The 57671-nt window shown below is 34.0% G+C and carries 50 protein-coding genes, 1 tRNA gene and 8 pseudogenes (1 of these 59 running past the window's edge); 13 read left to right on the forward strand and 46 right to left on the reverse strand.

Features of this window, described 5'->3' with window-relative positions; genetic code table 11:
* Positions 1-480: 480 nt before the first annotated feature.
* The 8 genes and pseudogenes from lpdA (BDW31_RS01055) to BDW31_RS01090 all read right to left on the reverse strand — a co-directional run bounded on the left by lpdA (BDW31_RS01055) (position 481) and on the right by BDW31_RS01090 (position 9392).
* Positions 481-1842, reverse strand: a complete 1362-nt coding sequence (lpdA, locus tag BDW31_RS01055) for a dihydrolipoyl dehydrogenase (RefSeq protein WP_110708973.1) — start codon at positions 1840-1842, stop codon at positions 481-483.
* Between the two features lie 280 nt (positions 1843-2122).
* Positions 2123-3421 carry a dihydrolipoamide acetyltransferase family protein gene (locus BDW31_RS01060; RefSeq protein ID WP_053024384.1) on the reverse strand — a complete coding sequence of 433 codons (1299 nt, stop codon included), beginning with the start codon at positions 3419-3421 and terminating at the stop codon, positions 2123-2125.
* Between the two features lie 18 nt (positions 3422-3439).
* Entirely contained in the window at positions 3440-4480 is a 1041-nt protein-coding gene (locus BDW31_RS01065; RefSeq protein WP_037550826.1) for an alpha-ketoacid dehydrogenase subunit beta, read from the reverse strand.
* A gap of 15 nt (positions 4481-4495) precedes the next feature.
* On the reverse strand, positions 4496-5443 hold the full coding sequence (locus BDW31_RS01070; RefSeq protein WP_037550828.1) for a thiamine pyrophosphate-dependent dehydrogenase E1 component subunit alpha: 948 nt from the start codon (positions 5441-5443) through the stop codon (positions 4496-4498).
* A 38-nt stretch (positions 5444-5481) separates the two neighbouring features.
* On the reverse strand, positions 5482-6834 hold the full coding sequence (gene lpdA, locus BDW31_RS01075) for a dihydrolipoyl dehydrogenase (RefSeq protein ID WP_053024440.1): 1353 nt from the start codon (positions 6832-6834) through the stop codon (positions 5482-5484).
* A 274-nt stretch (positions 6835-7108) separates the two neighbouring features.
* A pseudogene (locus BDW31_RS01080) lies at positions 7109-7515 on the reverse strand (carboxymuconolactone decarboxylase family protein).
* A 14-nt stretch (positions 7516-7529) separates the two neighbouring features.
* Positions 7530-8726, reverse strand: coding sequence for a 3M3SH-releasing C-S lyase (locus BDW31_RS01085; protein ID WP_053024383.1), 1197 nt, complete (start codon positions 8724-8726; stop codon positions 7530-7532).
* Positions 8727-8879: 153 nt separating this feature from the next.
* Positions 8880-9392 (reverse strand): annotated as a pseudogene (locus tag BDW31_RS01090) (DUF308 domain-containing protein).
* 185 nt (positions 9393-9577) lie between these two features.
* Here BDW31_RS01090 and BDW31_RS01095 point away from each other — a divergent pair.
* Positions 9578-10264 (forward strand): type 1 glutamine amidotransferase domain-containing protein, encoded by a 687-nt coding sequence (locus BDW31_RS01095; protein WP_011274547.1) that lies wholly within the window; start codon positions 9578-9580, stop codon positions 10262-10264.
* A 105-nt stretch (positions 10265-10369) separates the two neighbouring features.
* Here the strand turns inward: BDW31_RS01095 and BDW31_RS01100 are convergent.
* Positions 10370-10678 (reverse strand): annotated as a pseudogene (locus tag BDW31_RS01100) (NAD(P)/FAD-dependent oxidoreductase); the annotation flags it as partial.
* A 2-nt stretch (positions 10679-10680) separates the two neighbouring features.
* Here BDW31_RS01100 and BDW31_RS01105 point away from each other — a divergent pair.
* Positions 10681-11103: pseudogene (locus BDW31_RS01105) on the forward strand (FAD-binding protein); the annotation flags it as partial.
* 149 nt (positions 11104-11252) lie between these two features.
* The gene (locus BDW31_RS01110; RefSeq protein ID WP_037550836.1) at positions 11253-11651 is read left to right on the forward strand and encodes a hypothetical protein; all 399 of its coding nucleotides are present in this window, start codon (positions 11253-11255) and stop codon (positions 11649-11651) included.
* 52 nt (positions 11652-11703) lie between these two features.
* On the opposite strand, the gene BDW31_RS01115 is transcribed toward BDW31_RS01110, so the two are convergent.
* The 10 genes and pseudogenes from BDW31_RS01115 to BDW31_RS01165 form a co-directional block, all read right to left on the reverse strand.
* Complete coding sequence (locus tag BDW31_RS01115) at positions 11704-13407, reverse strand: ABC-ATPase domain-containing protein (RefSeq protein WP_053024382.1); 1704 nt, start codon at positions 13405-13407, stop codon at positions 11704-11706.
* Between the two features lie 229 nt (positions 13408-13636).
* Entirely contained in the window at positions 13637-14413 is a 777-nt protein-coding gene (locus BDW31_RS01120) for a glucose 1-dehydrogenase (RefSeq protein ID WP_053024381.1), read from the reverse strand.
* Positions 14395-14685, reverse strand: a pseudogene (locus BDW31_RS01125) (MFS transporter); the annotation flags it as partial. The gene BDW31_RS01120 and the pseudogene BDW31_RS01125, both read right to left, overlap by 19 nt.
* A gap of 32 nt (positions 14686-14717) precedes the next feature.
* Positions 14718-16328: a xylulokinase gene (locus BDW31_RS01130; protein ID WP_070485163.1), complete on the reverse strand. Its 1611-nt coding sequence runs from the start codon at positions 16326-16328 to the stop codon at positions 14718-14720.
* A gap of 179 nt (positions 16329-16507) precedes the next feature.
* Positions 16508-17542, reverse strand: a pseudogene (locus tag BDW31_RS01135) (SDR family NAD(P)-dependent oxidoreductase).
* Between the two features lie 134 nt (positions 17543-17676).
* Positions 17677-18204, reverse strand: a complete 528-nt coding sequence (locus tag BDW31_RS01145; protein ID WP_053024376.1) for a YfiT family bacillithiol transferase — start codon at positions 18202-18204, stop codon at positions 17677-17679.
* Between the two features lie 151 nt (positions 18205-18355).
* The gene (locus tag BDW31_RS01150; protein ID WP_053024375.1) at positions 18356-18595 is read right to left on the reverse strand and encodes a hypothetical protein; all 240 of its coding nucleotides are present in this window, start codon (positions 18593-18595) and stop codon (positions 18356-18358) included.
* Between the two features lie 298 nt (positions 18596-18893).
* The gene (locus BDW31_RS01155) at positions 18894-20288 is read right to left on the reverse strand and encodes a YfcC family protein (protein ID WP_016930542.1); all 1395 of its coding nucleotides are present in this window, start codon (positions 20286-20288) and stop codon (positions 18894-18896) included.
* 659 nt (positions 20289-20947) lie between these two features.
* Positions 20948-22237: pseudogene (gene arsB / locus BDW31_RS01160) on the reverse strand (arsenite efflux transporter membrane subunit ArsB).
* Between the two features lie 219 nt (positions 22238-22456).
* Positions 22457-22861, reverse strand: a complete 405-nt coding sequence (locus tag BDW31_RS01165; protein WP_053024374.1) for a YjdF family protein — start codon at positions 22859-22861, stop codon at positions 22457-22459.
* 296 nt (positions 22862-23157) lie between these two features.
* Between BDW31_RS01165 and BDW31_RS01170 the strand changes: the two genes are divergently transcribed.
* Both BDW31_RS01170 and BDW31_RS01175 read left to right on the forward strand, forming a co-directional pair.
* A complete protein-coding gene (locus BDW31_RS01170; protein ID WP_053024373.1) occupies positions 23158-24765 on the forward strand; it encodes a MutS-related protein in 1608 nt (535 codons plus the stop codon).
* Positions 24766-24930: 165 nt separating this feature from the next.
* Positions 24931-26112 carry a DUF418 domain-containing protein gene (locus BDW31_RS01175; RefSeq protein WP_053024372.1) on the forward strand — a complete coding sequence of 394 codons (1182 nt, stop codon included), beginning with the start codon at positions 24931-24933 and terminating at the stop codon, positions 26110-26112.
* A gap of 89 nt (positions 26113-26201) precedes the next feature.
* Here BDW31_RS01175 and BDW31_RS01180 read toward each other — a convergent pair whose 3' ends face one another.
* From BDW31_RS01180 to BDW31_RS01220, 8 genes are all read right to left on the reverse strand, one after another.
* Positions 26202-26753, reverse strand: coding sequence for a DUF805 domain-containing protein (locus tag BDW31_RS01180; RefSeq protein ID WP_053024371.1), 552 nt, complete (start codon positions 26751-26753; stop codon positions 26202-26204).
* Positions 26754-26890: 137 nt separating this feature from the next.
* Entirely contained in the window at positions 26891-27757 is an 867-nt protein-coding gene (locus BDW31_RS01185) for a hypothetical protein (RefSeq protein WP_053024370.1), read from the reverse strand.
* A gap of 142 nt (positions 27758-27899) precedes the next feature.
* Positions 27900-28904, reverse strand: a complete 1005-nt coding sequence (locus BDW31_RS01190; RefSeq protein ID WP_053024369.1) for an N-acetylglucosamine kinase — start codon at positions 28902-28904, stop codon at positions 27900-27902.
* A gap of 13 nt (positions 28905-28917) precedes the next feature.
* Positions 28918-30006 carry a DUF871 domain-containing protein gene (locus tag BDW31_RS01195; protein ID WP_070440412.1) on the reverse strand — a complete coding sequence of 363 codons (1089 nt, stop codon included), beginning with the start codon at positions 30004-30006 and terminating at the stop codon, positions 28918-28920.
* 294 nt (positions 30007-30300) lie between these two features.
* On the reverse strand, positions 30301-30618 hold the full coding sequence (locus tag BDW31_RS01205) for a PTS lactose/cellobiose transporter subunit IIA (protein WP_053016156.1): 318 nt from the start codon (positions 30616-30618) through the stop codon (positions 30301-30303).
* Positions 30619-30633: 15 nt separating this feature from the next.
* Positions 30634-31929: a PTS sugar transporter subunit IIC gene (locus BDW31_RS01210; RefSeq protein ID WP_053024366.1), complete on the reverse strand. Its 1296-nt coding sequence runs from the start codon at positions 31927-31929 to the stop codon at positions 30634-30636.
* Positions 31930-31953: 24 nt separating this feature from the next.
* The gene (locus BDW31_RS01215; RefSeq protein ID WP_011274517.1) at positions 31954-32256 is read right to left on the reverse strand and encodes a PTS sugar transporter subunit IIB; all 303 of its coding nucleotides are present in this window, start codon (positions 32254-32256) and stop codon (positions 31954-31956) included.
* Positions 32257-32269: 13 nt separating this feature from the next.
* Entirely contained in the window at positions 32270-33121 is an 852-nt protein-coding gene (locus BDW31_RS01220; protein WP_110708975.1) for a MurR/RpiR family transcriptional regulator, read from the reverse strand.
* Between the two features lie 188 nt (positions 33122-33309).
* Here BDW31_RS01220 and BDW31_RS01225 point away from each other — a divergent pair, with 188 nt between their 5' ends.
* Positions 33310-33987, forward strand: a complete 678-nt coding sequence (locus BDW31_RS01225) for a M15 family metallopeptidase (protein WP_037550859.1) — start codon at positions 33310-33312, stop codon at positions 33985-33987.
* A gap of 21 nt (positions 33988-34008) precedes the next feature.
* Here the strand turns inward: BDW31_RS01225 and BDW31_RS12655 are convergent, their stop codons facing one another.
* The 5 genes from BDW31_RS12655 to panB all read right to left on the reverse strand — a co-directional run bounded on the left by BDW31_RS12655 (position 34009) and on the right by panB (position 37136).
* On the reverse strand, positions 34009-34161 hold the full coding sequence (locus BDW31_RS12655) for a hypothetical protein (RefSeq protein WP_240556536.1): 153 nt from the start codon (positions 34159-34161) through the stop codon (positions 34009-34011).
* Between the two features lie 72 nt (positions 34162-34233).
* Positions 34234-34695: a hypothetical protein gene (locus BDW31_RS12660; protein WP_240558757.1), complete on the reverse strand. Its 462-nt coding sequence runs from the start codon at positions 34693-34695 to the stop codon at positions 34234-34236.
* Between the two features lie 388 nt (positions 34696-35083).
* On the reverse strand, positions 35084-35467 hold the full coding sequence (gene panD, locus BDW31_RS01235) for an aspartate 1-decarboxylase (RefSeq protein WP_011274512.1): 384 nt from the start codon (positions 35465-35467) through the stop codon (positions 35084-35086).
* 6 nt (positions 35468-35473) lie between these two features.
* The gene (panC, locus tag BDW31_RS01240) at positions 35474-36325 is read right to left on the reverse strand and encodes a pantoate--beta-alanine ligase (protein WP_110708977.1); all 852 of its coding nucleotides are present in this window, start codon (positions 36323-36325) and stop codon (positions 35474-35476) included.
* Complete coding sequence (gene panB / locus BDW31_RS01245; protein ID WP_110708979.1) at positions 36318-37136, reverse strand: 3-methyl-2-oxobutanoate hydroxymethyltransferase; 819 nt, start codon at positions 37134-37136, stop codon at positions 36318-36320. The genes panC and panB overlap by 8 nt, the downstream gene beginning before the upstream one ends.
* Before the next feature lie 269 nt (positions 37137-37405).
* Here panB and BDW31_RS01250 point away from each other — a divergent pair, with 269 nt between their 5' ends.
* Positions 37406-38254 (forward strand): oxidoreductase, encoded by an 849-nt coding sequence (locus BDW31_RS01250; protein WP_110708981.1) that lies wholly within the window; start codon positions 37406-37408, stop codon positions 38252-38254.
* Positions 38255-38307: 53 nt separating this feature from the next.
* Here BDW31_RS01250 and BDW31_RS01255 read toward each other — a convergent pair whose 3' ends face one another.
* The 6 genes and pseudogenes from BDW31_RS01255 to BDW31_RS01280 all read right to left on the reverse strand — a co-directional run bounded on the left by BDW31_RS01255 (position 38308) and on the right by BDW31_RS01280 (position 43905).
* Positions 38308-39225, reverse strand: coding sequence for a D-ribose ABC transporter substrate-binding protein (locus BDW31_RS01255; RefSeq protein ID WP_037550866.1), 918 nt, complete (start codon positions 39223-39225; stop codon positions 38308-38310).
* Positions 39222-40184 carry an ABC transporter permease gene (locus tag BDW31_RS01260; protein ID WP_110708983.1) on the reverse strand — a complete coding sequence of 321 codons (963 nt, stop codon included), beginning with the start codon at positions 40182-40184 and terminating at the stop codon, positions 39222-39224. The genes BDW31_RS01255 and BDW31_RS01260 overlap by 4 nt, the downstream gene beginning before the upstream one ends.
* Positions 40165-41661, reverse strand: a pseudogene (locus BDW31_RS01265) (sugar ABC transporter ATP-binding protein). The gene BDW31_RS01260 and the pseudogene BDW31_RS01265 overlap by 20 nt, the downstream one beginning before the upstream one ends.
* A 12-nt stretch (positions 41662-41673) precedes the next feature.
* A complete protein-coding gene (gene rbsD / locus BDW31_RS01270) occupies positions 41674-42063 on the reverse strand; it encodes a D-ribose pyranase (RefSeq protein ID WP_037550872.1) in 390 nt (129 codons plus the stop codon).
* Positions 42056-42937, reverse strand: coding sequence for a ribokinase (gene rbsK / locus BDW31_RS01275; protein ID WP_110708985.1), 882 nt, complete (start codon positions 42935-42937; stop codon positions 42056-42058). Before rbsK ends, rbsD begins: the two co-directional genes overlap by 8 nt.
* Positions 42934-43905, reverse strand: coding sequence for a LacI family DNA-binding transcriptional regulator (locus BDW31_RS01280; protein WP_037550874.1), 972 nt, complete (start codon positions 43903-43905; stop codon positions 42934-42936). Before BDW31_RS01280 ends, rbsK begins: the two co-directional genes overlap by 4 nt.
* Positions 43906-44146: 241 nt before the next feature.
* Here BDW31_RS01280 and BDW31_RS01285 point away from each other — a divergent pair, with 241 nt between their 5' ends.
* Positions 44147-45010: an HTH domain-containing protein gene (locus tag BDW31_RS01285; RefSeq protein WP_070485150.1), complete on the forward strand. Its 864-nt coding sequence runs from the start codon at positions 44147-44149 to the stop codon at positions 45008-45010.
* A 326-nt stretch (positions 45011-45336) separates the two neighbouring features.
* Here the strand turns inward: BDW31_RS01285 and BDW31_RS12910 are convergent, their stop codons facing one another.
* Both BDW31_RS12910 and BDW31_RS01295 read right to left on the reverse strand, forming a co-directional pair.
* Positions 45337-46227, reverse strand: a complete 891-nt coding sequence (locus BDW31_RS12910; RefSeq protein WP_370591665.1) for a hypothetical protein — start codon at positions 46225-46227, stop codon at positions 45337-45339.
* A 529-nt stretch (positions 46228-46756) separates the two neighbouring features.
* Positions 46757-47620: a trypsin-like serine peptidase gene (locus BDW31_RS01295; RefSeq protein ID WP_046464629.1), complete on the reverse strand. Its 864-nt coding sequence runs from the start codon at positions 47618-47620 to the stop codon at positions 46757-46759.
* Between the two features lie 223 nt (positions 47621-47843).
* On the opposite strand from BDW31_RS01295, the gene BDW31_RS01300 reads away from it, so the two are divergent.
* Positions 47844-47933 (forward strand) — tRNA-Ile (locus BDW31_RS01300).
* A 370-nt stretch (positions 47934-48303) separates the two neighbouring features.
* Positions 48304-50502 carry a YSIRK-targeted triacylglycerol lipase gene (gene lip, locus BDW31_RS01305; protein WP_110708987.1) on the forward strand — a complete coding sequence of 733 codons (2199 nt, stop codon included), beginning with the start codon at positions 48304-48306 and terminating at the stop codon, positions 50500-50502.
* A 233-nt stretch (positions 50503-50735) separates the two neighbouring features.
* Here lip and BDW31_RS01310 read toward each other — a convergent pair whose 3' ends face one another.
* From BDW31_RS01310 to BDW31_RS01325, 4 genes are all read right to left on the reverse strand, one after another.
* A complete protein-coding gene (locus tag BDW31_RS01310) occupies positions 50736-51023 on the reverse strand; it encodes a hypothetical protein (protein WP_070632293.1) in 288 nt (95 codons plus the stop codon).
* Positions 51024-51274: 251 nt separating this feature from the next.
* Positions 51275-51811 carry a VOC family protein gene (locus tag BDW31_RS01315; protein ID WP_070485142.1) on the reverse strand — a complete coding sequence of 179 codons (537 nt, stop codon included), beginning with the start codon at positions 51809-51811 and terminating at the stop codon, positions 51275-51277.
* On the reverse strand, positions 51765-52514 hold the full coding sequence (locus tag BDW31_RS12410) for an MBL fold metallo-hydrolase (protein ID WP_176743858.1): 750 nt from the start codon (positions 52512-52514) through the stop codon (positions 51765-51767). The genes BDW31_RS01315 and BDW31_RS12410 overlap by 47 nt, the downstream gene beginning before the upstream one ends.
* 225 nt (positions 52515-52739) lie before the next feature.
* Positions 52740-53363: a nitroreductase family protein gene (locus BDW31_RS01325; RefSeq protein WP_037550884.1), complete on the reverse strand. Its 624-nt coding sequence runs from the start codon at positions 53361-53363 to the stop codon at positions 52740-52742.
* Between the two features lie 363 nt (positions 53364-53726).
* Between BDW31_RS01325 and BDW31_RS01330 the strand changes: the two genes are divergently transcribed.
* A complete protein-coding gene (locus BDW31_RS01330) occupies positions 53727-55136 on the forward strand; it encodes an amino acid permease (protein WP_053036206.1) in 1410 nt (469 codons plus the stop codon).
* Between the two features lie 98 nt (positions 55137-55234).
* On the opposite strand, the gene BDW31_RS01335 is transcribed toward BDW31_RS01330, so the two are convergent.
* A complete protein-coding gene (locus tag BDW31_RS01335) occupies positions 55235-55897 on the reverse strand; it encodes an ABC transporter ATP-binding protein (protein ID WP_053036207.1) in 663 nt (220 codons plus the stop codon).
* 12 nt (positions 55898-55909) lie between these two features.
* Positions 55910-56959, reverse strand: a complete 1050-nt coding sequence (locus tag BDW31_RS01340; protein WP_053036208.1) for an ABC transporter permease — start codon at positions 56957-56959, stop codon at positions 55910-55912.
* A 193-nt stretch (positions 56960-57152) separates the two neighbouring features.
* Here BDW31_RS01340 and BDW31_RS12670 point away from each other — a divergent pair, with 193 nt between their 5' ends.
* On the forward strand, positions 57153-57440 hold the full coding sequence (locus tag BDW31_RS12670) for a LysR family transcriptional regulator (protein ID WP_240556533.1): 288 nt from the start codon (positions 57153-57155) through the stop codon (positions 57438-57440).
* Between the two features lie 38 nt (positions 57441-57478).
* Positions 57479-57671 carry the 5' portion of a LysR family transcriptional regulator substrate-binding protein gene (locus tag BDW31_RS12675; protein WP_340130463.1) on the forward strand. It continues 83 nt past the right edge of the window, so 193 of the gene's 276 nt are visible here — the first part of the coding sequence; its start codon is at positions 57479-57481; its stop codon lies beyond the right edge, outside the window.

A 57671-nucleotide genomic window follows, 5' to 3' on the forward strand; every position in this document is an offset into this window, starting at 1 on the left:
TTTATTAAGTTACTTTAATAATTTCAGTTTACACAATACTGCGTATTGTTGCTACTCGCTTGCTCTAGGTATAGCCTGAGACAAGTTGTTTATAATTGAAAAGAGTTAAATCACTTTATAAGCTTTTTCAAAGTCTTGTAGGTTGTGATTTAACTCTTTTTTTATTTAGTTTTTGTCTCAGTGCTAATGCTATTCCTAGTAGCATCTCGCAGCCAATACTTAGTATTTTTAGCAAATGAGGTTTATACCTTTATTAATATATTTATTTTAATGGTTTAATCGCTACGCTAATTAATAAGTTACATAAATAACACATTAAAACCCCCAGCAACTTTGACGAGCCTGGGGGATTTTTCATGCTAATAATGCTAGTTACGTATATATAATTCGTTTTGTATAATTTATAATCAAATCGCTAATGTGTTAAAAAGTATAGATTACCAATGTATTTTACTAAGAAAAGATAATAATCGATCTTCCTTAATGATATATCGCTTTTGCAAAAGATACATCTGCACTTTCACCAATCACTTCCGATAGTGAAGGATGTGGTTGTATAATTCGAGAAATATCATTTAATGTACCGCCCGAAACCTTAATTCCCAAGATTTCACTAATTAAATCTGTCGCATGAGGTCCAACGATAAATCCACCTAAAATTTTACCATCCTGCTTATTCGCTACTATTTTAACCATTCCTTGTGTTTCACCTTTTAAGATTGCTTTAGGATTCTTCTGAAAAGGCGCAGTCGTCACTTCAACCTCATAACCCGCTTCTTGTGCTTGTGATTCTGATAAACCTACTGACGCAGATTCCAATCTTGTATAAATACATCTTGGTATATCCTCTTGATTTATCGGTTCTGGTTGTTTGCCTGCAATATATTCTGCCACATATTTACCATGTGCACTTGCAGTATGTGCTAACTGATAGCCCGGCACTAAATCACCAATCGCATAGACGTGCTCGTAACTAGTTTCATAATGTTCATTAACTTGTAAACATTTGCCATTTTGTTCTAAATTAAGCGCCTTAGCAACTTGAACATTAGGTTGTCTCCCTGTCGCAAAGAGTAATGTTTCATATGGTATTTCTTTAGGGCCATCTTTTCCATCAATTTCCAAAGTCTTGGCATTTACTTTCTTAGTTTCTGAATTGGTGATGATGTTAACACCTTGTTGTTTCAAATAGGTTGATAGATGGTCGCGTATTTCTTTAATTTCACTAGATAGGATGCTATCGCCCTTTTCCAAAATCGTAACATCTACGTCTAAATCAGCCATTGATGAGGCTATTTCCGAGGCAATAACGCCGCCGCCAATAATCACAAGTTGTTTCGGCAGCTGTTCCATATCGAAAAATGTATCAGCTGTTTCAAAGTGCACTTGGTCTAGCCCTTCGATTGGTGGTACGAATGGCCTTGTTCCTGTCGCTAAGATAATATCTTTCGCGGTATAAATAGTTTGATCGACTTGAACTTTTAATCCTTCTAATACTTCTGCTTCCCCTTCAATAAAATCAACGTTGTGTTGTCTTAATGCGTCTCGAACATCATCAGTCACTGTCTTAACCACTTGATCTTTACGTTGTACGAGACTAGTTACATCAATGTCTATGTGATTCGTTTTAATTCCCCAATTGTTTGCAGAATGAATATCTCTCACTTTAGCACCATATTCTAAAAATATCTTCGACGGTATACAACCTACATTGAGACATACACCACCAACGTGCTGTTTCTCAACAATCGCTACATCTTTGCCTAGTTGCGCTGCTCGAATTGCTGCAACATAACCTCCAGGTCCTGCTCCAATAACGATTAAATCATACGATTTAGACATCATTTGTACCCCTTTCACCTTTGAAGTTGTTTTCGTCCCTTAATACCCTTAGTTATGAACATAACCACTCGTCTAATATGTAAGCGCTTTTATATCCTTTCAATTTTATATTAGAGTTATATTTTTATAATTTCAAATAAACGTAAGTGACAGAATTTTTACTTTTTCAATAAAGGGCTTTGTGTTGCGCGAAAGGATTGGAAGTGTGGTTCGAGACATGAAAAGACCCCCAGCATTGTTTGTGTACTGAGGATCTTAATCAAATTAAATATATTTGTTATTAAAGAATTAAGAGATATGGATTTTCAATATATTTAGCTAATACTTTTAAGAAATCGGCAGCGCTCGCACCATCAAGAATTTGATGATCAAACGTTAAACTTAATGGAATACGTGATACTTGTTTAACACTATCTCCTTCAAGTACAACTTCTTTAGAAAGTGCACCTACACCTAGGATTCCTGTTTCACCCAGGTTAAGAATTGGTGTGAAATATTCGATGCCACTAGTACCCATGTTAGTAATTGTAAAAGTAGCACCTGCCAGTTTAACATCATTTGTATTACCATCACGTACCGCTTCTGCTGAAGATTTAATCTCTTTAGCTAAAGCACCAATACTTTTAGTGTCTGCATTATTTATAACTGGTACCATTAACCCTTCGTCGAGTGACGTTGCTACACCTAAATGAACATTATCATATTCTGTAAGTTGACCATTTTCATATCTAGCATTCATTGCACCATAATCTTTAAGTGCTAAGACAATGGCTTTAGCTAGCAATGCTGTGACAGTCAATTTAGTATCTTGATTTGCATTTTCAAGTTCAGCTGATAGTTTGTTTTTGAAATCTAACAAACGGTCAGCATCCACTTTACGATGTAACGTAAGTTGTGCTGTTTCGGCCAAGCTTTGACGCATATTCTGTGCTATACGCTTACGCATTGGATTTAGTCCTTCACCGACATTAGCACTGTTAAATTTAGTGTTCTTATCCTCTTTAGATTGCATATCCTCATTTTTTGCTTCAATATTATATCCTTGCTCTGCTACACGTTGAATATCTAATTTTGTTATACGATTATTACCGCCTGTACCTTGAATTCTAGTGATATCAAAGTTTTTATCCTCTGCCATCTTGCGTGCAAGTGGTGATATAAAGATACGTTTACCATTTTGGGGTTCAACATTATTAGACTTATTTGTATCTTCATCATGATTACTATCATCTTCATTATCAGAAGTTGTATCGTTGGTTTGTTGCTCTTCATCGTCTGATTGTGAGTTATTGGATTCTTCATTATCAGATTCAGTCGTACTAATTGATTCAGTACTTTCTCCTTCATCACCTATAATACCAAGTACAGATTTAACTTCAGTTTCTTCTCCGGGTTGAACTTTAATTTCGAGTAATATACCACTAGCTGGCGCTTCAACGTCTTGAGTCAATTTCTCAGAACTAATCGTACATACACTTTCACCTTGTTCAACCACATCTCCCTCTGCTTTAAACCACTCTTCGACTGTTCCTTCTTTCATTGTCATACCGAGTTTTGGCATAATAATATTTTCGCTCATCGTTCAACACCTCCTTGCCTATGAATTAACTTTTTTCAAGTCTTCAATTAGTTCAGATGCGACATCTAATACTTTATCTACATTTGGTATATAGGCTTGTTCAAGGTTTGCTGCGAATGGAACTGGTGTATCCGGTGCAGTGACTTTCTTGATTGGTCCATCTAAATAATCAAAACCAATATCACCAATAACAGATGCAACATCTCCCGCTACATTACATTGTGGATTTGATTCATCAATCACAATTAAACGACCTGTCTTCTTCACTGATTCTAGAACTGTTTCTTTATCCCATGGTGACACAGAACGTAAATCAATAACTTCAACTGAAACGTTATCTTCTTCTAATTTGTCTGCTGTTTGTTCAGCTACTGCCACCATTTTACCGATTGCAACAATTGTTAAATCATCACCTTCACGCGTCACTTTCGCTTTTCCAATTTCTATTGTGTAAGGTTCTTCAGGCACATCACCTTTTTGTCCTAATAATGTTTTATCTTCTGAAAAGACTACTAAGTTATCATCTTGTACTGCTGCCATTAATAAACCTTTAGCATCATAAGGATTAGAAGGAACGACTACTTTTACACCAGGTATTGTTGCAAACATGTTATACAATGATTGAGAATGTTGTGCCGCTGCGCCTGCACCAGCGCCATGAACTGTACGTACAACTAATGGAATTTTAGCTTTACCACCAAACATGTAACGCATTTTTGCACCTTGGTTCAAAATAGGATCTAAACCGAATCCAATAAAGTCATTGAACATTAATTCTGCAATAGGACGCATACCGGTAGCTGCTGCACCTACAGCAGAGCTGAGTGTAATATGCTCTGCGATTGGTGTGTCAATAACACGATCTCGACTATATTTTTTCGCAAGCCCTTTAGTTACACCAAAAACGCCACCAAATGTATCGTCATCTTTAATATGTTCTACACCTGCACCACCTGAAACGTCCGTACCAATGAGAATAACATTATCATCTTGTTCCATTGATTGATCGATTGCTTCGTTAATTGCACCCATAAATGTTAACTTGCGTTCTTCACTCATAGTTATGACCTCCTTTTAGGCAAATACATCTTCGTGTAATGAATCTACATCTGGTAATTCACTTTCCTCTGCATATTTCACTGCATCTTCTACTGCTTGTTCAGCTGCTCGTTCAATTTCATTTAATTCTTCTTCTGTTAACCAACCTTCTTCAAGTGCTTGACGTTTAAAGTCTTCTGTTGCGTTTTTGTCCGCATTACGATCATTTGGTGATTTAACTTTTTGTTCGTCCCCTTCAAAATGACCATATTTACGATACGTGTCACACTCAATTAGCGTAGGGCCTTCACCATTTTTTGCTCGTTCTACAGCTTCTTGCGCTGCTTTATAAACTTCAACGACATCCATGCCATCCACTCTGACACCTGGCATGTTATAAGCTGAAGCACGCTCTGCAATTGTTTCTGAAGCACTGGCATAATCATGTGTTGTACCTTCACCGAATTGGTTGTTTTCACAAACAAAAATAACTGGAAGGTTTAAGATTGAGGCAAAGTTAAGGCCCTCATGGAAATTACCTTCATTGGCTGCACCATCACCAAAGAAACATACAGCAACATTCTTTTTACCTTGATTTCGAATAGAAATACCTGCACCAGTAGCAAGTCCGAAGCCACCACTTACGATACCATTGGCACCGAGCATTCCTTTATCTATTTCTGCAACATGCATGGAACCACCTTTACCATGACCAAGTCCATCACGTTTACCCATTATCTCCGCCATCATGCCATTAAGGTCACATCCTTTGGCAATTGCATGTCCGTGTCCTCGGTGTGTACTTGTAATATAGTCGTCGTCTTCAAGTTGTGACATTACACCAGTTGCTACAGCTTCTTCGCCTACGTATAAGTGAACAAAACCAGGAATCTTACCATCACTAAAGATTTTATGCACCTTTTCTTCAAAATATCGAATTTCATTCATCGTTTTATAAATCCAACGTGCTTGTTCTTTTTCCATCGTTAGTTCCTCCTATCATTCATTGATTTGTTCTGTTATCACATATGAATGGCTTTTCCAAAGTATGCATCCGCGCTCTCGCCAATTGCTTCGGATAGAGAAGGATGTGGTTGAATGATGTTAGATAACTCATTCATTGTACCTTCTGAAACTTTGACACCTAATACTTCACTGATTAAATCTGTAGCATGTGGACCAACAATAAAAGCACCTAAGACCTCTCCATATGCTTTATCAGTTACAATTTTGATAAAGCCTTGTACTTCTCCTTTTACGAGCGCCTTTGCATTTCCTTGAAAAGAAGATTGTGTAACAGATACGTCATAACCCGCTTCTTTAGCTTGAGACTCAGATAAACCAACTGATGCTGCTTCAAGACGAGTATAAATACAACGTGTAATATTGTTTGGAGATACTGGCGGTGGTTTTAATCCAGCCAAAGTTTCAACAACATGTAATCCATGTGAACTCGCTGAATGTGCAAGTTGATAACCCTTAACAAGGTCTCCAATAGCATATACATGATTAATTGTTGTTTGATAGTGTTCATCGACTTGTACAAATTTACCATCCATATCGATATCTAGATCTTCAGCTACCTTGATGTTCGGTTGTCGACCAGTTGCCACTAATAAAGTATCAAATGACACATCTTCATGATTATCCAAAATCACTTTAGAGGTTGTTACTTTAGATATCTTTGCGCCTGTTAAAATTCTTATACTTTGATTCTTCAAATGGTCCTTTAACAGTTCACGTACTTCTTCAATCTCGGTGAGAAGAATATCTTCATTAACTTCAATCATCGTAACCTCGACTCCTAAATCAGCCATTGAAGATGCTAACTCAGTAGCTATAACACCGCCACCAATAATTGCGAGTTGTTTAGGCAACGTTTCTATATCAAAAAATGTGTCTGTCGTTTCATACTTTATGTCATTTAATCCTTCAATAGGTGGAATAAAAGGTTTACTACCAGTTGCTAGAATAATATCTTTCGCTTGATATGATTGATTACCAACTTTAACTTCTAAATCTTTCGTTACAGTAGCTTCACCTTTAATGAAATTAACTTTGTTTTTCTTTAATAATTGCTTCACACCACCTGTGAGCGTGCTAACAATGTGTTGTTTTCGTTGTACTAATTTAGAGAAGTTTACTTTCATCCCTTGTGTCTCAATTCCCCAATCATTGGCCTTACGTATATCATGTGCTTTCGTTCCATGTTCGAGTAGTGTTTTAGAAGGTATGCAACCTACGTTTAAACAAGTCCCCCCTGCGTTTGTTTTCTCTACAATTGCAACCTTTTGACCTAATTGTGCAGCGCGAATAGCGGCAACATATCCACCAGGTCCTGCACCAACCACAATCAAATCATATGAGTCCGTCATCACTATCACCCACTTCCTTAAGATCATATCGTTGTGCATCCCAAAATATTCTGTAAAAACATAGAAATGAGATATAGCATATTCTTAATGTAAACGTTTTCTCATTTCTTTAATTACATTCTATACTCATGATTCTGAATTTTCAAATAATTGTAAAATTAAATTTTTATATACTTATTTCTATCATTTCATATAAGTTTTATAAGATTTGGAAGATTATCTTGCTACTCACTCAAATAAAAAACCCTCTAACCACGTTGGCTAGAGGGTTGTGTTACGGTTGCAATTTCATTATTGCACCAAAGTTTTGTTGTGCGTTTGTGAATGTAATAAATGCAATGAGTTCAACAATTTCTTCTGTTGCTAAACTGTCTTTAAGTACTTTTATAATATTGTCCGGAATTTGATCACCCATCTTAATAAAAACTTCTGTGAATCCTATGCAAACGGACGATTTTTCATCTTTAAGACTGCCGGTAGGTTGACCTTTAGCTTTACAGTACTGACAACCGTTCTTTTGCGCTAACATTCTTCTTAACTCTTCTTTTAATTCTTTGCTAAGTGCGCTGTCACTTTCTAACACATCACTTAGTTGTGTCCATAATTGCATTAATTCTTCTTGATGACCTAATAATTTTTAAAGGGTGTATTACCATTGTTCGAAGACTCTATAATCGACATTTGTTATCTCCTTTTTAAACTAATGCGTCTTTAATCTTTTGCAGTCCTTTTATCATGATTTCACGTGGAACAGCGATGTTTATTCTGATATGTCCTTCTGCGTTATGAACGAATTGTTCTTGTCCTTCAATGATAACGCCGGCGTGTTTGATGAAATATTTAGCGATTGGTTCATCTATGTGTTTTGCTTTAATGTAATAGCTTAGATCAACCCATGCGAGGTAGGTTGCTTCTGGAATTTTAAATTCTGCATGTGGCAGTTCTTGTTCTAAAAATTGTGCTAGGTATTTAAAGTTATCGTCTAGATAATCATTCATAGCAGCTAACCAGTCTTCGCCCTTTTCATAAGCTGCCTGTGTCGCAACGATACTTAATGGATTCTCAGAACTAAAGTGATGTAACTTCCATGTCTTTAATAATCTTCTATTCGGAATAATGATGTTTGAGAACATTAAGCCTGCTATATTAAATGCCTTACTTTGCGACATTGCGGTAACAATCTTATCGTAATCTGGCACTGCTTTAGCAAAAGGTACATGTGTTTGACCGTCACGTTTAATGTCGCAGTGAATTTCATCTGATATGATCCATACGTCATTATCGACCATAATTTGTCCCAATTGCTTTAATTCCGCTTCTGACCATACACGACCTGTTGGATTATGCGGATTAGCAAAAATACATAATTTAATATTTTCTGTTTCTACTTTTTGACGAACATCTTCAAAGTCGATTTCATAGTATCCATTATGATTTATCATCGGAGAATATACCGTCTTAATATTATTTTTATCACAAACCATTTTAAAAGGACCGTAGCTCGGTGTTAAAATCAACGCTTTATCGTCGTTGTCACAAATATAGCTTACAAGTTCAATTAAACCTGCAACAATCCCATGAGAAAATACAAGGTGATCTTGTGGAAATGTATAACCAAATCGTCGTTCTGTCCATGACACAAAAGCCTCATAATAATCTGTGCCAAATATGTTGGTATAACCTAGAATCTTTTTATCGAGTCTGTCTCTTATCGCATCTAACACAACTTCAGGTGTCGCGAAATCCATATCAGCTATCCACATACGAATCAGTTCATCATGTTCTTCTAAATCTGAAGTATCTGCGTCTCCAAATAAATAGCCTTTATAACCTTCTACATTCATCGCATTTGTAGAAAGACGGTCTATGATCTCATCAAAATTGTACGTCACATGAATGCCTCCTAGAATCATTGTTTAATAAGTCTTATTGTAATACTTCCCATTTATGAATTCACTTTTTAAGATTTCCACTTCTAAATATAAAAAGTGGGAGAAAGACAAAGAATTCATATAAAATTCTGCCCCTCTCCCTATTCCAAAAATTTACGCAAGTCCATCAATAACGTAAGTCACACCTAGAATTGCAAATGTGATGGCTATCATCGTTGATACTAGAATCATCCCCATCATAGGATTAAAAAGTAAAATAATTCCTAATAGTAAGCCTAAAACGTTAACAATGATAGATAGTCCCTTCAAACGGTTTTGTTTTGAAATGGTCATTAGTCCAATAACTGAACTTACAATAAACCATGCGGCAAACATAAATATGAATAAGGTTGAACTTGCCCCAACGTTAAATATCACAAGTAGTCCAAATATAATATCAATAATTCCTATGACAACAATTAATCCTGAACCGCTACCGGCAATCGCTCTCGCAGCACGACGGAATAATAGTTGAATCACACCATTAATAAGAATTTATAAGCCAATAAGCCAAGTAAGTGTGTAGAAATTTTTAACAGGATAACTGAAAATAATAACTGCAACAATTAATAGTAACGTTCCCATAATTAAGCTTGACCATTTTAATTTTCCATTGTCTTGTACCATTCAAAATCCTCCTCTCATTAAAAAATAGCCATTATATCAAGTATATTGAAGTTGCGTTGGACTAACAACGAATACATCTTACATCGTTTTACATGAAACATATTATATTTAATTCACGACTCTTCAGTTTCTTACTTTTCCGAAAAGGGTAGACTAAACGTAGTATAAAATTAGGAGGCGTATCAATGAATACAAAAAGAGCATTAGTTGTAGTAACAAGTGTAACGAAATATCCTGATATGAATCGTCCAACTGGATTATGGTTTGGTGAGGTTGTTCATTTCGCGGATGTCTTATATAAAAATGGTTATAAAGTACATTATATTAGTCCAGAAGGTGGCTATACTGCCATTGACCCTCAAAGTTTACAAGAAGATATGATGACAGATTTAGACTGGGAATATTATCAGAATAAAGACTTTATGACACGTCTTGGTCATACAGTTACACCTGACGCAGTTAAAGCTGAAAATTATGACGTCATTTATTTCGCTGGTGGTCATGGTACAATTTGGGACTTCAAAGATAATGAAGATTTACAAAAGCTAACTCAAGAAATTTATGAAAATAACGATGTTGTTGCTTCAGTTTGCCATGGTGCAATTGGCTTATTAAATGTAAAAGATGCTGAAGGTAAACATATTATCGATGGCAAAACGGTTACTGGCTTCTCAAATAGTGAAGAACAAGCAGTGGGCTTAGCCGACGTTGTTCCTTACCTTACTGAAGATGAACTTAAAAATCGTGGTGCAAACTATGAACAAGGTGATAACTGGACTGAGTTTGCAGTCGCTGATGGTCGCATTATTACTGGTCAAAATCCACAATCTGGTAAAGCCGTAGCAGAAAAATTCTTAGAATCACAAAAGTAAATTCTTAGACTGCCCGCATAGTAAAATTTACAAAGATGCCTACATGATTTGGAACAATAACGCTTTGATTCCAATATGTAGGCATCTTTATTTATCTATATTAAATTACAACATATTCACTTTTAACAAATCAATGACACCGCTAGAGGCACTAGGGAAAGCAAAGATTAATTTATTTAAATCTTGTGCTGTTATGCGTTGATTAATAATAAATACGAGTAAATTTACTAAATCAGCTGCATCGACGCCATATATATCTGCGCCAACAAGTCGTTTCTCTTCATCTAAAACGACATACATTTCTGCATCCGTTTCATTTTTATATTCAATTACCATTTGTTTACCAAAAGGAATATGTTTAACTGTGTAACGTTCATTTTGCTCAGCTTCTTGAACACTAACACCAATTTGAGAAAAATGACTTACTTGACTATGAAACAATCAAACATGAAATTAAAGCTCGCGACTTACAAATTGATAATCCATTCACTAAAGATCCACAAGTCGCATTTATCAATAATGCATATCAATTCTTAGGTGATAAACTCGTTCGTACTGCTAAACCTCATAAAATATTAAGTGGAAAAAACGGACGTTTAATTGCCATAAAATTAAATATCATTAGTCGTAAAACGCTCAGCGGTATTCAAACAAATCTCGATGACCAAGCACTTAATCCAAGCATGCAACCGATTCAAGTACTATACGCTGCTGGGGAAGCATCTAGTTTTGGTGGTGGCGGTGTTCACGGATATCGTTCATTAGAAGGTACTTTCCTAGGGATTTGTATCTTTAGTGGTATTCGTGCAACTGAAGGCATCCACCATCATATACAGTAAATTTCATAAATATACACTTCTAAAATAAAGTATTTTCAAAATGTATATCCCACCACTTTTTATGCATTTTGTTGTAAAATTATATCACATATTATTTTTTTAATTAATAGTTATCAATTTTACAATTTTTTGCAAAAGAAGGTGATGGTATGCCTCGCGATAGCTTGAAATCTTTGAAAAATAAAACTGTAACCGTAATAGGTCGAATTGAACATATTACTATAACACCTAAAGTAAAAATTCCAAACAAGCCTATTTTCTCAAAAATTTTATTATTAGATGTTAATATTGGCGGTCAGTATTTCGATCACGTTTGGGTTTATGCATCAAAGAGATACTTTCATAACCAAGAACCCTTTTTACAACAAGTTGTAAAGTTTAAGTCTAAAGTAACGCCTTATGTTAAACATGGCCAACGTGGCTACGTCGAAGATTATGGTATTGATTATGTCAAAAGCCTAAACATACTGCCTAATACGTCAATGGAAGAATATGACGAAAGATATTATGTTGATGATCTTACTGTAGACTTTTTCTTAACGAATTAAAAGCACATTGCAAAGCTTGATTAACTATCAAGTGCAATGTGCTTTTGTTATTTTATTTTACTTTTAAACCACGATAACGGTTCAATGTTCCGATAAATTCTTGCTTACGAGGAAGCGCTAAATTACCAGGATGTCCATCAAAGTTAGATATCGCTTCGATGCCTTCTTCGTCAATTAAGTCGTACATTTGATTCGTTGCATCAATAAGACTCTTATGATTATCTATAAGGTGATGTCTAAAGTAATTCATCATAACGGTCAACGCATTGGTTTGACTGTCATCCACTAATTGTTCTAAACCAGATATATCTATTGCATCTTTGCCGTACATCACTGTGTGTAGCCCTTTGGCTTTCATTCGATCATCTTTCCCTTTTTTAGAGAATGAAGCATCTAAAGGGACACGAGATGGAATCGCACCAAATTGCGTATTTGCCTGTAGGTCACGTTGGTATCCATCTGATTGAGCAATCTCTTTCACCTCAGTAGTTACATCTTTCAAATGATACTCATCCATCATCAAGACTTGATCGGCCACGTCAAAATAATCACCAGACCCACCAACAATTAGAATAGTTGAAACTTGATGCGCTTCAAAAAGTGGTCTCACTTTATTAGAAAATGGTGTTATTGGTTCTTTATCAGGCGCAATTAACTTCTGCATACGTCCATCACGAATCATAAAGTTCGTCGCCGATGTATCTTCATCAATAAGTAGCGTTGACGTTTGTGTTTCTAATGCTTCCATGACATTAGCTGCTTGTGACGTGCTCCCACTCGCATTGTCAGTCGAAAAGTGCGTTGTATCTTTCTTGCCAGGTAAGTTATCTATAAATGGACTGATGTTAACATTTTGAATTCCACGGCCATCTTCAGCTCGTATCTTCATAGCGTCATGACGCGTAATAACAAACTCACGACCATCATTTGGAATATGGTCATAGACACTACGTTCAAGCGCTTCTAATAGGGTCGATTTACCGTGATAACCACCGCCAACAATCAACGTTATGCCTTCAGGAATAGACATCCCTGTGACTGCCCGACCACTTGGTAAGTTGAATGTTGTTTCGAAAGCTTGCGGGCTCGTAAATTGAATAGCACCTTTCATTGGCTCATCGGATACACCGCTTTTTCGTGGTAAAATGGCGTTATTTTCGACAAAAGCGACTAAGTGTTGTTGTTCAAGTTGATTCCTAATATACGTTTGGTCTAATTTTAATGTTACTTGATGTTGAAGTGCTTGTTGATCAATATTTTGATACATGATAGCTTGATTTACTATCTTTGGTAAGCCATTTATAAGTGTATGGGCCGCAACTTTTCCAAGAATCTTACGTCCTGTTGCTGGCATACCAACTTCAATGCGCACTTCAATTTCTTTATCATTAATTACGACTGATGTACGTTCTAACATTTCTTGACCACAATGATCGATGAAAATTTTACCGTTTTTACCTGAACCTTTAACAGTACGATTAAATGCCGAAGTTTGATGGCCAAATGCTCTAGTTAAGAAATCTGATACTGCAATACGTTTGTCTTTCTCATCTAATAAATCACTTGGAATTTTGGCGACATCACGTTGAATGATAAGACGCATTTTTGAAGGTGGCGCATAAGGATCCACCTGTACATGATCGATTGCTAAGTGAAATTGATCAAAGGCATATATACCTTTCATTCGTTTATACGCTCCATATTTTTGTCCATCTAACGATTTTAATGTCTTTTCGAGATCTATCGAGCGCTTCATCATTATTCCTCCGTTCAGTAAGTGTCTATTCACAGTTTACCCAACCTAACCGGCACGCATAACTTCATTCAAGAAATTCTTGATTTGAATATAAAAAATGCATCTCAAGCATTGGATTTTCATCCTTCAGCTGAGATGCATATCATCGAATTATTAAAACCTCTCAAAAAATTATTTTCACTAATAATGAAAAAGTACAAAGACTCATCTTGCACTTTTCCAAATATAATTATAATGCAGTATAACCACCATCAATTGTAAATACGCTACCTTGTGCGAATGATGAAGCGTCAGATGCAAGGTATACAACAATGCCACCTAATTCTTCTGGTTCACCTGGACGACCCATTGGTGTCGCCTCCATCCAATAATCGATCATTTCGCATCCAGTATTAAACATTGGTTCAGTTAATGCCGTTTTCATGTATCCTGGCGCAATTGTGTTTACTTTGATGCCATATTTTGACCATTCCATTGCTAAACTTTTCGTTAACATGATAACGCCTGCTTTAGATGCATTGTAAGATGCTTGTTCTTGTGGTTTATTGGCAATTAATCCTGACATTGATGATGTATTAATGATTGAACCATAGCCTTGTTTTATCATTTGACGTCCTACTGCTTGTGCTACTAAGAAGACACCATTTAAGTTTAAGTTAATTACTTTTAACCAGTTTTCGTAAGATACGTCTTCTGCTTTTTCATTAATTGTCATACCAGCATTATTTACTAAGATATCAACTTTACCGTACTCATTCACGACATCGTCTACCATTTTGCTAACATCTTCTGGATTTGTAACATCTACTTTTAATGCTGTCGTTTTAACGCCTTCATTATCTGCAATTGCTTTTGCTGTTTCTTGAGCTAAATCTAATTTAATGTCTGCAATAACAATATCTGCACCTGCTTGTGCTAATGATTCTGCCATAGCTTTACCTAGTCCCATGGCACCGCCTGTTACGATTGCTACTTTACCGTTTACTTTAAATGGAAGATCATCCAAATAATAAACGCGAATGTCATCACACGTCGTGGACTGAAAATCTCAGCCATCACACCTGATAACCATGAAGCGATAGCTACGACTAAACCGTAAACGGTTAAGACATTGCCGGCTTCAGAATTATCAAAGCCAAGACTCATAATATATTTAGATAAAAATGCTTGCTCCATACCGTCTCCGGTCATAAAGATCGCTACGGCAATGTATCCCTATATTAATACCATAAGCAATCCTAGAAATTGACGTTCTCGTTTGTCTATCTCGTTCGCCATTTTAATCCCACTTTCTACCTTTGTTTTATTCATTATTTTTGTTCTGAATTAAATTGTTCATGTGCAAGACGTTCAAGTGGAATGCCTTGTTTAAAGCGTTCTGTATATTGCTCAAAGCTTGCAACTTCATCTTTAGTTGGTTCGATTGTCATTGATTCTGTTCCTTTAAACGCAAAGTCATTCAAATATGTTGCTAAATTTGATGTCTCTGTTTCAATCATGTATCTCGCCAATACTGCGATACCCCAAGCGCCACCTTCACTTGCAGTTTGCATAACACGAATAGGACTGTCTAAGGCAGCTGCTAAGAATGATTGCGCAACTTTTTCAGTTTTAAAGATGCCACCATGACCAAACATTGAATCAATATGAATATTTTCTCTTTCTTTTAATAAATCAATACCAATCTTCAACGTACTGAAAGCACTGTAAATATGTGTTTTCATTAAGTTAGCTAAGTTAAAGTTACTGTCTACTGATCGTACAAGCATTGGATAACCATGTTGTACATCTGTGATAAATTCACCAGAAATATAACCATATGACAATAACTTACCTAAATCTTCGTCACCTTTTAAGGCACGTTCAAATAATTTGGTGAACAATTCACCTTTATCGTATTTAACTCCCATTGTTTCAAATACTTCTCCAAACAAATCGACCCAAGCGTTTATATCTGATGTACAGTTATTCGCATGAATCATTGCTACTTCATAACCGTCTGGTGTTGTAACAATATCTACCTCTGGATAGACATCTTTGATTGGCTTTTCAAGGACAATCATCGAGAAGATACTTGTACCTGCTGAAATATTACCAGTTCTTGGTGCAACACTATTTGTAGCTACCATACCTGTAGATGCATCCGCTTCAGGTGCACATAATGGACATCCGGCTTGTAGCTCACCGTTTGGATCAACTAATTTCGCACCCGTTTCAGTAAGACGTCCGGCATACTCCCCTGCTACAACTACTTTAGGTAAGATATCTCTAACATCTTGTGTGTAACCCTTTTCAGAAAACTTCTTATTAAAGCGTTCAATAATATCGTCACGATAGTCTTGTGTCCCACTATCAATTGGGAACATACCAGACGCATCTCCAATACCTAATACTTTCTCATCGGTTAGATACCAATGTATGTATCCCGCAAGTGTCGTCATATAGCTTACTTTCTCAACGTGCGCTTCTTGATCTAATGCAGATTGATAAAGTTGTGCAATACTCCAACGTTCAGGAATATTCACTTGAAAGTCCTCTCGTAAGATTTCAGCTGCTTTATTAGCATTGTTATTACGCCACGTTCTAAATGGAATGAGTAAATCGTCATTGTCATCAAACGGTAAATAGCCATGCATCATACCACTAATACCTAAAGAAGCAAGTTGTTTCACGGTTGCATCGTATTTCTCTTTTAACTCTTGAGTCATTGCGCCATATGCTTTTTGAATGCCTACCCATGCATCGTTCATCGAATACGTCCAATAACCATTACAGTAACTGTTCTCCCATTCGAATGAACCTGTTGCGAGGGTTTGACATTGGTCATCAATCCCAATTGCTTTAATACGCGTTGAACCGAACTCAATACCCACTGTTAAATGACCATCTTCAATAAATTGTTTGATTTGTGTATTATCCATCGTTTCACCTTACTTTTTATTATGAAAACGTTATCATATACTAATCCTAGCATATGTATTTTTCATGAAACAAGAAAAAAGAAAGCGTTTTCTAAATTTGTAAGTAAAAAGACACCTTTATCTTCTATTTACAACAATGAAGGTAAAAGTGTTTGCTTAAATGTATTATTCAATTATGTTTATTTTAAAATGTGATAGTCTCTCATACAGTCAACAGATGCTAGAATGACTTCTTCTTGAGTGTAACTTGGCGTCCAACCTAAAACATTTCGTGCTTGCTGATTACTAACATTTCTATTCATTTCAAGTAATAACTTACCTTCTTGTGCTTCACTATTAAATCTAGCGCCTAGCTTAATTGCGAAATCTGGAATGGTCTTAGTTGAAACTTTACTTGCTAATTCAGGGCGTTCTTTTTTAATTAATTGTGCGATTTCAGGCATAGAGATTTGTCCATCTGCAGTGGCGATAAAACGTTTACCATTTGCTTCTGGCGTCTTCATTGCCAAAACATGTAATTGTGCAACGTCTCTGACATCTACGATATTCATTGGAATATTAGGGATACGTTTCATTTTGCCACTAGCAATATTTTCTACAAATTGAAAACTTAATGACATATGTTGATTTAATGATGGTCCAAGTATAGCAACAGGATTGATTGTCGCAAACTCAATGTGATTTTCAGTAGCATTCACAAAGTCCCACGCTGCTCGCTCAGCAATTAATTTAGACTTCTCATAAACAGAAAGTCCTTTTTCATTTGGATTAGTCCAATGTTCTTCTGCTGTCACACTAGATTTATCTTTATTACTAAATCCTACTGCGCCAAAGTTTGCAGTCATTATTACACGTTTCACATTCGTTTTCTCGGCAGCTCTCAAGATACGCTGAATACCTTCAACGGCTTGTTTATTGATCGATTGTTCATCAGTTACGCTAACACTACCCATCACTACAGACGATGCTACACTCATCACATAGGTGCAATCTTTCATAGCATCTTCCCAGTTATCATCTTTAGATAAATCCGCTACAACAAATGCTAAATTTTACGTATCAATATTTTGTGCCTTTAATGTTTCTAAAATAGTATCTTTCTTAGATAACGAACGAATTGTTGCACGTACACTATAATCTTGCTTTAATAATTCCGCGGCAATACGTAAACCTAAAAAACCTGTCCCTCCAGTTACTAAAACTTGTTCCTTCATGAAACTTCCTCCCCTATCTTTCTCTTGGTAGGTACAGATTATAACAGTTTTATCATATTAGTTTGATGAATTACGCTTGCTTTTGACAAAGTTCATTCTTAAGTTGTAGACGCTCAACTCTATAACTGTATTTGCTACTCTTTTGATACGCCTTGGTCGGATAATGCAATCTTAATGTGCTCTAAATGATGACGCTCATGCCATGATAATTTCGCAAGTAATTCTGAAACCGGTACATTGCTACCATCTGATAGCTTGATAGAACGATTTAATTCACCTTCAGTAACATGATTTCCCATCTCTACAACGCGTTGGTTGAGTCCCTCTAAAATAATAATTGAAACTTGCATAGGTAATTTAGAGTCTGGCAACTCTGCCCAACGTTCTTGATTAAACATGAACGCCGTTACGTCATCTTCAGTCAGTGCCATTTTCAATCTTTCATACAAATTAATCTGAGAATCTGCAATATGATGTACTAATTGTCTAACCGTCCAACTTCCTTCTCGATAACAACGTTCTAACTGCTCATCACTCAATTGATGAACCGTTTCCTTCAACTGATCACTATATGCTTCAATTTCACTCATCCATTGTTTCACATCAATTAATGTTGAATTTGTTGGCGCTTCAAATTCTCCTATTGGAAATCTTACATCCATTATAAATCCCCCTTAGCTATCTTTATCTATACCTTCTATATACCCTTATTAAGGATAAATAAAAAAGAAGCGAGTACAGAAATTAATCATTACATTAATTTCTATCCCACTTCCTCTGGAAATTTAAGATATATATAATTTTCTCAAAATATTAAGCTAATAATAAAGGGCTTGAGAAAATAACTAAAAATACAATATTTAAAATTAACATTGTAATATTTATGGCTTTATTGCCTTTCAAGATGCCTAAGACATTTGCAATAATAGCTAATAACATCACAAACAATCCTGGAAGAAACCAGAACATGCTCGTAAAAATGATAGAAACTACTAATAAAAATGATAATAAGCATAAAATACCTGAAACTAAATTAATACTATTTAAGTTCATAAGTTGCTCCTTTCAATTGGTGTTACACAGTATTATATACTAAAACTATTTTGAATTGAGCAAAATCTTTATAACAAAATCGACACATTTTTGTTATGTGTTGTTTTATAGATTTTTATAATCTTTTAAACAATTGATAAATTCAAGCATTTAAAGGGCGGGTTCCTATTTATTTAGAAACCCGCCTTTACATTGTTATGACAGCGTTTGTTAGACGTACTTCCTACTAACTTCAGACAAGCGTCAGTCTTACCTGTCAAGCCTTTAAACAAATTTCCAAGTGCTTCTTGAGAAATTTTTAATAACCAATTATAAGCGCAATCGACATCGCCACAGCACAAATAATTACCCATAATAGTATCAACTTCCACACAAATTTAATCCATTGAGTATAAGTAATTCGTCCAACAGCTAATGCTCCCATTAAGATTGCTGAAGTTGGGAATAAAATGTTACTGATTGAATCACCATATTGGAAAGCGAGTACCGTTAACTGACGATTAATATGCAGTAAATCTGATATTGGTACCATTAATGGCATTGTTGTTAATGCTTGACCCGATCCAGATGGTATAAAGAAATTAAGTAAGAACTGTAATATAAACATAGCAATAATAACAAATGAAGCTGGTATATCTGATAGCAATGTTGTCATGCCATGAACAATCGTATCGATGATTTTACCATTTTCCAAAATAACAACGATTCCTTTAGCGAATCCAACAATCATTGCGCCAAATAAAATGTTCTGCATTCCTTCAATTAATGCGTCAAATGTACCATTTAATCCAAGTCCGCTTACTAAACCTGCAACAATACCAGCAAGTAAGAAATTGGCGCTCATCTCATTAAACGTCCAATCGAATACAAATATGCCAAATACGTTAAATAGAATTGTAGCAACTATAATAAGTAAGCTAGCTGCTTGTCTCTTACTAAAGTGTTGATAAGTGATTTCTTGAATAATATGACCTTCTTCTTTTTCTAGCTCATACACAATACTTTTTGACTTATCTTTCTTCACTTTACGTGCATATAACATAACTGTAGAAATGGCTGCAGTTAAGATAAATAAATAGATAATTGTACGTAAACCCCAGCCTGAGAACATTGGTAGTTCAGCAACGGTTTGTGCCACACCAACTGTAAAGGGATTTAACATACCTCCACTGAAACCACTGGCAGCACCTAAAATAACCATTGCAGCACCTGTTAAGGCGTCGTAACCTAATGTTCGAGCGATTATAATGCCAATTGGAACAAAGATAATTGTTTCTTCTGCTAATCCAATTGTAAATCCTAATATAGAGAATATCGTCATCGTCAATGGAATCATTAGGAAATTGGCCTTCCCTAACATTCTCATTGCTTTGTTTACACCATTTTCGAAAGCACCCGTCTTATGAATAATGCCAAAGGCACCACCTACTAGGAATATATAGAATACGATTTCTCCGCCACTGATTAGTCCTTCAGGAATTGACCTGAATATTTCGAGGAAATTGACATTTGCCGATTCCACAGTATGGTATGTTCCTGAAACGACAAGTGTTTGATCACCTTTCTTTTCACGCGCATATTCACCAGCTGGAATAATGTAAGTTAATAACCAAGCTAGAAAAATAACAAACATTAATAAAGCATATGTATGAGGCGTCTTAAACTTAAATTTCTTATGCTTCTTTTCTTCCATAACTCATCAACACCTTAAATAGAATAGAATGTATATCATCAGATGATTATATACATCATACCCTATTTATCATATGATATACATTTACAATTTAAATTACATTTGTTATTTTTATCATTTCAGCGATGTGCTAAACCTATAAATACTTACAATTAATGCTTTCACATTCTCAACTCAATAGAATTAGAATATTTATACGTTCAAGATACTATGAATCTCTATTTTCACAAACATATATACTCGTTTAAATGTAATTAGCATATTGTACTTACAAATCAACTCTAAAACGTAAAAAAATGAGATAGACGGATCATAGACGAAACATCCGTTACCTCACTTAAGTTATTCTCACTAAACTAATCAATTATCTTTAAAAAGTATACTTCCAATTAATAGTGACGAAATATGTATATTCAACTATGTATATATCTAAGCCTTATATTACAAGGAGGTTAGACTGCACGGTGTATAAAAGTTAGCAATTAACTGTTTGAATGGTCGATTTATACATTAACATTTTGGGATGGTGAGCAATCTAACTTCTCTTGAATATACTTTACAATAGTATCAAAAAATTCAAACCCTATGTTTGTCTATTCTCAAAAGATACGTATGAATGCCTAACTGTTATTCCCATTGCGAATTATGATTTTCACCTTTTAAAAAATGAGTAATGTAAGAAATAGTCCTAGCAACGTGAAAAAGAGTACTGGAATCGTAATGACTATTCCTGTTTTAAAGTAAACGCCCCATGATATTTTGACATCTTTTTGAGCTAAAACGTGAAGCCATAATAAAGTGGCTAATGAACCTATAGGTGTAATCTTCGGACCTAAGTCAGACCCTATTACATTCGCATAAATCATACCTTCTCTAAGGATACCTGTCACTTGTGATTGATGTATTGCTATCGCATCAATTAAAACGGTCGGTAAGTTATTCATGATAGATGATAAAATTGCAGAGATAAAACCTACGCCCATAATGCTAGTAAATAAACCATGCGCAGATATAGATGCAAATATATGACCTAAGATGGTTGTAATGCCAACATTTTTAAGTCCAAATACGACTAAATACATACCTAATGAAAAAATCACGATATTCCATGGCGCACCTTTGATTACTTTTCCAGTAGAAACAACATCTGATTGGCGTGCCAAGAGTAGTAAGATAATAGCGACAATTCCGGCAATCAGAGACACTGGTACGTGTATAAACTCACTGACAAGATAACCTATTAATAATATTACTAAAACAAGCCAAGATATGCGAAATAGTTTCTGATCTTTAATCGCGGCACCAGGACTTTAAACCTTTCGAATATCAATGGTCTTTGGAATCGTTGTTCGAAAATAAATCCATAATACAATGATACTTGCTAGAAGTGAGAATATATTTGGTATTAGCATATGACTCAAATATTCTACAAATCCAATGTAGAAGTAATCCGCAGAAACAATATTCACTAAGTTACTCACCGTAAAAGGTAACGACGTTGCATCAGCGATAAAGCCACTTGCGATAATGAAAGGAAAGATCACTTTCTTACTAAATCCAAGATGACGTACCATCGCTAAAACGATTGGCGTTAAGATAAGTGCAGCACCATCATTCGCAAAAAATGCTGCCACTATCGCACCGAGGAGCATAATGTAAACAAACATTCTGAAACCGTCCCCTTTAGATGCTCGAACCATATGTAATGCAGCCCATTCAAAGAAACCAATTTCATCCAGAATAAGTGAAATCAAGATGACAGCGACAAATGTTAAAGTTGCGTTCCAAACAATATCTGTTACTTCCACGATGTCAGACCAACCAACAACTCCTGTAATAAGTGCTAAAACTGCGCCTACAACAGCAGTAATTCCTATATCTAGTCCTTTAGGTTGCCAAATAACAAAAATCAAAGTAATAACAAAAACGAGAATGGCTAAAAAAGTCATCATAAACGTTCACCTACAAAATGTCGTTGATGGCGATGTGAATAATGAGTTATAGATGATATATATTTATCTTTCATATCAGTCAAATCCTCCTATGTCATCAATAAGCATATCATGAGCAATGACATGAAATCTATGTGGCAAAGTTATAAGGCGAATGATTAAATAAAAATAGAACCTCATACATATAAAATGTTTGAGATCCTATTTTCGCGAGACTCAATGTCCCTTTTTCTTTTGCTTATTTTTTTGAACTTTAAGCTGTCGTTTGCATGCTTTTGTCTGTTCTTTCTTTAATTTCTTACTCTTTTTACTTTGCACTTTTTTCATTTCTTGCTCTTTTTTGATTGCTTTTTGAGCATAAGTAGAAGTTTTAGGTTGTTTCTGTTCTTTAGCAACTTGCCTTTGTAAACGTTTAGGATTTACTTTTTTTGGTTTCTTTTTTTCAATGGAAACTTTCGTTTGATTTATCAATTCATCTAAATGACCATAAATAAAATTAAAAATTTCAGCACTATTTGGCTCAGTTCCAAAGGTAAATTTCACCAACTTAACCCTATCTTCTTCCCTATATTCAACCAATCCTATGAAAAACTGACCATCATGAAATATTGATAATTCCAATGATTGTCCCTCCTCTATATATAACTTGAAATGAGGGACGACCTGAGGAGGAAGGTTACTGACAAATGATTACATTTGCATTGGGACTACCAACCCAATTGTGTTTTTACATTTCTCTATAAGCATAACTGATGTACACTAAGAAACCAATATGAAGCAATTAAAAATTTAATCATTTCGATGTGTATAAACCTCTAATGTATGAATTGAAATTTTTTATCTTATCTACTTTTGTTAATTGCATAAAATTATGAAATAATTGTGTAGATGATTTAATTTTTATAAGGAGTTTAGTTATGAATATTTATCAGACCTATGCATTATTGGTAATCGGTATTATCATATTAGGCTTGATTGTAAATGTTGTTGTGACAATAATAGACAAGAGGAAATTGATCAACCACATACATACACTTTGGCGTAATAAGAAGCCTATTGAGAACTTCATACGCCCAAATTCCCACTTCGATTATCAATTCAAACTCAAACGTGAACAACATAACAACCTCATCGATGATAAAACGTGGTCAGATTTAAATATGGAAGAAATCTTCCATCATAGTAACTTTAACTTCACGGCTATTGGGGAAATGCGTTGGTTTGCCACATTACGCAATATGTTTAAGGTTAATAACAAACAACTATTAGACCAATTTAATAATGATGAAACATTTAGGGTCAATGTATCTTATCATCTCGCTTCTATTGGTAAAGTGGTGTACCCTATCTTCCCTGATCAACTTAAAGCAATAAAGCGAAATAATTTATTTATGATTTGTCCATTTCTACCATTTATTGGACTCATTATTTGTTTCATTTCTCCATCAACTGGAGTACTTATAACTTTATTTTCGATTCTACTAAATATTGTATTATCCGGTACCCTGAAACGTACTTATGATCAAGATTTAAAGTCATTATTCTATACAGCGAAAGTCCTTAAGGAAGGTTATCATCTCGACCAAATTAAAGGCACACCAGAAATTAATACGAACTTTAGTCACTTTAAAGGGGCACGTTTATTTAGTGGTCTACTAGGTAAAGTGGGCGATCAAGATATCGGCGGCGCATTTATCATGTTACTCAAGATGGCATTCATGGTAGATTATTTCCTTTTTCATATCATCCAGCATACGTATTATCGATATCAAGACGAGGTAATGGCCTGCTATGACTATGTAAGCACCTTAGATAATCACTATTCATTAGCCATGTATCGACGCACATTAGACACTTATTGTGAGCCGACTGCCTTTTCAAATGAGCAAACATTAACATTCACTAATTTGATTCATCCTTTACTGGAAAATGCAGTCCCAAACGACCTCGACATTAACCACAATATTCTACTAACGGGGTCGAATGCATCAGGAAAATCAACATTTATGAAAGCTGTAGCAATTAACCTTATTCTTGCACAAACGATAGAAACTGCGACGGCGGATGCGTTTAGCTATCGTCCCGGCTTAGTTTATACGTCAATGGCTAATGCCGATGATGTTCTGTCGGGCGATAGTTACTTCATGGCTGAGTTGAAATCTATTCGTCGTCTTTTCGATATAGAGACGCATATGCCAGTGTACTGTTTCATCGATGAAATCTTTAAAGGCACGAATACAACTGAACGTATTGCAGCATCAGAATCTGTATTATCATATTTGAATCATCAACCAGAGTACAGAATTGTAGCAGCGACACATGATATCGAACTTTCAGAATTATTAAAGGACAATTATCAAAACTATCACTTTAATGAAACGATTGAAAACGATGAAATCCACTTTGATTACAAGATTAAAAAAGGTAAAGCGAATACGAGAAATGCAATTGAATTGTTGCGAATTACTAACTTCCCTAACAAAATCTACAAAAGAGCTAAGGATCAGGTTAAAGATTTGTATTAACATTGTTTAATGTAAAACATTATCTATATAAGTGGGATGATGAGATCAAATTGTGATTTTGTCACCACGCTTCTTTATAGTTTAATTGATGATTTAAGGTAGATTTAAGACGAAATTATGCTAGATTTTATCATTATTGTTTACTGTGAGTATTGAGGTGACATTATGAAACGAATTACAATTGCTGATAGTTTAAGAGGGTTCAGCTTATTAGGTATATTTCTTGCTAATCTACTTATATTTCAATTTAGTTTATCTGGCAAAGACTACATCGAACATTTCCATTTAAACCCTGTAAACCAAGGAATATTCAACCTTATCATCATACTTGTTGAAGAAAGTTTTTTACCTATTTTTGCAATACTGTTTGGCTTTTCGATGGATAAACTTTATCAGTCTATGAAATTAAAAGGATTGCCACGGCCTAGATTAAAATTATTACGTCGTGCCATTTTCTTACTTATATTAGGCTTTATCCATGCAAGTTACATATGGGAAGGCGATATATTATTGGCTTATAGTTTAGCTATGTTATGTGTAATACCTTTTATTTCACTAAGTACCAAAGCTTTCAAATGGTTTAATATTGTAATTATTTCTCTCATGCTCGTGATGGGTATTTGGTCTATGTTTGATGATTCAAAAGCGTCTACATCATCTGACAAATATGATTCAGCTTCATATATTCATAAAGTGCAAAAGATTTATACAGAAGGTAGTTATAACGATATCCATCACGTAGATGATATAGCGACATCTCCTAAATTTGCGGAGTTAGAAGATCAATTAGGTGATAATAAAGGTGCTATCTTCTTGATAGCTATACTTTTTGAAATACCATTATTCACTTTAGGAATCTTTCTTTCTAGATGTGGTTGGTTCGAGAAAGATGCAAGGCACTTTTGGTCGTCGAAACTATTTATATACCTTATTCCAGTATCTATTATTGCCAAATCAACTCTACTTTGGTTAGGCAACGACAAAATTTCAGGAACGCTTGTAGCTATATTTGGACCTGTTTTATCTTTAGGTTACATGAGTTTATTTAAATATTTATATCAACACTATGAGAAACATCCAATTTTTAAAGGTTTGGAAAATGCCGGCAAAATATCTCTTACCGTTTACATTACACAAAGTATCATTGGTACACTCATCTTCTATAGTTACGGTCTAGGATTATTTGGCAAAGATATACTCATTTACACAAGCATTTTATTCGTATTTATCTATATTGTTTTAGTGCTATTAGCAACATTGCATCAAAGACACTTCCGATATGGTCCATTAGAATATCTCCTACGCATGTTCACATATTGGAAATGGCATGTAGGTAAACGTAAATAGATATACTAAAAAGGTTCAACGTGGTTAATCATTAACTGCACGTTGAACCTTAATTTATGTTGATAAGCATATTGAATTAGAACATTGAATTATTCATAATGTCCTTTGAATTTAGGACTTTCTCCATATTTATTTTTATTAAATTTACTATTTAAGCATGTGATTACTAACTGATAAATTGAAATAGCAAATTGTACTAGAGCAAATAGGAGAATAAATAGCAATGCCCAACCATTTTCACCATTAGGGTCACTAATATTCCAAATCAATTGGACAATAAAAGATATCACACCTAATACAACTGATAAAATAGGAATAAACATCGTACGATTCGTATCATGGAAACGTCTGACTGTCATTGCTAAATTAGGAATGAATGTAATAATTGCGTATAAAACTATATAAATAATTGCGATAACTAACATAACTACGCTTACAATGGATAAAGCTTCAGATTGAAACCCTGCTGAGAGCATAATCATGATTAATGACATAATATAAAGAATCAGAGCGGGTCCATAAAATATTAAATGCCATAATTGCATAAACCAGTATTCACTTCGTCTTGAGCGACCTTTGAAATTAAAATAATTTTTCCAAAACAACTTAAATGCTTCGCCAAAACTTACTTTTGGATTCATAAGCATAAACTCCTTTGTATGATTTTAATTGCCGTCTTCCCCTTATCTTTATCGTATCATACTGCCATAATTATAAAACCCTATATAAAAAGTTCTCAAGCTAATTCAATTAACCTAAGAACTTTAGTGTGAGCTTATTAATTTTCTTGCTTTATAACTTTACCGTTAGCATCTAACTTAATAATTTTATTATTTTTAGTTTTATATGTACCTAAAATTTCTCCATCTTTATTTCGATAATTCACAATCCAATCCCCACTATGACCAACCATTTTAACATCGTCCCATAAATAGTTTGTCTTACCTACTGCAATACCTTCGAAATCTGAAATCATTTGATACACTTGGTTACGGAAATGTGTATTAACTGTTCCTGATTTCTCTAAGTATTCTGCAGATAATGGATTGTTATTTTCTTTATCTTTTTTAGATAAATTATCTACAATATTTATCTTATCAGTTAATTCTGGTAAAGCTTTGTTGTCTTTATTCGCTTTATAGACATCAATTAATTTTACTTCTTTACCTTTTCCTAATAAATCTTTGTAATCTAATGAACCAGATTGCATACGTCCGATAAAGATTTTATCATTACTAACTCCGATTAATGCTTCAAAGTTCCCTTTATTAGGTGATACATTATAGAAATTCATACCTTTTCGAGCATTTTTGATGCTATCATCGTACTTCACAAGTTTGAAATCAACTAGTTTAAAGTTTTTATTTCCAGTCGCAAGTTTGTATTCATAAATTCCAGTTAGAATTTCATTCTTAGTCAATGTATATCGGTCAACATCCTCCACACAGAAGGCAAGTGCTAATTTTTGTTTTTCAGAAAGCTTTGCTACTTCCTTTTCCAGCTTTTGGTCTTTTTTAGACTTCTTAGATTTTGTTTGTTCCGCGTTAGATTTCGTTTTAGCGCTATCTTCTTTGGAACCATCATTAGAACCACAAGCTGCAAGTAAAAGTAAAAACACCCCACACATAAATAATAGTTTCTTCATCTATGTCTCCTCATATCATTTGCATTTTTAAAATCAATTAATTATACTATATTTTATTTATAAAAGTGTACTTTGTAAATACTTATTTGAAAGTATTTCTTGCAAAAAAAGTGCTCCATTATAATTTTTGGAGCACTCTTTTTTAATATAATTTATTAATGTCGTTCCAACTATTTTCAACAGCTTGTTGAATCGTTCGAGTAAATTTATTCTGATTATTTTCTATTAAAGACAATACATAAGCTCCAATTACGGGTGGGAATTTAGGTATTATAATTTCATTACTTGGATATGTCTTCTTCAACTTAATAATAACGTTATCTTTAAACTCAAGATTAGAAAATAGACCCCCACATAATACGATAGGTGGTTTATATTGTTTTTTATCAATTGAAAGAAACGCACCCTTAACTAACTCAATCAATGAATCTATACTGTTATTAATAATTTCTATAGCAACATCATCACCATTTCGAGCAACTTCAAAAACTACTTTTGCTAATGAAGCGATATTTGATCGCATCTCTAAATTTTGATACACGTATGGAATTATATCTGTTTCATGTCTTAGACTTAAATGTTTCTTAATTGCTTCAGTTAATTGAGTAGACTTACCTCTTCCATCATAACTTTTCATTATTGCAACAAGTGCTTGCCTACCTATATCATATCCACTACCTTCATCACCTAGTACATATCCCCATCCACCAACTCTATTTAATTCATTTGTTTTCTTATTATAGCAATATGATATAGATCCAGTACCAGCTATAAGTACAATACCGGATTCTCCATATGTACCCGATGCCAAAGCACATATGGCGTCATTTTCAACAATAACTTTTATCCTATGCAATTTGTACTCTTCCAATGATTTAATGATTAAGTTTTTTTCTAATTCTCTCCCGGCACCACTTAAAGATAAATATATAGTGTTAATATCATTTAACTCTATCTTCGCTTGTGTTCTTAATATCGATATCATATTCATTAATGTCGTTTTGGCAGAATCTAGCCCTTTAACCTGTATATTTGTAGATTCAGCTATAGTATATCCAACTATTTCTCCATAGTTGTTACCAATCACACCTGCCGTTTTTGTTCCTCCGCCATCAATACCAATATAATATTTCTTATTAATATTCATTGTTAAATCAATCCTATTCTTTCACATTCAACACGAAAGATTGCCAAGGTTCTATTAAATCTAATAAAAAATGTTCATCTTCAGTAATTTTACCAATAACATTTTTCACACCACTATTTCCCATATTTTGAAGTGCTATCTGCATTTCTCCCTTATAATGACCATAAGTTTCATTACAAATTAAAATATCTCCCTTTTCAATTTTAGAAGTATTATGTGGTGGAAATTCTCTATCTTTAAAATGTACTCTACTCATTGTTGAGCGAATAACATAGTCTGAGACATCGCCACGATTAAAGTGCTCTTCTTCCAAAATAATCTTTTTTTCTAAATTTGAAATATCAGGGTTCAACTCAATATTAAGTGTAGGCATTGATAAATTAATCTTGGATAATGCATATAACTCTTCATTGGTAGCATAAGCGTTACTAATAATAATATCATCAATTAGTCCAGTCATTAATAAGTGCTTTGCTTGGACTTCAATGGGTAAATCTCTGTGGTCTTCTAATGTAGGTAATCCTTCCATTACTTTCCATGGTCCTATATTGCCATGTTGAGATGTTACGAATGCTGCAGTCGTCAATTGATGTTGCTTATATGATTCTGATGTTTCTTGAAAATGATTAAATGATAAACCTGTATATTGCTGTGGATAAAAGTTGTGACATCCAATCAAATTGTCTTTGTTAGGCTTATAATTTAGAACATCATTAATAAATGTTGCACTCGTACTTATATTTAATTCAATATACATATTTTGCTTATTATGAGTCATTTTTGCTACTTCTTGTGCTGAAAAGCCTGAATCAATTCTAATTCCAGAAACTCCCAATTGATCGAAAAATGTTAAATCTAAATTATCTATTTGAAGGTCTTTAAACACTTCTCGATTAATATCAGCTATGACCTCCATACCGTTCTTATTGGCATATTTAACAATTTCCTTAAACTTTTCAAAAATTTCACGTTCTTCTTGTTTCACAGATAGCAAATTAGTAAATATTCGTTTAAAACCATATCTCACACTATTATCAATATAATCTTTCATCATCTCTAAGTCAGATTGTGTAGGATAAATTGAGATACCTAATCGATGCATTTATTTGCCCTCCTCAGATTTATAGATAACACCTTTAATTTTTTTATTTTCAAGTAATTGTCTTGATTTTTCAAAAAATAAAATACTATTGAATGTAATCAAAAAATATATAATTATCCATCCGAATTTATTAATTTCATCGAAAATTAAAATTGGAATACCAATGATAAATGGCATAATTACTAAAAGTAACCATCTGTTAATCACTACTTTCTTAATAATCAATTGTGATAGCTTTAAGCAAAAAATTAATAGAATTAATAAACTTAATATATACAAAAGTCTCATGGAATATCACTTCTCTTCTAACTTTTTATATAGTTCAATCATCTTTTCAATTAAACTTTTTTCACTCAATGCTGTCATAAGATGGTCTTGTGCATGAATCATTAATAGCGAAGTATCTACTTTTTCACCATTAATTTCATCTTGAATTAAACGTGTTTGTGTTTTATGAGCTTCTGCCATTTCTTGCTCTGATTCATCTAAAAATTTTTTTGCTTCCTCAAAATTTCCTTCAGTAGCACTATTTAATGCTTCATAAGCTAAACTTTTCGCATTTCCTCCATGTGCAATAATTTCAAATATCTCTGCTTCATTTTTATTTTCCATAACAAGTCACCTATCCTATTCTTTTTCTACAGAATCTTCATAAAGACTTTGTTCTTGAGCTAACATTTCACGCTCATATTTTTTAAAGAAAGGATAATAAAGCACGATTGCAATAAGTAAATTAATTAATACTAATATCAGTGCTTTCCAATCTCCGTTAGTGGCAAACAATGCACCGATAGGTCCTGGTAATGTCCAAGGTGCTAAAATTGTAATTTTTGCAATTAATCCTAATTTAAAAACAAAATACGTGATAGTCGTTAAAACCAAAGGAATAAATATGAATGGTAAAGCTAGAATAGGATTCATTACTAATGGAGTTCCAAAAATAAGAGGTTCATTTATATTAAATATGCTAGGAATAATTGAGAATCTCCCTACTTTTTTAAGATACTCTGATTTAGAGAAAACCATTAATATACACAAACTTAACGTTGCACCTGCTCCTCCAATCCAAACAAACCATTGGAAAAACGGTTCTACAACTATATTAGGAAGTTGCTCTCCAGCTGCCTTTGCGTCTATGTTTTGATCTAAAAGTGAGAACCAAATCGGTTGGAAAACAGCTCCCATAACAGCAACACCATGTATACCTGCAGCCCATAAAAGAACAATAAAGAATACTGGTATTAAAGCACCTAATAATGAATCACCTGCAAATTTGCCAAGCGGTTCAAATAGCATGTTAACAATCTTATTTAAATCTATATTTAAAATCACACGAATGAACCATGAAATGATAATAACTAAAGTTGCTGGAATTAAGGATTCAAAAGATCTGGCAACTGAACTAGGAACTTGTTCCGGCATTTTAATAGTAAAACCTGATTTAATAACTAATCGACTTATTTCTACTGCAAATATCATAGAAATGATAGCTACAAATAAACCAGAACCTCCTAAATCTGCCATAGGCAACACATATCCAACAGCATCTTTTTTAGCTAATTTATCATCTAAATTTAATGGAATATTCATCATTAGAAAGGTTGCTAATGAAAGTAAACCACCTGAAAGACCATCCATTTTGTATGATTTTGATAAATTATACCCCATACAAAACGCTGCGTATAAAGCCATTAAACCTAATGTCATTCTATTTGCGATCATTATCTTCTCAGCATGTGGTTGTACTAAATCTGCAAGATAGGGTATTGGTGGTGACGCAAATAAAGTGAAGAATGATCCGACAATAATCAATGGTAACGTTGCAATAATACCATCACGAATGGCAACTAAATGTCTTTGCTCAGATGCCTTTGCCATTGGTGTCATTAATACTTTTTCAAGCCATTGTAATATCTTTTGCATAAAACCATCTCCCAAACATTTATATTATTTATCGTATCCTTTAATTTGTTTTAAAATTTTAGGCGCACCTATTGGTGTATAACCCATTGGATCAACTACATCAACTGGTTTCCCAACTTCATCTCCCATCTTTTTAAACTTATCTAAACGATGCTTAACTTGTGGAGCAACTAGCCCTAAATCGTAATTTTCAATTTGATTCTCAAATTCCTCTGATCCAACCGCTTTAATTTCAAGATCATAATTTTCCTTATCTGCTTGTTTCTTTATTGAGTCAACAACCATTGCGCTTGACATTCCACCTGAACAAACCATAATTACTTTCATTTAAAACACTCCTCTATTTGAATTTATTATTTTTTATAGCTTTTCTTGTATTTTCTAGTTTCTGACGGTTGCTTAAATAATCATTACTAGCAATGCAAATATACAAAATATCAATGATACTTAACATTGCAATTCTTGAGCTCATTGCTCCACTTCTTTTTGCTTTTTCGGAAGAACTAACAAACAGCTGTACGTCTGATAAATTAGATATAGGATTATTACCATATTTCGTTATAGAAATTACTTTTGCACCTTTCTCTTTGGCTAACTGAGTAGAATTAACTATATCTTTAGTTTGACCTGAACTTGATATAGCAATTACTACATCTTCTGAAGAAAGATTAGCACTTAAAGTAACTTGTTCATCAAAGCTATTTCCGATATCACACCAATAATCAATACGTGTTAGTTTTTGCTTAAAATCTTGTGCAATAAGAGCTGAAGCTCCAATACCATAGATACAAGTTTTTCTCGAATTAACAATTAACTCAAAAGCATGTTTAATGTTTTCTGTTGATAAAATTCTTTCTGTATCTCTTAAAGTCTTAGTATTGTTATGAAATACAGATTGCGTAACTTCTTCAATTGAATAATCTTTATCTATTTCTGCATAACCACGTTGATAATTCCCCGGTTCGTTTAAGTCATAAGCGATTTTTAGCTTTAAGTCTTGAAAGCCCTTACATTTTAATTTTTTTGATAACCTAACAACAGTTGCCACACTGACGTTTGTTAGGTCTGCTAGTTTTTGTACGGAATAATTAATAATTTCATCTGGATGCTCAAGAATATACTCTGCAACTCTACGTTCCGAGGGATTTAAATCGCTTAAAGATGATTCAATAATAATCAAACTACCATGCAATAAACATCACCTCTAAAAAGAATAATATTTCACTTTAATTACAATTTACAAAATATTATTACATTTGTCAAAATCTAATTTATATGTAATATTGTTATATTTCATCTTAATTCATTTGCTTTTTTATGCTAATCTTACATTGTAATGAATAATATGATATTAAAATATTTTTGGAAAGGAATTATATTGTGAAGAAGTTTCTTTCAATTTTAATTTTGAGTACCTTAATTTTATGTGCATGTAGCTTTGAACGAGACGTAGAAAATAAGAATGATCGTAATGCATCGACTAAAACTACTGGCAATGAACAAAAGAAGAAGGAAGTCATAAACGGTAGAACATACTATGACGGCATTTTAATCGTTAATAAAACAACTAAACTACCATCTGATTACAATCCTGGTGAGGAGCCTAAAGCACAACGTGCATTACAACAAATGTTTACTGATGCTGAAAGAGATGGTGTGAGTCTTTATAAGATTAGTGGATTTAGAAGTTACGAAACACAAGTGAATTTATATAATCAATATGTTGCGCGCGATGGTGAAGAAAATGCAGACCGTTATAGTGCACGTCCTGGCACTTCTGAACACCAAAGTGGGTTAAGTTATGATGTGGGTGCTATTGGATCAGATGCTAATTTACGTGAACAATTTGGAGAAACAAAGGAAGGACAATGGATTGCGCGACATGCGCATCGTTATGGTTTTATCGTGCGTTATCCAAAAGGTAAAGAACAGATCACAGGCTACCAATATGAACCGTGGCATTTGCGTTACCTAGGAAAAAACAATGCGACTAAAGTACAACAATCTGGTCAATCCTTAGAGGAATATGTTAAATATAAAGATCGCTCAGAAAACTAATATATTGCATTCTGAGCGTTTTTATATACTATTCAACTTTTTTTCTTTAACTACATTTCCATTAGCATCGAGCTTTTGAATTTTGTCATTCATATTTCTATAAGAACCAACGATTTCTCCATCTTGATTACGATATCGTACCGACCAATCTTCATTTGAATTAAGTAGCTTCACATCTTCCTATAAATAACCTGAATCTTTTAAACTAATACCTTCAAAGTCTGCAATAATTTGATAGATTTGATTTCAAAGATGTAAACCTACTACACCCGATCGTTCTATCTCTTTATTAGACATTCCATTCTCGTCATAACTTATTTCAAGATACTTATTATCAATATGCATTTTACTTACTAATTCTGGCAAGGCTTTATTATTTTTTAAATAGACATCTTTTAAATTTACTTCTCTTCCATGTTGCATTAATTCATTATAATCACTGATTGCAGCTTGCGTTCCTCCTAAGAATATCTTCTCATTATTCACACCGATGATGGCAGCGAAACTTCGTTTGTCAGGATATACGGTGTAAAAATGCATATCTTTTGGCGCATTTGTAATAGGTTTATCATATTTAACTAATGTAAAATCAACTAATTTATAGTGTTCCTCTCCAGCTGGATCTATAGGTAAATAAAATCCAGTTAAAATTTCATTTTTCGTTAATGTATATTGGTCAACATGGTCGACACAAAAAGCTAAAGCCAATTTTTCCCTTTCAGAAAAGTTAGGTATAATATCTTTGTTTTTTTCTTCATCCTTCTTTTTAATATCAACCTTATTTTGCTTTTTATTGTCTTTTGTTGTCTTAGTATCCGTTTGTTTCGTGTGAGATTCCGCTTTATTTTCTTTAGATGGTTCAAGTGTACTTCAGGCTGTTAACACTAACTTAAATGTGATGCTAAGTTATAGAAATTTTTTCATTAGCGATCCCTCTAATCTTATAACATTTTTATATAATATTATTATACTATACAAATGTTATAATTTTAGGTGATGTTTATAACACTCTGATACACAGCCCACACAAAAATCCGATAGCTTTTAAGCTACCGGATCAAATCAATTTTGTTATTTAGACTGCTGTCACACTTATTTATTTGATTATTGTTCCTTCTTTTTCATGAATCATTTGAATAATTTCATTCTTTTCATTCATAACAGCCACTTTAGGCGCATGGTCAACTAATTCACGTTCATCTAATTGAACATAGGTCATAATAATCACCACATCGTCAACTTCAACTAATCGAGATGCTGCACCATTAAGACAAATCTTGCCACTACCTCGTTCACCAGCAATAACATATGTTTCAAAGCGGGCACCATTATTGTTATTTACGATGGCTACCTTTTCATTAGGTAAAATGTCGACTGCGTCTAAGATATCGGCATCAATTGTAATACTTCCGACATAATTTAAATTTGATTCAGTCACACGTGCTCTATGAATCTTACCGTTCATCATCGTTCTAATCATAACTTACTATTCACTTCCTAAAATTATACTATCTATCAATCGTGCTTTCGAAAACTTAACAGCTAAAGATATAAAAATTTGTCCTTGTATTTCTGTCGCAACTTCTAAATCAGGATAACTATAAATTGCAACTTCATCAATGTGACCACTTGTATATTCCGATAAATATGTCTTAATCTCACCAACAATAATATGGCTGCGTCGTTCTCCTTGTTTATACAATGTTTGAGCTATTTCTAAACTTTTACTCAAGTGAACAGCTTCTTGTCTCTCGTCGTCAGTTAAGTATACATTTCGCGAACTACGTGCAAGTCCATCCGCTTCACGTACAATATCAATACCTACAATTTCAATTGGATGATTAAAATCTTCTACCATTTTTTCAACAATTGCGAGCTGTTGTGCATCTTTCTTACCAAAGTATGCTTTATTAGGACTCATAATATTAAATAACTTGTTTACGACCGTAACTACACCATCGAAATGACCTGGACGTTGTGCACCTTCTAAGACTTCCGCTAGACGTCCTACCTTTAACGTGACACTTAGCTTGTTTGGGTACATTTCTTCTACTGCTGGATGGAATACATAATCAACATTAATTGCTTCAACTAAGGCTAAATCTTGATCAATTTGACGTGGATAGGCATCGAAATCCTCGTTTGGACCAAATTGTAGAGGGTTTACAAATACACTGATTACAGTAATATCATTCTCTTCAACTGAGCGACGCATCATACTCAAATGACCTTCATGTAAGGCTCCCATCGTTGGAACAAAGCCAATCGTTTTACCTGTACGCTTCAATTCCTGTGTAATTTGTTGCATCTCAGATACAGTTTGAATCACTTTAGTCATTGTTGTTTACCTCATTCAATATCTTTTTCTTATATGTGTGGGCTTCAGCTGGAAAAGTGCCTGCCTTAACTTCTTCATCATAATGTATGATGGCATCAATTCCTACTGAAAAATCGCCAAATTGTTTTACAAATTTAGCATAGCGATCAACGCCATAATTTAACATATCGTGATAAACCAATACTTGACCGTCTGTGTCTTTTCCTGCTCCAATACCAATAACGGGTATATCTAATTGCTCACTAATTAAACCAGCTAAGTCACTTGGAATTGCTTCTAATACTAAAGCAACTGCGCCTGCTTCTTGAACTGCATGTGCCTCTTGAATTAACTGTTTAGCCGCATCTTTCGTGCTACCTTGTAATCGATATCCCATAACACCAACGCTTTGTGGCATTAATCCTAGATGCGCTACGATTGGTATTCCAATTTGTGTTGATTTCTTAATGAAATTAACTAAATGTGCACCTTCTGCTTTTAACGCATTGGCATTTGTTTCTTGATAAAGTGTTATCGCATTTTTTAAATCATGTTCATCACTTACACCAACTGCGCCAATTGGTAAGTCCACTACTACAAAAGTATCATCAGCACCTCTACGTACAGCTTTGCCGTGATGGATCATGTCTTCTAATGTCACTTGTGTTGTTGTTTCATAACCTAGTATCGTCATTCCAAGTGAATCACCAACTAAAATCATATCTATATTTGCATCCTGTGCTTGTTTGGCACTTGGAAAGTCATATGCTGTAATCATCGAAATTTTTGTTTTGTCTTGTTTCATTTCAACTAATTTTGCTAAATTTTTCATTTTAAATTAACTCCTATTATTTATGTCCACATTTTTAAACAAAACTTTATAAGTTGCTATCCCATTATTTCAATTCAATATTATATATCAACTTCTATATAAAATCATATCATTTTCTGTTCTAATATTTATCTTTGCTTATCCATCTTTTTAATTAAAAGATTAATTTACATAGAAAAGTAAAATGATTATACTATATGATTATATTTATGGTGCACAAATACTTCTATACATATATGTTTAATTCTAATCAGAAAGGAAGGTTTAAAATGAAAATTGCTGTTATTGGACCTGGTGCGGTTGGTACGACGATTGCTTATGAACTGCAGCAATCACTGCCAAACGTTACATTAATCGGTCGTGCTAATAAGATAATGACCCTCCAACCTGTAAATGAAACTATCAAAGTCCATAGTATTGATGACATAAATACGCAATTTGATGTTATTATCATTGCGGTTAAAACGCACCAACTTAATTCACTAATTCCAAAATTACATCATTTCGCACATAATGAAACGTGCTTTATTTTAGCTCAAAATGGTTATGGCTTATTGCCGCAACTTCCTTTCAAACACAAATATCAGGCAGTCGTATATATAAGTGGCCAAAAATCCGGAAACGAAGTCGTTCATTTTCGAGATTATCGTTTACATTTGCAAAAAGATGATACCACAACGCATTTAAAAGCATTATTCGATACAACCAAAATTGAAATGGTTTTAGAAGACAATATTGAAGAAAAAATTTGGTATAAATTATTAGTGAATTTAGGTATTAATTCTATAACTGCACTTGGTCACAATACTGCTCAAATCTTAAAAATTAACGAAGTCAAACATCTATGTCGTCAACTATTAAAAGAAGGACACCAAGTAGCCGAAGCATCAGGTATACAGTTTCCAAATACAATCGTCGATGACATTATACAAATTTATGCTGGCTATCCTGATCATATGGGAACAAGTATGTATTACGATATAATCAATCATCAGCCATTAGAAGTCGAAACAATACAAGGTTTTATCTTTAAACAGGCAAAATCTCATAACGTGAACACACCACATCTAGATACAGTTTATGCATTGTTACGTTCTCATCAATCACTTATTAATTAAAAAAGATTCTGAGATGACTTACCGTCTCAGAATCTTTTTTATTTCAAACATATTTAGTTCTTACTTTGTTTCAATTTTAATGGCACTTTGATTTGTTTATCTACAGAGTCGCCTTTCATTAGTCCATTGACCACTTTAATTGCTTCTTTACCCATAAGTTCAGGTTGTTGAGCTATTGTCGCATCTAGTTTGCCATTTTTTATTGATTTCATTGCATCTTCGTTGCCATCAAATCCAATGACTTGAATATCCTTATCCCCAATTGCTTCGATTGCACCAAGTGCCATTTCATCATTTTGAGCAAAGATAGCTTTAATGTCAGGATGTGCTTCTAACATGTTTTGCGTTACGTTTAATCCTTCTGCTCTATCAAACTTAGCACTTTGTTTAGCAATTACTTTTAACTGTTTATCTGCAATTTCATGGAACCCTTTACCTCTTTCTCTCGTTGCACTTGCACCTGGAACTCCTTCAAGTTCTCCAACTTTTGCATTTTTACCTACTTTATCAACTAAGTAGTTGCCAGCCATTTTACCGCCTTCAACGTTATCTGATGCAATAAATGACGCAACTTCGCCTTTATCAACAGATCTATCTAACGTGATTACTGGAATACCCTCATTGTTCGCTGACTCCACAGCACTTGAAATCGCACTTGAATCTGTTGGGTTAACAATTAAGTAATCAACTTGTTGTTGAATTAAATCTTCAATGTCATTCGTTTGTTTAGCTGAATCATCCCGAGCATCTACAACTTTAACTTTCATACCTTGTGCTTTAGCATCTTTTTCAATTCCATTTTTAATTTTAACGAAGAATGGATTATTTAAAGTTGAAATACTTACGCCTATTGTAATTTCTGATTTTTTCTTATTTGTTTTACCATTTTTATCATTCTTCAATGGTGATTCTAAGGAACATGCTGCTAAAAATAGGACAAGTGCTAATGTCATGGCTAATAATTTTTTCATATTGTTATCCTGCTTTCTCTTATTTTTTTACGATCAATTAATACCGCAATTAAAATAACTACACCTTTAACGACTTGTTGATAGAATGAAGAAACACCAAGTAAATTTAATCCATTATTTAAAACACCTATAATAAGTACACCTATTAATGTTCCAACAATTCGTCCTTTACCACCTGTTAATGACGTACCACCAAGTACTACGGCAGCAATGGCATCTAACTCATAAGAAGTACCTGCTGTTGGTTGTGCAGAATTTAAACGTGATGTTAATATGCCTCCGGCTAACGCTGACATTAGCCCTGAAATTCCATAAATTAAAATTTTAATTTTATTAACTTTGATACCTGAAATTTTAGCAGCTACTTCATTTCCACCAATCGCATATGTATGGCGTCCAAATGTTGTTTTTTGAAGAAGAATAAGCAAAATCACAAACACGATAATCATTGTTACTGCTGGTACTGGAATACCGATAAAGTAGCCTTTACCAAATAATTGGAATAAATAACTATCCCCTAAATTTGTTATTGGATTTCCGTCAGTAATAACTAATGTTAATCCACGGAAAATCGTCATCGTCGCAAGTGTTGCAATAAATGGCGCCATATTTCCTTTAGTAACTAATAAACCATTTACTGCACCTAAAACAAAACCAATCAGTACGCCAATAATTAATGCAATTATTGGGTCAACACCACTCGTAATCATTAATGCAATAAACGCCGATGACAATGCAAGAATTGAACCAACTGATAAGTCTATACCGCCAGTTAAGATAATGAATGTCATACCAAAGGCAATCAGACCATTGATAGAAATTTGTCTTAATAAATTGAGTAAATTAGATAAATCTAAAAATGATGGGTTTAAAATACTCACTACAATAATTAATAAAATCAAACCAATAAATGGAATAATCTTTTCCATGAACGATGTTTTAGCTGTTAACTGTTTCATTTAAAGTTCCCCCTGTAGCTAAAGTCATAATATTTTCTTCTGTAATTTCATTTCCTGTAAGATCCCCTTTGATATTACCTTCATGAACGACCATCACTCTATCGCTCATACCAATGACTTCAGGCAATTCAGATGAGACCATAATAATAGACACACCACGATCCGTGAGTTCATTCATAAGTTGATAAATTTCTCTTTTTGCTCCGACATCAATACCTCGTGTAGGCTCATCTAAAATAATGATTTGCGCGCCGGTACCAATCCACTTTGCTAATACGACCTTTTGTTGATTACCACCTGATAATGAGCCGGCCGGCAGTCTACCTGGAGATTTAATATTGAGTCTTTTACGCATCGTATCAACAAATTGCTCAGAACTTTTATCGTCTACGATGCCATGTTTTGAAAAGCTAAATAATGAAGGTAACACCATATTGTCTTTAATGGAGAAGTCTAAGATTAACCCTTCTTCTTTACGATTCTCAGTTATAAAAGCAAGTCCATGTTTCATCGCTTCGATTGGAGACGTTATAGATACTGTTTGTCCTTTAATTTCAATTTCATTATCTGCTTTATCGACACCGAACAAACTTCTCATCATCTCAGTCCGACCTGCCCCCATTAGACCACTCACGCCCAATATTTCACCTTCTTTAAGATAAAATGATTGATTCTCAATATGATGTAGCGGATTATTGAGACGTTTTACGTTTAAAACAACATCTTGTGGTTCATACGTTCTATGTGGAAACTGTTCATCTAGTTCACGTCCAACCATTGCTTTAACAATTTGGTTGTATGTTAGATTTGCCGTTTCATCATACATAACAGAGACACCATCACGCATCACCGTTATTTCATCCGAAATCTCAAAATTTTCAGCCATTCTATGTGAAATGTATACAAAGGCCACGCCTTTAGCTTTTAAATTATGAATCATGTCGAACAATCGACGTATTTCTTTATCTGTTAATGTTGCTGTTGGTTCATCCATAATAATGATTTGTGCTTTAGTCATCATCGCTTTAGCTATTTCTATCATTTGTTGCTCACCAATTGAGCAATCTTTGACCACTTTGTTTAATGGAATGTAGAAATCTAATTCTTTAAACACTTGCTCAGCTTGTTGCTTCATTTCTTTTTTATTTAGTATTCCTATTTTGTTTCTGATTTCTTTTCCAACGAATAAATTATCAAGCACTGTTAATTCTGGATATAAATTCAATTCTTGGTGAATAAATGTTAATCCTTTTTCTTCCGCTTCTTTAGGATTGTTATAGTCGATCTAAATATCAGAATTAGTGATAACACCTTGATCTTTTTTATGAATCCCAACTAGAATTTTCATGAGTGTTGATTTACCAGCCCCGTTTTCTCCCATTAGTGCATGCACTGTACCTAGCTTTAGAGTAAAATCAACACCCTTTAGAACCTCGTTGTCCCCGAAGGCTTTATGGATATTAGTCATTTGAATCATTAATTTCACCCCTTAAAATATGACACCACTTTGAAGTATGATGTTTGCATATGGCGTTGCTTCCCCTGTACGAATAATTGTTTTAGCGTTTTTAGTTAATGCTTTAAATGTTTCGTGATTAACTTGTTCTATTTCTGAAAAGTCCTTTGTCACTTGTTCAAAGATAGGTGCATTGTCTACTTCCATTTCTTCAGCTATCGTTACGTGTTCAATTTCCATATGTTGCTTAAGTACTTCATAAACTTCTAGAAAACTTGGCTGTCCCAATGTTAAAGCAAGGTCAATCTTCTTAACGTCTTTAGGAACGGGTAACCCACAATCAGCTATTACAATTTGATCTGTATGTCCTAAATCACTGAGTACTTTTGAAATGTCGCTGTTTAATATGCCTGTTTTATACATCTAATTCACCTGCAATTTCTGAAAAGGTTGGCATGCCACCTTGAGCGCCCATACCTGTTACTGAATGACTTGCTGCTAAATTCGCAAGTTTAAGTGCTTGTGCAATTGAATATCCTCTTTGTAATCCTACTGCGAAAGCCCCATTGAATGTATCCCCAGCACCTGTTGTATCTTTAACTTCTCGCTTAAATCCATCAATTTGAACCTTTTCAGTGCCGTTATGATACATAGCACCTTTATCTCCTAATGTAATTATTAACTTGTTAGGGTAACGCTCTAATGCTTTATCAATATCAGTCTGGAACATCGCATTGCTTTCTGTTTCATTAGGTGTAATGTACGTCGCTTTATCAATAACATCTGCCTCTACTTCTCGGAATGGCGCTGGGTTAAGAATTGATATCATATCGTGTTCATCGCAATATAATACGACATCTCTTACTGTTTCAGCGGGAATTTCTTGTTGAATTAAAACAATGTCACCTGCTTGAGCTTGACTTAAAGCTTCCAACGCGTAATCTGACGTAACATAGTTATTAGCTGAAGGTACAACGATGATACTATTATCATTGTCAGATAAAGTGATATGTGCCGTACCAGATGCAGAATGTGTAACGGGTTTCAGAAATGCCGTTAAAACATGATTGTCTTCTAAGTTTGTAAAAATTTGATTCCCGAACTCATCATCACCGATGCGTCCTACCATATAAACATCATCACCGAGTCTTGCAGCTGCTACTGCTTGGTTTGCCCCTTTTCCACCAGGTGTCGTAAAGAATGACTCACCTAGAACGGTTTCACCTTTACTCGGTACTTTATTTGTAGAAACTACTAAATCAATAGATAAGCTTCCAACTACATATATACTTGTCATTTTTTCTTCCTCCTTGTAGATTCTCTATGAATGACATCAACATCTAATACGACTTTCGTCGTTATGTCATTGTGTTCTAATTGATTAATCAAACCTAATGCTGCTTGTTTCCCTATTTCATACGCAGGTTGTTCTATCGTTGTTAGACTTGGATAAAATAACTTGGCTAATGGAATATCATCATATCCAATGACTTGTACATCATCTGGAATATGGAAGTGTAAATCATGTAACCATTTCATGATTTTAAGCGCAGTTACGTCGTTACTACATATCACACTATCGATATGGTTATGGTTAACATATGCTTTCAGTTTATCAATTGTGATGTCATGCTCATTCTCAATCCATAATTGAATGTCATGATTCTTTAGAGTAGTCCTTGCACCATTAAATCGTTCTTCAAAAGAGCGATAATTCAAGTCTTGATGCAACAATAGTACACGCTGTGCATTTCCTTTAATAATTGTCTCAGCTTGTAGTTTCCCACCTTTATAATGGTCCGCTTCTATACATTGCTGATTATCTGTTACACGGTCAATTAGTACATAGGGTAATTGATATGAATTAAACTGATCAAAGGCAAATTGAGTTGATAACTGTGAAACAATGACGCCACTACAATTATTCACTTTAAAAGTGGTTAGATAGTTTAGTTCTTTATGTTCTTGCATTTCACCATTGCCAATCATGACGTGATACCCTTTTTGAATTGCTGTGTCCTCTACACCTTTAGCAACAATTGTAAAGAACGGGTTACTCATATCTGGTAAAAGCAGTCCAATTGTTTTTGATTTTTTGGTAAATAAAGTTCTTGCAGTCTCATTAGGATAATAATCTAATTCTTTGATGACTTGTTCAATTCTTTTACGTGTTGCTTCCTTCACATAACCACTTTTATTAATCACTCTTGAGACTGTGGCTACTGACACATTTGCTTGTTGAGCCACTTCTTTAATCGTTCTCACTTTGCCACCCCTTTTGTGTAACCGCTTACATGAAAATTTATCACTTTTTTCTTTTAAATGCAATATTAAATAAAATACTTATAAATTAACTCTTTTGTGAATGGATGTCGTCTTAATATTTATGTTTATTGATATATCGCTACTTTTTAATTTTGGAATTATACACATCGCAAAAAGAATATGATACTATATAATTAATTTTCAAAGTAAATATAGAATTGATGCAAAGGGGACCCAATTCTTGGATAAATCAACTCGTATACTCAATATTTTAACTTTGCTTCTTAAAGGTCACGTTGTTACGCAACACGACTTAAATCAATTTACTGATGTGAGTAAGAAATCGATACAGCGTGATATTAAAACTATTAACACATTCTTTTATGAAAATAAGTTTTGGAGTCATAGTAATACTAGAGTCGTTTATAATCATCAATTGGCAGGATATGAACTTAAGCAGAAAACACAAAGTAAACATAGTTTAGGCATCCTTAGTTTACTCATTAAACTTCAAAGTTTAACACCCATATTGCATCACGATATTCACAAATTTTTACTTAGCTCAATTAGTTCAATGAAGGTTTCAGATAAACACGTTTTAATGAGTACGTTAAATCAATTTAAAATTAGACAGGAATTATTGCCCGGGAAAAATCTTATGATTTTACAAAAAGCGATTGTGAATAAAGGTATTGTTCGCATCGAGCTTAAAGATAAAAAGATAGTCATTAAACCATTATCTATTTTGTATATGCATTATGATTATTGGTTTACGTATGAAGAAGATCATGAAATTGAGACGATTCTACTTCGTGATATCTTGTCTGTGAAAGTTTTAAATTTGAAATTCAAGAAGGATGGCACTTGTAATCCTGTTTTATTCCAAATACACACACACTTTTGGAACCAATTCCAACAGCAATTTTCTATTAAAGAAGTTGTTGAACGAAGTGAGGATTATATTACAGTATGGGTGAATTGTACGCGTTTCGATGCGTACTACATTGCTTATCAATTAGCGCCACATGCTAAGATTCTGAAACCACAATCGTATATTGATAGTTTTGTAGAAAGATTAGATGAGATTAAAGGTATTTATAAATAATGAAAGTGTTCGATAAAGTAGTTTATAGATAGATTTCGCTTGCTTGAGTTATTTCTCTTTTCAGCGGGAAAGGCTCTAAAGCAGTTCTTTGATTTTAATCATTAGAACTACTTACTTAAGCGTATAAACACTTAAGATCCTTTTCCCCAGCTTGCTTTGCTTGTAGATTTTCTTGTTGAAAATCTCTTTGCTGGGGCCCCACGCGCAACAATATACATAATTCATCTATGTATCTCCAAAATACAATAAAATTAGGCACTTCGTTAATTTGGTTAACATCACTATGCTAAATTAACGAGGTGCCTTATATTGTTTATTTTAAAGGTTTATTCTTCTTCGCCGTTTTCATCATATTTCGTAACGCTACCGTCTGAGGTTACAATATATGATCCAGCTAATTCACCATTTTTATCAGTAAATGAGAAACCCCAATCTCCGTCAGAATTTTTTTCTGGTTCTTTATATGTGTATGTGTCCGTATCTAAAGTATGCCCTTCGTATTCTTCGACTTTATCAATGACATTATCACGTGTCACCGTTTCGTCACTTGAACTACTATCAGAGTCTTCTGAGCTACTGTCATCTGAATTTGAACTATCATAATGTTCAGGTTGTCTAGGCGTATCAGATGTAATGTAACTTGCTACTTTTTCAATATCTGAATCTGAAGCATTCTTAATCTTCTTTGTTTGACCATTTTTCAAAATTCGAGCTGTTTCTTGTTTAGAGTAGCCATCTTCGGTCCAACGATGGTCTTGGAAATGACTTGGTACATCGTAAAATGTGACTGTCCCATCATTATTATCTTTAAAAGTAATGTGACCTAGAGCTGTAACGGATGGACTTAATACAACGGTTCCTTCAGGATACACTTCTGAAGCATCTTCATTATATGGATTAATCGGTTCACCGGACATATCTACAGGTTCATACGTATGGTCCTCTCCGTTAAATATGTCATCTGCGTCATTTCGTGCTGTCAGCCATATTTTAGCAAAGTATTCTTTCGTATTTTTATTATTACTATTAGCAGAATGTGCACTATTAGAACCACCACTAATAGAAATTTGTTTTGCGACTTTTTTATAATCTGAATCTTTGCCATATTTATGATATAAATCTTTAACATCAAGTTCATGTCCTAAGTCAGATTGAATAAATTGTCGGTATTTGCCTGTACTTTGTGTACCTATTACTGCTACTTTATCATCACTCACACCGATTAACGTCGCAAAGGATCCTTTGCTAGGTGAGGCACTATAAAATGTCATCCCTTCTGGTGCGTCTTCAACTGCTTCTCCAGTTGCTTGTAATTCGTATTTATCTATACTTTGTTGCTTTTTCCCAGTATTACTATTTTCAATATATGAATGACGCTTTAAATCATTGGCAGTTATAGCTACATTAGATACACTGTCATCACTTAGCGCTAATGCGACTTTCTCAGCTTGATTTAAATCTTTAACACTGTTTACTGAATTCACATCATTATTTTTCTTGTTATCATTAGTGCTATTATCAGATTTCGAATTACTATCTTTATTCGATTTATCCGTTTGTGATGATTTGTTGTTATCTTCGGATGCTTCATTTCCAAGTCCAAAATCACTTAAACTACAACCAGCTAATAACATTGTTCCAGTAAGCGTACCAATCATTAAATAATTTCTCTTCATTTCTCTCCACCCTTTATTCCCTTTGTATAATAAATTGCGAAACGCTTGTAATTCAATTTATTCAATCAAATTACTTAATATGTTGACGAACAAATTTGCCAGCATATCCTTTGAAAGACTCTCCTCCAGAAGCTTCTTGCTTAGCATACATATCGGTCGCAGTACCACCTAAATTGTGTCCATACGTTCTCATACCGTACATTGTAGTATATTTGCTATTTAACATAGGCGAACCTGACGCACCTGATCTAAAAATGTCTTTCGTTTGAATTTCTGAACCATTAGGAGAAAATTGTGTTACGCGAAATTTACTAAGATATGGTTTCGTATTGTCGCCATTAATTTTTGAGTAACCTAATGAATATAGAGGTGTATTAAATTTCAATTTCTTAATTTCAGAATCTGTCGCAATACGCATTGGTTTAGCATACTTCGACATATTTTCTTTAGTGTGGACTATCGCAATATCATATTGCGGTACCTTAATGACTTCATTTGCATGAAAAGTATAAGGTATTGATTTACCATTACGATTCAATTGAAATTTAATATATTTTGGTGCTGCAGCTTTACCATATTTATCATCAATAACATGTCCATTTGTAACAAAGGTATGCGCACCAATAACCGTACCAGTACCCATTGAGTCTTGACCTTTATATTCTGGAATCCCCACTTTCCAACCATTTAAATTCGAAACACGACCAATAGATTTCAAATTACTTTGGGATGCCTTTGGATAATATTTGTTTGAAATTGAACTGTTACTGATCTTTTTAGCTTTTAAATATCCTGAGTACTCACCTGCATGTAAGCCATCATAATAATAGTTACCAACAGCTTGCGCGTCATCATGATGACCGGCATAACCAAACATCGTTGTTCCAATCACTACACTTGCAATAAATGTTTTACCAAATTTTGATTTCCACATATTATTCTCCTCAATACCTTTCTTTTATATAGCTATGTCATGACATACATCGCTCAATATAATAATTATTCAATATTATTATATGATATTAGTCGGACAATATGCGTCTTTAGATGTATTAATTAATAAAACTTTAGACTTATTTTTTTAATTTAATAACAAAAGCAAAGTATTTTTTGTTTACAAAATAAAGTGATAGAGGTAAAATGTAAAATATATTTATGGAGGGGTACTCAAGCCTGGCTAAAGAGGCCAATCATTTATGATTGGTAGGAGCTTTTTGCTCGCGTTGGTTCAAATCCTTCCCTCTCCGCTATTTTACGACTGAAACGATTATCGTTTCAGTCTTTTTTATGATTTAAAGATCGTTCCAACTCGTTGCCATATAAAAACGATTCCTACTAAGTCATTGACAATTGTTAATGAGCAAGGTTACTATTTGTTTAAATTACTTTGAAAGAGATACGTTTTTTCACTTAAGGTATCCTCGCAATACATATTTTTTTACCTCATTTTGTAAACGCTTTCTCTTTTAAAATGAAAGGGAGGTCATTATGGAAGCTATTAAAGCGATCTTTAGCAAATTGTTTGAATTCTTGCCACGAGCAATCATTAATTTATTTATCTAATATGGATTCATAGATTTTCATTTTCAAAAATTAAATACAATAGAGGTGCTGTTTATGAAAACAAGAGAGAACAGATTTAGTATTCGTAAATTGAGCGTAGGCGCGTCATCAGTTGTAGTAGCAACGTTGCTATTCATGGGAGGTGGCTCAGCACAGGCAGCCGAGAAACAACAGGAAGTGGGAACTCCTGAAACGGCGTCAGCACAATCTATTGGGGATAAAGACACATACGCGACTCAAAAGGGACAAGTTCAATCAACTGAACAAGATAAGTCGCAAGCGTCTCAAACTGAAAATAATACAAATAATTCACAAACTAGCTTACATAATGAACATAATCAAACTGACGATGCATCTACAACGAATGAAACTACTACAGCTTCAAATAGCGATAACCAACAAACTGAAGCTAAACAAACTTCTAAACAATCACTTTCAACTGATACACAAACTTCTAAACCAACTACTAACGACGGCATAACAAAGCAACAATCTGAATCATCTAAACAGGAAGAACCGTCAACGCAATCAACTGATACAGCTTCTAAAGAAGACGACACAATTAAGAAAACAATTGCACATACGCAATCACAAACTGATAAAACGTCTGATAATAAAAAAGAAGCATTAAATCAACTACATTCAAATGTTGTTAAATCTGAAGATGCAAATACTTCTTCAAATGAAACTAATCCAAACACAATTAAATCAACTGAACAACAACAGTCAATAGAATCAAATACATCAGATAAACCAAAAGTCAACAATCAACAAGCACAATCACAACCAAAGGATAATGACGACAATCAAGGTGACGCACTTAAAACCGCAACACAATCTCAGCAACAAACGTTAACTAAGAAGGAAGCGACAACCTCTGAAGTAACGAATCGTCTTAATACACAAAATAGCGATAATAATATTTCAATTGATGGGCAAACTAACCCTACTTTAGATGGTGATAAGTCTTCTAAACAAAATAAAGATGCACAATCTGGGTTAAATACACTTAAAAATAACGCAGTCGCAACGACAAACACTCAATCTAAATCACAAGCTGCAACTGGAACGAAAGATCAAACCAATAAAGTTGCGAAACAAGCTCAGTATAAAAATCAAGACCCTATTATTTTAGTTCACGGATTTAATGGTTTTACTGATGACATAAACCCATCCGTACTAGCGCACTATTGGGGGGGCGGTAAATTAAACATACGCCAGGATTTAGAAGAAAACGGCTATGAATCTTATGAAGCGAGCATTAGTGCGTTTGGTAGTAACTACGATCGTGCTGTCGAACTTTATTACTATATTAAAGGTGGAACTGTGGATTATGGTGCTGCACACGCTGCCAAATATGGTCATGAACGTTACGGTAAAACATATGAAGGCGTATATAAAGATTGGCAACCAGGCCAAAAAGTACATCTTGTAGGACATAGTATGGGCGGTCAAACGATTCGTCAATTAGAATCATTATTAAGAAATGGTAATCCAGAAGAACAAGAATATCAACGTGTACATGGTGGCGATATTTCACCTTTATATCAAGATCAAAACGATAATATGATTTCATCAATTACGACACTTGGAACGCCACATAACGGCACACATGCGTCAGATTTATTAGGTAACGAAGCGCTTATTCGTCAAGTTGTCTTTGACGTAGGAAAAGTACTTGGCAATAAAGATTCACGTGTAGACTTCGGTCTGTCTCAATGGGGTCTAAAACAACAGCCTAACGAGTCTTACGTTGACTATGTCAAACGTGTTAAAGATTCAAAATTATGGCAAACCAAAGACAATGGCTTTTATGATTTAACACGTGAAGGTGCGACAAATCTTAATCGTCAAACATCATTAAACCCTAACATTGTGTATAAAACTTACACAGGAGAATCAACACATGCATCGTTGTTCGGACGTCAAAAATCTGATTTAAATTTATTCTTCCCATTTACCCTTACTGCTAATGTAATTGGTAAAGCAGCTGAAAAAGAATGGCGAGAAAATGATGGCTTAGTGTCTGTTATTTCATCACAACATCCATTTAATCAAGCTTATACACAAGCAACGGATACAAATCAAAAAGGTATTTGGCAAGTAACACCAACAAAACATGATTGGGATCATGTAGATTTTGTCGGCCAAGATAGTACTGACACAAAACGCACTAGAGCTGAATTACAACAATTTTGGCATGACTTAGCAGATGATTTAGTTCAAAGTGAGAATTTAACACGCAACGCTTAATACATTTCAAGTTTAATCAAGAGGAGGTCTCGTTATGTCTGGTACTTTTCTTCAATTAATAGGTTCTCTATTTAACATCTTAAAAGTATTATTCTCATAAATGCGTCATAACATGATAAGCACCGCCTATTAAAAAGCATTCGCTTTTCATAATAGGTGATGCTTATTTTCATTCGTATATTGCTGTTAAAATCAAAAGTTCTTACACTAACATTTTTAATAATCACTAATGTTTATTCCGCGCCTTTATTAACAAATTGCGAGCTACTGGAGGCACTGTCTGCAGCAGATAAGGTCACTTTAATTGCGTCATTTGATTCATCGACTTCGTGCTGCAACTCACTATTGAGTCCTAACAAGTTATTCGCTTGTGTTTCATCACTATTAAGCTCTTCCAAACCATTTACAATCCCAGTCGCTAAAAATTCACATGCATCGTCACTTTCTACATACACTTTTTCTTTTACAATATTTTCAATTACATCGATTAATTCTGATTTTTGAATTTGAATATCAATCATGAAAATTACTCCCTTAAATTGTTGTTGACATAAACAAAATTTTATGTCTTTAATTTTATACCCTTTTTAAGCATAGATATTTAAAATTGCATACATCTAATAACCCTAAACCCCTTATAATATCTAGGCTTAACAAGCTACTTGGAAGGCTTGTTAAAGGCATTATACATTAATTTAAAGGAAGAAAATACTTAATTTTTTTAATATGACAAATGTGTCATATTAATGAATAATGATATGTTTAAATTACTTTAATTGTCGACCTTTTTCGGCACAAAAACTTCTGCCTCACTATCATCTGGATAGTAAAATCCATTAGGTACCGTTTGTAATTCAATTAAGCTTCCCCACGGACTTTTTACATAAACAGTTTGATTACCTTCAGTGTCTTCATATTTCGTATTCGCATGCGGCTCTGAAATAGGTTGACCTCCAGCTTGCGTCAACTGTTTAACGGCCTCATCAAAGTGTTCTGCCTCGATATAAAAAGAGATATGCGTAAAACCAATGTCTTGTAACGTTTGCGCTTGACCTTGATGTGCATCTTTAAATTCAAACATTTCAATATTCGGTCCATTACCAAAGACCATCATACGTTTATGAATAATGGATGCCCCTTCTTCTAAACCAAGAATGTGTTCAACTGTTTCCCCACCACGAGGTTCATCCGTCTTTCGTTGACTATCATAAGCAATCTTTCCGTTGAGCCCTTCTTTGAAAAAGGCTGTCGCCGCTTCAATATCAGGTACTGTGAGTCCGATATGATTGATTCCTCGATTTATATTCATGCACCATCACCTCTAATAACAATGTTTTAATATGCGAGTTACGTATGTTCACCACGACGGACGCAATCAATAATTTTTGTAGTCTCTTACGTTTATCTTCCTCATTTTCAACAAAAAAGACAGCACCTTCTCCTTCAATCGCAACCCAAGGTACAATAGCATCGAAATCTAGGTCTTGAATCAATTCCAGGCTTTTAATGGATGTTTGTCGGTCACTTGAATTGAGAATAACAGTACGCCATTCCCCATCATCTACACATAAAAAGTCGCCTGTAAAAAGGAAACGATGCTCACCGTTATCCCACAGAAACATCGTCGTACCTGACGTATGTCCTGGAGTAGGAATGACTTCTAAATCATCTGCAATCGTCTCACGTTGTTCAAACTGTCCATCAATCGGTACCGTTCGATTGATTGCTGCTACATCATCACGATGAATCCAAAATGGTATATCTATACTAGGTATTCCGCCTGATGATTCATGCTCATGATTCATTAAAACGCATGAAGCGCCGCCTAATAATTGGATATCTGTCACTGCTTCATTTAAACCTGATGAATGATAAATGACTATATTGCCTTCTGGTCGTTCTAGCACAAATGACTTAATACGGTAGCGTTTATCAAATGGAAAGACTGCCTTTGTTGTTTCATATAATCCTTTCTGAATACGTGTTAATGTCTCTAATTGTTTATTATCCATGAATCACCCTTTTCGCAATTTGATATCTTAAGCTATACCCTTTTTCTTCATCATAAATATGATTAGCACTGACTCTATACATCTCTTCATTAAAAAAAGCGGAACAGTATTCATAATGAACACACTGTCCCGCCTCACCGCATGAGTGACGTTAACTAAAAAATTTGATATAAGCGTCTTATCTTTTCAGTCAGTTACGCGTTTTTTCATTATTAAATTGAAGTATTATTTATAATCGATTACACGATCAACTGGCATTCTAAATGATGTGTGTGCCTCTTTAGCTTTCTTGCCTATTGCGACAATCATCACTGGAACATAACGTTCTAAATCATAGCCAAACGCTTTACCGATTTCTTCATGTTCAAAGCCACCAATTGGATTTGTATCATAACCGTGTTGTTTAGCAACTAACATCAATTGCATAGCAGCTAAACTACTGTCTACTTTAACAATGTCATTCATTGATTGGCGTGTGCGATTTTTATAATTTTCTAAAACAATCGGTAACATTTGTTCTTTAACTTCTTGTGGCATGTGACCATTGACAACCGCTTGTTCATAAATATATTCGCCTTCTTCATAGCATTGTAAATCCCCAAAAATGACAATCATTGCTGATGATGTATCATTTTGGTTTGTATTAAATTGAATTAATGGACGCAATTTAGCTTTCGCTTCATCACTTTCAACCACAACAAAACGCCAAGGTTGCATATTCACTGATGAAGGTGCTTTCGTTGCTTTTGCAATCATTTCATTCATTTCTTCATGAGGAATTTTATAATCTGGGTCGAAACCTTTAACTGATTTACGACCTTCTAATATTTCATTAAAATCATTAAGCATGATTAGCCTACTTTCTATCTTTTTTCTATAGTTATAATTTAAATGCAATTTACAAATATGTACAATTATATGTTTTAAAAAACTTTATATTTTAGACAGTAGGCAGTCTTAATTATAGGTATTATAGCCAAAGAAATGTCTATTTCACGCATGATGATATCATACACCTCTCTTATTTACACTTACTATTAATACGAAAATTTGTATAATTCATTGATTAAAAATTAATAAATAGGGTATCATTAATTTTAACAAAAAAAATTAATTACATAATTTAATACAATTAATTAACTAATCATACAGAGTATTCGTAGTCAGTCATAATTTTAAGTCACATATATACTCATGAAGGGGACGAACATTATGGCAGATAAACTGCAAAGGGAATTAAGCAATAGGCATATACAACTTATTGCAATTGGTGGTGCGATTGGTACCGGATTATTCCTAGGTGCAGGTGAATCCATTCACTTAGCAGGTCCATCGATTTTACTTACTTATATTATCGTTGGTTTCGTATTATTTATGTTTATGCGAGCAATGGGAGAAATCTTATTGTCTAATCTAGGATTTAAATCATTTGGTGATATTGCCCATCATCATATTGGTCCAATGGCAGGCTTTATGGTCGGTTGGACATACTGGCTAACTTGGATTATTTCAGGTATGGCTGAAGTAACAGCCGTTGCTAAATACGTTGAATTTTGGTATCCAGCAATACCTAACTGGTTAACAGTTGCATTTACGATTCTTGTACTTGTAGGTATGAACTTATTTAGCGCCAAATTATTTGGTGAACTTGAATTCTGGTTATCACTAATTAAAGTTATTACGATTATCGCATTAATTGTTGTAGGTATTGTTATGGTCATCTTTGCAATGAAGACTGATTATGGTACAGCAAGTGTAGCGAATATTTGGAGTCATGGTGGATTCTTCCCTAATGGCATATCTGGATTCTCAATGGCATTCCAAATGGCAATCTTCTCATTTATTGGTATTGAGTTAATCGGTATCACTGCAGGGGAAACTAAAAATCCATATAAAACGATTCCTCAAGCAATTAACAATGTACCTTTCCGTATATTAATATTCTACATTGGTTCATTAGCTGTTATTATGTCAGTTGTACCTTGGAATCAATTAGATCCTGCGGAAAGTCCATATGTAAAATTATTTGGTTTGGTTGGTATTCCATTCGCAGCGGGAATCATTAACTTTGTAGTTTTAACAGCGGCTGCATCTTCATGTAATAGTGGTATCTTCGCTAACAGTCGTACACTATTCGGTTTAGCTGGAAGAAAGCAAGGTCCACCATTCTTACATAAGACGAATAAACATGGTGTTCCATATTACGCTATCTTACTTACTTGTGGTTTATTAAGTATTGCGATTATTTTAAACGCAGTATTTAAAGATGCTACGAAGGTATTCGTTCAAATCACAACGTTCTCAACAGTACTCAATATTATGATTTGGACATGTATTATGATTGCGTATCTAGGTTTCGTGAAGAGAAACCCTGAATTACACAAAGATAGTAAATTTAAAATGCCTGGTGGCAAATACATGGCATATGCCATTCTTGCCTTCTTTGCATTTATCTTTATCGTTTTACTTATTAATAGTACGACACGTTTTGCAGTACTATTCGCACCAGTTTGGGCAATCGTACTTGTCATCATGTATCAAAAGTATCGAAAAGAATCTGAAAAAGCGACAATCGCTATGGAAGATGAAAAAGATTTAGAAAGAGAATTAAAAGATAAATAGATATTAATTAACTTTATCTAGTAATATCAAGTCATATAATTAACTCCCTCAAAGTAGCCATGATTTTCAAAGCTTACTTGGAGGGAGTTTTATTTTAATTATTTTTCTTTTAAACGTCCATCTTCCATATGGAAGACTTTATCACAGAACTTGGTTAATCGTTCATCATGTGTAACGATAATACATGTTTTACGACGTTGTTTAGATTGTTCTTTTAAGATTTCCATAACTGCCATCGCATTTTCAGTATCGAGCGATGCAGTTGGCTCATCAGCTAAAATAATAGAAGGCTGTGTATAAATTGCCTTAGCAATCGCGACACGTTGTTTTTGTCCTCCTGACACTTCAGAGGGTAATTTGTTCTCAATTTCTTTTAAGCCTAAATCGTTCAACAATTTATCATATTCTTCAGTACTTAACACATCTTTTTTATAACTCTTCAATAAATGGAATTGTTGTTTGACTGTTAAGAATGGGACTAAGTTCGTCGCTTGTAATATAAAGCCAATTTCTTTCATTCTCATTTTAGCTAATTGCTTCTGACTCATTTTTGAGATTTTATTATCATTAATATATATTTCACCGGATGTTGGTGTTTGTAACGCACCAGCCATTGTTAAGAACGTACTCTTACCGGAACCGGAAGGGCCAACAATAGCTATAAGTTCACCTTTTTCAAAAGATAAAGATGTCGGTTTAACTGCTTCAATTGTATGATTACCATCTTGGAATTCTTTAGTCACTTCATCAAATTTTAACATGGTGGCACCTCCTTACCCGATCGCCTTGAGTGGGTCTATTTTTCTAATGGATAATACTGAGAATAAGCTACCAACAAGAGATGTTAGTATTAAAACGATACCAAAGATAATGAGTGTACCGATATTAAATTGGACAGGTACCGCTTCAGGTAAGACTAAACTTGTCAGTAATGTCAGTATTAAGCCAATCAAAGTACCGATTAAGGCTAATATAAAGGTTTGTGCTAACACCATCTTCATTAAGAACCCATTCGTAAATCCTTGAGCTTTTAGTACTCCGAATAAATTCTTTTTCTGCAACGTGATGACATATAAGAATACGCCAATGACTGTGGCAGAAATAACAAATAAGAATGTAATCATAAAGTTCATTGTTAAGTTTTGTGGTTTGTAGCCTGGTAGGTTCTCTACAAAGTCATCTATTCCTATAACTTCTAAATCTTTATCAACATTTTTATCTTTCCAATTACTGTCTTTTACAACTACAGCATTGGTTTTATCTGATGATAATGCTGGATTAATTTTTTCAATCGTTTTGTCATTTGCGAAAATAACAGGAGAAGCATTATATTTAGCACTTTCTGATACGCCAACGATATGTAGTTTCTCATCAGATTGAGATAGCGTGATGGTGTCACCAACCTTAAATCCTTTGTCTTTCAATGATTGATCGATCACGACATCATTATCTTTATTAAATTTTTTGCCTTCCTCAATCATTGGAATCAGGAATGAGTTTGATGTTACGCCAAAGAGTAATGCATTCTCTTCACTATCTCCGTTCGATGCAATAACGCCAATTTGTTTTAACGGTGCTTCTTCTTTAAATTTGCCTTCAACGTCAGACAATTTAAAGACAGATTGTTGAACCGTTTGGTTGGCATCTTTATTTAAAACAATCACATCTGCTTTCCATTTCTTGATGCCTTCAGTGTTCATATTAATTAAACCACTTGCTAACCCGGATAGTAAAAAGAGTAAGTAACTAATTAATACTAAAATGCCTATAATTAATCCGAATTTAAGCTTGTTGCGTTTAATTTCGTTCCATGCAAGAAACATTTAATTCCCTCCTTTATGTGTATTATTAACAAGTATAGCAATACTTATATTAAAAATTACAATGAATTAAACTATTTAAATATTAGTCATATTGAACATCATAAGAAAGTTCTACAAATTGGTTATATTGTGTCACGGCTGTTAAATTCAATTGAACTTGGTCAGCAATATCATAAAAAAGGAAGACATCGATATGACCTATAAAAATAAAATTCAATATTTAGAAGCCATTCAACGTTACGGCAGTTTTTCACATGCAGCCAAACACCTTTATATTTCTCAACCCTATTTAAGACGTTATATTAAAGACGTTGAGAATAACTTAGGTGTGACATTAATTAACCGGGACAGCAACCCGCTAGAACTTACGTATTCAGCTGAGCGATTTCTAGATTATTTACATGAAATTGAGGATATTGATACTCAAATGCGTGATGAATTGCAGACAATTTCTAATTTGAAAAAGGGCGTATCCGTATAGGTGTTAATCCTATTTTAGCTACACATACGCTTTATAGTATCTTGCCAAAGTTTATAGAACATTACCCGGGCGTGGAGATTGAATTAGTAGAAGAAGTGGCACATCGAATTGAACAAATTGTTTCCGATCAAAAAGTGGATATAGGTGTGACGATATTACCGTTATATACCGAAGATTTATCTTATGATATTTTATACACAGAAAATGTATATTTAGCGTTACCTCCTGGAC

It is taken from the genome of Staphylococcus sp. AtHG25, from assembly GCF_003217445.1.
Lineage (GTDB): Bacteria > Bacillota > Bacilli > Staphylococcales > Staphylococcaceae > Staphylococcus > Staphylococcus haemolyticus.

Bases quoted from the DNA above. Each gene is read 5' to 3' on its own strand.
- BDW31_RS01070 (WP_037550828.1), bottom strand. From the start codon at position 5,443: ATGGAAAAAGAACAAGCACGTTGGATTTATAAAACGATGAATGAAATT.
- BDW31_RS01325 (WP_037550884.1), bottom strand. From the start codon at position 53,363: ATGCTTAATGATTTTAATGAAATATTAGAAGGTCGTAAATCAGTTAAA.
- BDW31_RS01145 (WP_053024376.1), bottom strand. From the start codon at position 18,204: ATGGATGTAAGATTTCCAATAGGAGAATTTGAAGCGCCAACAAATTCA.
- panC (WP_110708977.1), bottom strand. From the start codon at position 36,325: ATGACTAAAGTGATTCAAACTGTATCTGAGATGCAACAAATTACACAG.
- BDW31_RS01060 (WP_053024384.1), bottom strand. From the start codon at position 3,421: ATGAGCGAAAATATTATTATGCCAAAACTCGGTATGACAATGAAAGAA.
- BDW31_RS01335 (WP_053036207.1), bottom strand. From the start codon at position 55,897: ATGTTAAAATTTGATGAAGTGACTAAAGAATTCCAAGATGGTAATCAT.
- rbsK (WP_110708985.1), bottom strand. From the start codon at position 42,937: ATGACAAGTATATATGTAGTTGGAAGCTTATCTATTGATTTAGTAGTT.
- BDW31_RS01095 (WP_011274547.1), top strand. From the start codon at position 9,578: ATGAATACAAAAAGAGCATTAGTTGTAGTAACAAGTGTAACGAAATAT.
- lip (WP_110708987.1), top strand. From the start codon at position 48,304: ATGAAAACAAGAGAGAACAGATTTAGTATTCGTAAATTGAGCGTAGGC.
- BDW31_RS01115 (WP_053024382.1), bottom strand. From the start codon at position 13,407: ATGAAGCGCTCGATAGATCTCGAAAAGACATTAAAATCGTTAGATGGA.
- lpdA (WP_110708973.1), bottom strand. From the start codon at position 1,842: ATGTCTAAATCGTATGATTTAATCGTTATTGGAGCAGGACCTGGAGGT.
- BDW31_RS01310 (WP_070632293.1), bottom strand. From the start codon at position 51,023: ATGATTGATATTCAAATTCAAAAATCAGAATTAATCGATGTAATTGAA.
- BDW31_RS01255 (WP_037550866.1), bottom strand. From the start codon at position 39,225: ATGAAAAAATTATTAGCCATGACATTAGCACTTGTCCTATTTTTAGCA.
- BDW31_RS01210 (WP_053024366.1), bottom strand. From the start codon at position 31,929: ATGCAAAAGATATTACAATGGCTTGAAAAAGTATTAATGACACCAATG.
- BDW31_RS01175 (WP_053024372.1), top strand. From the start codon at position 24,931: ATGAAACGAATTACAATTGCTGATAGTTTAAGAGGGTTCAGCTTATTA.
- BDW31_RS01170 (WP_053024373.1), top strand. From the start codon at position 23,158: ATGAATATTTATCAGACCTATGCATTATTGGTAATCGGTATTATCATA.
- BDW31_RS01195 (WP_070440412.1), bottom strand. From the start codon at position 30,006: ATGCATCGATTAGGTATCTCAATTTATCCTACACAATCTGACTTAGAG.
- BDW31_RS01215 (WP_011274517.1), bottom strand. From the start codon at position 32,256: ATGAAAGTAATTATGGTTTGTTCAGGTGGAATGTCAAGCGCAATGGTT.
- BDW31_RS01190 (WP_053024369.1), bottom strand. From the start codon at position 28,904: ATGAATATTAATAAGAAATATTATATTGGTATTGATGGCGGAGGAACA.
- rbsD (WP_037550872.1), bottom strand. From the start codon at position 42,063: ATGTATAAAACAGGCATATTAAACAGCGACATTTCAAAAGTACTCAGT.
- BDW31_RS12410 (WP_176743858.1), bottom strand. From the start codon at position 52,514: ATGGATAATAAACAATTAGAGACATTAACACGTATTCAGAAAGGATTA.
- BDW31_RS01315 (WP_070485142.1), bottom strand. From the start codon at position 51,811: ATGAATATAAATCGAGGAATCAATCATATCGGACTCACAGTACCTGAT.
- BDW31_RS01185 (WP_053024370.1), bottom strand. From the start codon at position 27,757: ATGAAGAAACTATTATTTATGTGTGGGGTGTTTTTACTTTTACTTGCA.
- BDW31_RS12670 (WP_240556533.1), top strand. From the start codon at position 57,153: ATGACCTATAAAAATAAAATTCAATATTTAGAAGCCATTCAACGTTAC.
- BDW31_RS01110 (WP_037550836.1), top strand. From the start codon at position 11,253: ATGCCTCGCGATAGCTTGAAATCTTTGAAAAATAAAACTGTAACCGTA.
- BDW31_RS01250 (WP_110708981.1), top strand. From the start codon at position 37,406: ATGAAAATTGCTGTTATTGGACCTGGTGCGGTTGGTACGACGATTGCT.
- BDW31_RS01260 (WP_110708983.1), bottom strand. From the start codon at position 40,184: ATGAAACAGTTAACAGCTAAAACATCGTTCATGGAAAAGATTATTCCA.
- BDW31_RS01295 (WP_046464629.1), bottom strand. From the start codon at position 47,620: ATGTGGAAATCAAAATTTGGTAAAACATTTATTGCAAGTGTAGTGATT.
- BDW31_RS01150 (WP_053024375.1), bottom strand. From the start codon at position 18,595: ATGAACTTAAATAGTATTAATTTAGTTTCAGGTATTTTATGCTTATTA.
- BDW31_RS01130 (WP_070485163.1), bottom strand. From the start codon at position 16,328: ATGGATAATACACAAATCAAACAATTTATTGAAGATGGTCATTTAACA.
- BDW31_RS01205 (WP_053016156.1), bottom strand. From the start codon at position 30,618: ATGGAAAATAAAAATGAAGCAGAGATATTTGAAATTATTGCACATGGA.
- lpdA (WP_053024440.1), bottom strand. From the start codon at position 6,834: ATGACGGACTCATATGATTTGATTGTGGTTGGTGCAGGACCTGGTGGA.
- BDW31_RS01330 (WP_053036206.1), top strand. From the start codon at position 53,727: ATGGCAGATAAACTGCAAAGGGAATTAAGCAATAGGCATATACAACTT.
- BDW31_RS01155 (WP_016930542.1), bottom strand. From the start codon at position 20,288: ATGGAAGAAAAGAAGCATAAGAAATTTAAGTTTAAGACGCCTCATACA.
- BDW31_RS01180 (WP_053024371.1), bottom strand. From the start codon at position 26,753: ATGAATCCAAAAGTAAGTTTTGGCGAAGCATTTAAGTTGTTTTGGAAA.
- panD (WP_011274512.1), bottom strand. From the start codon at position 35,467: ATGATTAGAACGATGATGAACGGTAAGATTCATAGAGCACGTGTGACT.
- BDW31_RS01065 (WP_037550826.1), bottom strand. From the start codon at position 4,480: ATGAGTGAAGAACGCAAGTTAACATTTATGGGTGCAATTAACGAAGCA.
- BDW31_RS01340 (WP_053036208.1), bottom strand. From the start codon at position 56,959: ATGTTTCTTGCATGGAACGAAATTAAACGCAACAAGCTTAAATTCGGA.
- panB (WP_110708979.1), bottom strand. From the start codon at position 37,136: ATGAAAAATTTAGCAAAATTAGTTGAAATGAAACAAGACAAAACAAAA.